The following is a 57493-nucleotide window of genomic DNA, read 5'->3' as shown; positions in this document are numbered from 1 at the left end:
TAGAGAACAAGGGGCGCCGCAATCGCCGGGTGAGAATTGAGCTGGTTTGAAGGACATCCCGGGAGAGCGACCCATGGACACATCGGATAAAAGCGGCCCGGAGGTGGTGTGCTGGCGAGACGGCGCGCTCGACGGCGCCTGCCTCGCCAGTGCTCGCTATGGCGAGCACAAATTCGACCGGCATCTGCACGACGAACTCGTCATCGTCATGACGCAAACCGGTGCGGGCCAGTGTCATACGCGCACGGGCAGCGACGTCGCCGGACCCGGCAGCGTGCTCGTGTTCGGCCCGGGCGAGTATCACAGCGGCGAGGTGTGGGAAGGCCGCGAATGGATTTATCGCGCCATCTACCTCGACATGGAGGGCTTGGGTGCGCTGGGCGCGGTGTTCTCGCCCGACTCGCGTCCCGACAAACCGCTTCTGATCCCGCCTGGCCTCTATCAGGATGCGCACCTTGCCGGTCTGCTGGTCAAGGCGCATGCGAGTCTCGATGAACACGGCTCCGTTTCGCTGATGGAGCGGCAGGCGAATTGGTGGGCCGCGATGGGGATGCTGGTCGGACGATACGGTCAATCGAGGCACGAACTCGGCGAAGCGCGGCGCGAAGCCCACAAGATGGCGCAAGTGCGTGAGTACGTCGCCGCCAACTATGCGCGCGATATCCCGGTCGACGAACTGGCGGAACTTGTCGGGCTGAGCCGCTATTACCTCACCCGTGCCTTCTGTAAAGAGTTTGGACTGCCGCCGCACGCCTATGCAACGCAGGTTCGGCTGCTCGCGGCAAAACGGATGCTCGCAGCGGGGCATGGCGCGGCGACGGCCGCCGCGGCCGTTGGCTTCTACGATCAAAGCCATCTCAACCGGCTTTTCAAACGAGCCTATGGGATTACGCCGGGGACGTATGCGGCGCTGAAGCCTGGGCATTAGGTGCGCGCCGCCGGAATGCAGCTTTATTCAGGAAGCGGAACGTCCTCGATCAATGCCGACTGTAAAGCGCGAATCCTGCGATCGACGAAGTAGCCACCGCCTTCCGTGTATCGCAGATAAAGACGGCTGCACAATGAGCACTGCCAGACGGTACAGCGGTTGTACGGGAAGTAACGCGGCGCGATGGGCGCGTCGGCCGACCAGTAGCCCGTTTTGCCCGGCAGATACTCGCTGAACGTGGGTTCAGGGTCGTCATCCGGTGCAAGCGTGCCGACTTCCTTCAACTGCGTTTCGTCGAGAGAAAGCGGTTGCGATAGCCAGCCGTCCAGTGGTGTTTTAGTACACGTGCATGGCGCGACGTCACGTTGTTCCGCACGTTGCGCGAGTTCAAGGAGCGTTGCCGCGTTCAGATATTCCGCCATGAGGTACGCGATTCCTGCGGGGTGGGGACGATGATGGCTGATTCGCCGCGACACGTGGTACGCGACTCACGATACGCGGCGAACCAGCATCATGCACGCTCTGACGCCAAGCGTGAAGTCAGTTGTTCATCATCCGGTCGCGATGAGGCACGACCCAGGACCGATCGAAACTTCCATTGGCGATCGACTTCAACGCCGCCGTTTCCTTCGCATGTTGCCGCCGTGCGCCGTCGATCACCGCTTCCACGTCAGCGGGCGAGATCGCGAGCAAACCGTCTTCATCGCCAACAATGATATCCCCGGGATGAACCACCGTCCCGCCGACCGTGACCGGCACGTTGATCTCGCCGGGGCCATTCTTGTATGGCCCACGATGCGTCACGCCACGCGCATACACCGGAAAATCGCGCTGACGCAGCGCGCCGACATCGCGGATCGCACCGTCGATGACGAGGCCCTGCACGCCCAGGCTCTCCGCGAAGCTGGCCATGATCTCGCCCATCAGCGCTTGCGTCAGATCTCCGGCGCCGTCGATCACGAGCACATCGCCGGGCCGGCAAAAGTCGAACGCGCGATGGATGGCGAGGTTGTCGCCGGCGCGGGTGTGCACCGTGACCGCGGTGCCGGCCATCGGCTTTGGCAGATGATATGGCCGCAAGCCGACCATTCCGCTCGCGCGCGCCATGTTGTCGCTGAGCAGCGAAACTGCCAGTTCACGCAATGCGTCGAGTGTTGCCTGGTTTGCCTGAGGCGCGGATTCGTGTTCGCGCCAACCGATTGGATTCGTAGCGGTATTCATAACGTTGCCCCTTGGGTGGCGAATTGTTGCTCGAGTTGACGGGACAACCGCGGATACACCGCGCGGGCGTTGTCTTCGTAAATACGCTGACGGTCTGCGTCGCTGAGCCATTCGATTGCGTCGATGTAGCGCCGCGTGTCGTCGTAGTAGTGGCCGGTTTCCGGGTCGATCCCCTGTACCGCACCGATGGTTTCCGACGCGAACAGGATGTTCTCGACCGGAATGACTTTGGCGAGCAGTTCGGTGCCGGGCTGGTGATACACGCAGGTATCGAAGAACACGTTCTTCATCAGGTATTCGCTGAGCAGCGGCCGCTTCATATCCTGCGCGAGGCCCCGATAACGTCCCCAGTGATAGGGCACTGCGCCGCCGCCGTGCGGAATGATGAAGCGCAGGGTCGGGAAGTCGGCGAACAGATCGCCCTGTAGCAACTGCATGAACGCGGAGGTGTCGCCGTTGATGTAGTGGGCGCCCGTCGCGTGAAAATTCGGATTGCACGAGGAGGACACGTGGATCATCGCTGGCACGTCGAGTTCCACCATCGCTTCATAGAGCGGATACCACGAGCGGTCCGTGATCGGCAGTCCCGACCAGTGGCCGCCCGAAGGATCCGGATTCAGATTGCAGCCGATGAATCCGAGCTCTTCCACGCAACGCCGCAATTCGGCGATGCAATTGGCCGGTGCCGTGCCCGGTGCCTGTGGCAACTGGCACACCCCAACGAAGTTGCGCGGGAACAGCGAAACCACGCGATGGATGAGGTCGTTGGATTCGCTCGACCAGGCCGCATTGGCATCGGCCGAGGCGAGGTGGTGCCCCATGCCGGCGGCGCGCGGCGAAAAGATCGTGAGGTCGGTGCCGCGTTCGCGCTGGATGCGAATCTGGCCGGTTTCGATGCTCTCGCGAATTTCGTCGTCGGTAATGACAGGGCGCGGTGGCGGCGAACCGCCGTCTTTCAGCGCGGCGATCTGCTGCGCGCGCCAGGCCTCGTGCTGCTTCGGCGAGGTGGTGTAGTGACCGTGGCAATCGATGATCATGGTGTGAAAACCCGTTGGGTATCCTTGTGAGTGCTTACCTGTGCTTGCGCGTTCTTAAAGGTCCGCGTCGTGCATTCGCTATTTCTTGAGCCACGGTTTTCAAGCGGTTTCAAGCGCGCGGGGCAGGGTCGCCGCCCGCGAGCGAGGCGGCGTCATTTTCAGCCGGCGTGACACGCATCACGAGCGCGATGATCGTCGCGACCACCAGAAACGCCGCGATCGTCAGCAGGGCCAGCTTGAAGTTGCCGGTTGCATTGCGTACCAGCCCGATGCTCTAGGGGCCGACCAGGCCACCGAACTGCGCGATGGTATTGATCAGCGCGATGGTCGCGGCGCCCGCGGCACCGGTTCTGAACGACGACGCGAGGCTCCAGAACAGCGGGTTGCCCGCGTAGATGAACAATCCAGTCAGACACAGCAGCGCGTAGGCGATCACAGGGTTCGGCGCGTACGCACTGCCGGCAATCGCCAGTGCGCTCATGCCGTACACGAAGGCGAGGTGCTTCTTGCGGTCGCCGGTGCGATCGGAACTGCGGCTGATCAGGAAGGTGCCCAACACGCCGAGCAGCGGCGGCGCAGCGGACAGAAAGCCGACCTCGATATTGCTCAGATGGCCGAGACTCTTGACGATCTGCGGCAGCCACAGGAACAGACCATAAATGCCAACCAACGCGCAGCCGAACAGACACGCGAGGCTCCATACGCGGATGTCGCTCGCCACGCGCAGCAGCGGAAAATGGGTATTGCCGCCGACAACCTCGCGTTCGGCGGTGAGCGTCGATTCGAGCCAGCGCTTTTCGTCGTCGGAAAGCCAGTTGGCGTCGGCCGGACGTTCGGTCATGATGCGCAGCGTCAGCAGGCCGAGCGCCATCGCTGGGACGCCTTCGAGGATGAACATCCATTGCCATCCCTGCAAACCGAGAACGCCGTTCGCGTAGGTCATCAACGTCGTTGAAATCGGACCGCCCAGCACCGCCGAAAACGATCCCGCGATAATGTAGCCACCCACCGCGCGAGCCCGGTAGCGCTCAGGAAACCATTTGGTCAGATAGACCGCTACGCCCGGCAAAAAACCCGCTTCCATCACGCCCAGCAGAAAGCGCAAAACATAGAAGCTCGAATCGTTGAAGACGAAGGCGGTGGCTGCCGCGACCGCGCCCCATGTGAGCAGAATGCGCGCGATCCAGCGGCGTGCGCCGACCCGATGCAGCAACAGGTTGCTCGGCACTTCCAGCAGCATGTAGCCGAAGAAGAAAATGCTGCCCGCGAAACCAAACACGGCTGGACTGAAACCCAGCTGCTTGTTCATGTCCAGCGCGGCGAAACCGATATTGATCCGGTCCAGATAGTTGAAGAACATCATCGCAAAGAGCAGGGGCATTAATCGCCCGTACACTTTGCGCATGGTTGCGGCTTCGTTCAATGAGGTCATGCTGTCTCCTACCTTGCTGCCACGGCTTCATGAACCGTCGCTGCGTTCTTATGGTCGGCCTGCCGGATCGAACGCCGGCAGTGTCCGTTGACCGCGTGATTGGCGGCCGGATTTCAGGGGCCGCTCGTGTCTGCATGGGCTGATGCGCTCATGAACGGGCGGGGCCGAAGCAAAGAACTTCATGATAAGAACGCTCGGACGGGGAGTCCAAGACCGCTTGCTTATGCTTGTATAGGTTTTTACTTATAGTGTGGGGGTAGCAAGCGGAGCGGGGAGGCAGGTAAGGAAGGCGCGTAGATGGGGTGAAGCGTCGTCGGTGCGAAAGGTAGCTGCGAGTGTCGATCGGTACGCCGAGCCGGGACCGCTGAGGTGGCGGAATACGACGTCGGTGCGTCCGTGCCGCGCGACCGATTCGCCGATGAACGTGACGCCCAGACCCGCCGCCACGAGCGCGATCGCGGTCTGAATTTCATAGGCCTGGTGAGCGACGACCGGGGTCACACCCGCGTCGCGATAGAGCGTTTGCACGGAGCGTTTGAACTGCGCGTTCTGGTGCTTCGGATAAAGAATCAACGGCGTATCGGCGAGATCGGTAATCCGCACGGTGTCGTGCGCGGCAAGCGGATGGCTCGGTTCGAGTGCGACCATGACGCGCTCGCGCAGCAGCGGATAGGACGTGCAACCCTCAATCGCCAGCGGTTGCCGCCCAATGCCGATGTGAATGCGCATATCGCGCAACGCATCGGTTTGCTCTTCCGTGAGCAATTCGAAGAGCTTGAGTTCGACCTGCGGGAACGCGTGGTGAAACGCCTTGAGCGCGGGCGGCAAGATGCTGTACATCGCCGAGCGCGTGAAGCCGATGCTGAGCCAGCCGCGCCGGCCCACACCGATCTCCTGGGCCACAAGGCTCGCCTGTTCCAGGGAACCCAGTATCTGGCGCGCTTCCGTGCAGAGATAATGGCCGGCCTCGGTCAGACTCAGCGGGCGCCTTGCCCGATCCACCAACTGCGTGCCGAGCCGTTCTTCGAGCGAACGGATCTGCTGGCTCAGCGCGGGCTGGGCGATATGCAGGCGCTCGGCGGCGCGGCTGAAATTGAGCTCCTCAGCCAGAATCACGAAGCACTGTAACGCCCTGAGATTCATATCCATTTTTCCTGATCTTCGGTAGGCAGAGGATAGCGGGTTGTACCGCGGACGACGCAATGCCTATGCACATGGAGGACGTCACGGCGCCGCAGCCGGTGCTCGACGATGAAGCTGGTAAAATCAAAAAATATATATAAAATTGGTGTTTATATCACTTCCATCAGATTGAGGACGCGGCCATGAGCGACGCGACAGCAGTACTCGACGACGGCTCGGGCCGCACGATAGCGTCCGCGCTGGAAACCACGCTACGGCGCGACATCATCGCCGGTCTGCTGGAGCCGGGCAGCAAGCTGCGTGTACGGGAGCTGGGCGAGCGCTACGACGTGGGCGCCATTCCATTACGGGAAGCGTTGTCGCGCCTGAGCGCGAGCGGTTTTGTCGTGGCGATCGACCAGAAAGGCTTCCGCGTCGCGGAGGTCTCGCTGGATGAACTGGAGGACATCACGCAAACGCGCCAGGACATCGAGCGGCTGGCGATTACACGGGCGATTCGCCGCCGCGATGCACGCTGGGAAGGCGAACTGCTGGCTGCGCATCATCTGCTGCAGCGTTTGCCCGTCTACGACCCAGCCCATTCCGACCGGCTGAATCCTGAGTGGGAAATCGCCCATAACCGGTTCCACGAAACGCTGATTGCCGGCTGCCAGTCGCCGTGGCTGACGCAGTTCGCGACCATGCTGCGCGATCAGACCGCGCGTTACCGGCACCTGTCGGCAACCGCGCCGCATGGGCACGACCGCAGCGTCGCCGACGAACACGAGGCGATCGTCGAGGCGGTTCTGTCGCATGACGTCGAGCTGGCAGGCTCGTTACTGGCGGATCACTTCGGTACAACCGCGCGTCTGGTTGCCGACGCGCTGCGCGCGCCGACAATAAAAAATATTTAAAGTTGTTTTATATATATTTTTGTCTTAAGATCGTCCTCAACATGGGAGGAGGACGAAATGCGATTCGTGCAGTTTGAAGAAGAGGGCCAGCGCAAGCTGGGTCTGCTGAAAGATGGCAAGGTAAAGGTGCTGGGCCCGGCGTCGCTCGACGATCTGCTGGCGAGAGGCGTCGATCTCGTGTCCTACGCGGCGGGCGCTGAAGTCAGCGGCGAGCGGTCCGTGGCGGAGTTGAGGTTTCTGCCGCCGCTCACGCGTTCGGGCAAGGTGATCTGCGTGGGTCTGAATTACAGCGAACACACGCAGGAGAGCAAGTACGAACAGCCGGGTTATCCGACGCTGTTCCTGCGTGTGAACACCAGCCTGGTGGCGCATAACGAACCGATCGTGCGTCCGAACGTATCCGATGCGCTCGATTACGAAGGCGAGCTGGCTGTTGTGCTGAAAAGCGGTGGCCGTCATATCGCGAAGGCCGACGCGCTCTCGCACGTTGCGGGCTACGCGCTTTTCAATGACGGCTCGGTGCGCGACTATCAGTTCAAGACGCCGCAATGGACGGTTGGCAAGAACTTCGACGGCACGGGTGCTTTTGGTCCCGAACTCGTCACGCCGGATGAAGTTCCGCACGGCGCGCGCGGTTTGCAACTGGAAACGCGCCTGAACGGCGAGATCGTGCAATCCGCCTCGACCGACACCATGGTGTTCGACATCGAAACGCTGATCTCCACGATCAGCGAAGCGATCACGCTCGAAGCGGGCGATATCATCGTGACCGGCACGCCGTCGGGCATTGGCTGGGCACGTGAGCCGAAGCTGCTGATGAAACCGGGTGACGTTTGCGAAGTAAGCGTCGACGGATTCATGCCGCTGCGTAATCCGATCGTGCAGGAACCCGCACGCGGCTGACGCGTCCGGGTGATTCTTCGCGCGGTGCCCCCGCGCGGCCCACAGAGGCCGCTTCCGGCGCCGCGCCAGGAGTTGGGCACTACCTCGCTGGAGACAGAGATGAGCAACGATGCATCCACGCGCCGCGCCGCCGTTCATTCAATCGATCATTTCGCGCTGAACGTGCCTTCGGTCGCCGACGCGCGGCATTTCTACGGCGCGTTCGGCCTCGACGTGCGCGACATCGGCGAGGGCACCGATACGCAACTGGAGTTACGCGCGCTCGACGGACACCGTTGGGCGCGTATTCTCCCTGCCGCTAACAAATCACTCGCGTATCTCAGCTTCAATTGCTTCGAAGGCGATCTCGAGACCCTCGAGCACCAGGTGCGCGAAGCGGGCGGCCGTGTCGGTGCTGACACCGCAGCACTTGCCGAAGGGCGGCAACATACGGATGACGGTCTGTGGTTCGTCGATCCCGACGGCAATCTGATTCACGTCGGCGTCGGACCGAAAACCACGCCGGCTCAAAAGACACCATTTGGCCGCGCAGAAGTAGATGCCGATCGCCGCGGCTCGCATCCGCGTTCGCAGGCGTGTATCGTGAAGCCGCGGCGCATGAGCCACGTGCTGCTGTTCACGCCGGATACGCTGCGTGCAACCGATTTCTATCAGCGCGCGTTAGGCCTGCGTCTGTCCGACCGTTCAGCCGACATCATCGCCTTCATGCACGCTGTGCACGGCAGCGATCATCATCTGGTCGCGTTCGCGAAGAGCAGCGCGAAGGGCTGGCATCACGTCGCATGGGATGTAGACGGTATCGATGAAGTCGGCGCCGGCTCGTCGCAAATGGCGGTCGCGGGTTACACGCGTGGCTGGGGGACGGGCCGCCATGTGCTCGGTTCGAACTACTTCCACTACGTGATGGACCCGTGGGGTTCGTTCTCCGAGTTTTCCGCGGACATCGATTTCGTGAGCGCAGGCCAAGTCTGGCCGGCCGGTGACTTTCCGCCTGAAGACTCGCTTTATCTGTGGGGGCCGGACGTGCCGCCGTATTTCATTCATAACAGCGAAGCCTGATCGCCACGCTGCTTCAAAGAACCTACGCACTGTAACGCCCCAGGATTCAACTACGTCCCGTCTCGGTACCGATCGACGGCTGATGGAACATGGCGTAAATCGCATCGAGGAGCCATGCAATGCCCGGGTCCGCCGAGAATTGCGAGTGCGAATGGACCTGAATTTCGATGGGCGGCAGGGAGAACGGCAACGGAAGGATGCGAAAGGCCTTGTTGCGGTTAAAGCGTTGCGCGATGCTCCTGGGGAAAATGACGGCGAGATCGGTATGTTGAACGATCTCGGGCGCCACCACGAAATGGGGCAAGCGCAATACGATATCCCGGTGGAGATTCAGTTCTTCCAGCCATTGCTCGACCATCCTGTGCCCGGTTGCGTTTGTGCTTGCGTAGACGTAGCGCAAGCCCGCGAGGTCTTCCTTGGTTGGCTTCTGTTTGCGTAGCGGGTGGCCTGCCCGCACCACGCAGACATGTTCGTCGACGAAGAGGGTCTTGCTCACGCAACCCGGGTCAAGGCCCGGCACGTAGCCGAGTGCCAGATCGATCTTGCCGCTGCGCATTGCAGTGCTAACCGAGTCGACTGGGAAGTTCGCGATCTCAATACGGATGCCACGCGCGTTCTGGTCGAGCATCGTGAGAAGGGGGGGCAGAAAATAGAACTCCGACATGTCTGACATGGAAACGCGGAATACACGTTGCGCGATGGCGGGGTCGAATTTCGCGAGTTGCTGGACCGCGACGTTGATGATCCCGAACGCCTGTGTGAGGGGCGCATGCAAGTGCAAAGCGGCGTCGGTCGGGACCATGCCGGTGGGCGTTCGAACGAAGAGAGGGTCGTCGAACAGGACACGCAAACGGCGCAGTGCATGGCTGACCGCTGGTTGCGTGAGTCCGAGGCGCTCACCCGCGGCGGTCAGACTGCGCAGATCGGAGATGGCCAGAAACACGCGCAGCAGATTCAAATCCGTAATGCCGGGGTGCGACTTGGTCATGACGTTCGGATCGCGGCAGTGAGGGGCGTTTATGTCGGTTTCAGATTACCGTAAATGCTGCGCATAGGGAAATGCGGGGTTGGTCCGCTGTACGGCGGAAATGCGTTGAAATCCTGTTTCATGTGTGCACGGATCGGCGACGCCAGCGCCGCGGCGAGTGCTTCGGGATTGTCGAAGACGACCTTGTTGCGCTGCATGGCGGTGGCGCGCGGAATACTCAGGCCGGATCGGTATTCGAGTCGCGTATAGATTTCCAGTTCGCGAATACCGGGCAGTTGCGCCATCAGCGGCGGATGATGTGTGATGTAGTGCGTCAGCCATGCGTTGAAATCTTCCGCTTCGCCTTCGTAGCTGACGAGGTAAGTGCATCGTTCAGCGCGAGGGTCGGCGCCGCCTGGATTCGGTGTGGCGAATGGCCTGACTGCCATGACTTGCTGTGCGAACGTGAGATTGACTTTGGCAGCGTTCGTTATGCGATCCACGATCCTGTGCATCGCGCCGTCGGCTTGCAGCGCTGTTTCGAGCAAACCGAGATCGTCGAAATACCATTGCAATGCGCAGCAGGGGCTCGAAGCATGGGTCTTCGACAACGGGTCGCTATCCGGCGACTCCGCAGGGAGATGGATCACGAAACGGGTCAGCCCCGGGGTGAGTCCTTGTATTTCTCGCGATGCCGCTTCGAGCAGGGACCGGTCAACAGGCAGTCGCGCTTTGCCCGCGTCATCGCAGTGGGCAAGAAGAAACAGGCAGACCTCCATGCCTACCTCCCTGTATGCGCGGTAACGGATGGCGTTGCCGCTGCCGGCCGCGTCAGGCAATGGAACTGCCGCCCGAAATAGATGAGCCCGTCACCATTGGATCGCAGCGCAATGTGCCGGATCTGCACGAACATGACGGAGTGCGAACCGACCGTCTTGATGTCGACGATTTCGCCTTCCAGACTGGCAATCGCATCCGAGAGAACGGGCACCGAAGCTTGTCCGCTCGCCCATGCATGTCGTCCGAACCGCTCGTCCATCGAACACGCTGTCATTCCGGCAAAATCACGCGCGAGATCCTGGTACCCGGCAGCGAGCACGTTGATGCACACATTGCGGTTGCGATGCAGTACGTCGTGGACGTAGCTGGCCTGATTGATACAGACGAGCATGGTCGGCGGCGCGTCCGTCACCGAGCACACGGCGCTCGCTGTGATGCCGCAGCGACCGCCGGACCCGTTCGTGGTGATGACGTTGACGGCGGCGGGCAGGCACGCCATGGCGTCGCGGAAACGCTTTCTGGTGTCTTCGATCGTCACGTTCTGTGCCTCGTGATTGTGGAGTGCGAGTCGTTGCGTCAGGGGCATCAGGGATAAGGCGTGACCGGCGGCACGCCTGCGAACAGCGCGCCGGATGCGTCGTAAGTCCCTTCGCCAAGAAACGCGTGCTGGGTCACGACGATCGAATCCCGCACCAGACGCTGCAAGCGGTTCTCGCGATAGATCGCGGCTACTCCTGCCATCTGGTAAGCCTGCATCACGACCTCGGCACCGACCTGCGCGGCATGTGTTGCACTCAGGCGCAGCAAATTGGCCTGGTCCTGCGTGACGGGATCGCCGGCAACAATTGTCTTCCATGCTGCCTCGGCGGACTCGTAGAAGAACGCACGGGCACTGCGCCAGTTGGCCTCTGCTTTCGCAAGGCCCGAGCGGTAATAGCCCCGATCCGCGAGACGCGGCGCGCCGGTCGTGGTTCTGGTCGATCCGGACATGCCCGTCAGCAGATCGAGCGCTGCGCGCGCGAGGCCGATATTGACAGCGGCGTGCACTTGCGCCTGATAGGCGACAGCGGGATAGCGGTAGAGTGGTTCGTCGATCAACGGCTGGCCGCCGCGTACAAAAGTCCATTGCGTATCGACGAATTTGTCGTGCAGTCGCAAGTCGTGGCTGCCGGTGCCCTGCATACCGACGACGTTCCAGTTCTCGACGATCTCCACCTCATGCGCGGGAAATACCGCGGTGAACGGCTTGCCCGCGCCCGCATCGCCTGAACTTGCGGGTGTGCCGCCGATCCCGACGCCGATCCAGTCCGCGCCCTTGCAGCCGCTGGCAAAGCGCCATTGACCGCTGACCATGAAGCCGCCGGCCACTCTGGTGGCCGGTTGCAGCGGATAGAGGCCGCCGGAGAAAACCTGATCCGGGCCAGTGGCATAAATGTGCTGCTGCGTTTCGATCGGCAGCGAGGCGAGATAAGTATTCGCCGAGCCGAACGCGGCGACCCAGGCGGTCGAGCCGTCGGCGATGGCAATGCGTTCGAGGATTCGCAGGAATTGCGGCGGCGGCAACGCGTCGCCGCCGAATCGCTGTGGCGTACTCGCGCGGAAAATCCCCGCGCGTTTCATCTTCGCGACCATGTCGCGCGGAACATGTGACACCTGATCGAATTCGTCCCGGCGACGCTCGATCTCGCCGATCAGCGCGTCGAGGGTAATCGGACCTGCGTACTCCGGATAAGGATCCGTGTGATCGATCGCGCGAGGTTCGTAGGCGTAGGTCGAAAGACTGTTGCTTTGAAGGCTTTGCATGATGGCAACGTGAGGAAATGAATGAGGGGTTGATGACGCGGCGTCGGCTGGACGTCAGGCGTGGTCCTGCTCTTTGCGTTGCGCCTGAAGTCGCAGCGCTTTGGGGAAGGTCTCGGGCGCAAGACACGTCGCGAGCACGGTGATCAAGCCAAGCACGACGAGATAAATGGCGACTGGCGTGGCGCTGCGGTAGTGGGCGAGCAAAGCGGTCGCCACCATCGGCGAGAGGCCGCCGCCGAGTACCGAGGAAATCTCGCGGCCGATGCCCAAGCCCGAGAAGCGCAGATGGACCGGCAGCAATTCGCTGATGAAGGCGGGTTGTGCGCCTTCGAGAATGCCGAGCGTGATGCTGTTGGCGAGCACGAGCGCCGCGATGACTTTCCACAGCACGCCAGAGCCGAGCAACGTGAAGTACGGATACGCGACCAGCACCATCGCGATCGCGCCGGCGAGATAGACGGGTTTGCGGCCGATCTTGTCGGTGAGGCGTCCCATCAGCAGCGAAACGGGGATCATCAGCAGCATCGACAAGGTCAGGCCGCCTAGCACCCAGCTTGATTTGATGCCGATGAACTGGCTATAGGCAATCGAGAACGCAAAGAAGATGTAGGACGCGGCGCCTTCGCCGAAGCGCAGGCCGAACACCGTCAGCACTTCGCGCGGACATTGACGAAGCACCTCGACGATCGGCATGCGGCTGTCGCGGCGCGTGGCCTTCACTTCGGCGAACTCCGCGCTTTCGTCGACGGAGCGGCGCATCCACAGACCGAGCGCGACCAGCACGGCGCTGCAGAGGAACGGCACACGCCAGCCCCAACTGTGGAAGTCGGACGGCGAGAGTGTCTGCACGAGCAGGAATGCAGCGGTCGACAGCACGAAGCCGAATGCCGCGCCGCTCGGACTCCACGCCGCCAGCGCACCGCGCTTCGAGGCGGGCGCGCTCTCGTGAATCAGCAGGATGCTGCCGCTCCATTCCCCACCTGCCGCGAGGCCCTGCAGGATGCGCAGCAGCACGAGCATGACGGGTGCCGCGATGCCGATCTGGTGGTAGGTCGGCAGAAGACCCATGCAGACGGTGGCCGTGCCCATCACCAGCAGCGTCAGCATCATGACGGTCTTACGGCCGTAGCGGTCGCCGATATGGCCGCACAGGACGCCGCCGATGGGCCGCGCGATGAAGCCCACCGTAAAGCCGCCGAATGCCGCGATCGTGCCCGTCAGTGGATCGCTGCCGACCGGAAAGAACAGCTTGCCGAACACCAGCGCAGCGGCGGTTCCATAGAGGAAAAAATCATACCATTCGAGGATCTGGCCGAGCACCGCGGTCGTCACTGCGCGACGAACCTTGCTGGTTGGCCGGACAGCGGGTAGGGGTGTGAGGGCGGCGGTCGCGTCAGAGTTCATGGCATGTGGAAGGTCACGATGTTGAAGGTTCCGCGTCCCAGCCATGCTGATCGGCGGGGGGGCGATACGAGTCCGGCAGGCATGGCCGAACCATAGAGCCGCGAGAAAACCCGGTCAAATTAGGGACAAAAATGAGCGTCATGAATGGGGTGCATGACGAGGGAGGGAGACGGCGTGTACCAGGGGGGCGCCACAAACCCCTACACTGTGGGTTCATCCGGGGAACAACTGAGGGGGACGGGTATGCAACTCACCGACTTCGATGCGTTGACGTTCGACTGCTACGGAACGTTGATCGATTGGGAAACAGGCATCTTCGAGGGGCTGCGGCCGCTTCTCGAACGCGTCAGGCAACCGCTGACGCGCGACCAGGTGCTCGAAGCGCACGCGCGCCACGAATCCTCGCAGCAGAAATACACGCCGGCGAGGCGCTATCAGGAACTGTTGCCTATCGTCTACAAGCGACTCGCCGAAGAATGGCAGGTGCCATTCACGCTGGGCGACTGCATCGCGTATGGCAAGTCGATTCAGAATTGGCCGGCGTTCGAAGATTCGGCAGAAGCATTGCAGTACCTGAAAAAGCACTACAAGCTCGTGATTCTGTCGAATATCGACAACGAAAGCTTTGCGTATAGCAACGCGAAACTTCAGGTCGAGTTCGACGCGATCATCACGGCCGAAGACGTCGGCTCGTATAAACCGTCACCACGCAATTTCGAGTACATGCTGGAGAAACTGGGCGAGCGGGGCGTCAGAAAAGAAAAGATTCTGCATACGGCCGAGAGTCTGTTCCATGACCATAAGCCGGCGAACGAATTCGGTCTTGCATCGTGCTGGATCTATCGGCGGCATGCCAAGCAGGGCTTCGGTGCGACGATGAATCCGGGCGTGCAGCCAAAGATCGATTTCCGCTTCAACAGCATGGCCGATCTTGTGAAGGCGCATCAGGACGCGTTGCTGCAGAAGTAATCGCAGAATGCCGCCTTCGCGTATCGCCGCACACCAGGTGCGGCGGTAACGTCAGGCGGCAGAGCGAAAAACGCTGAACGCGCAGCAGTCTGTTAATCCAGACCGCCCTGACACATGTACTTGATCGACAGATAATCGTCGAGCCCGTACTTCGAACCTTCGCGGCCATAACCCGATTCCTTCACGCCACCGAACGGCGCTGCTTCGCTCGACACGGCGCCTTCGTTGATGCCGATCACGCCTGCTTCGAGCTGGCCCGCAACGCGATTGATGCGCCGCACGTCCTGCGTGTAGAAGTAGGCAGCGAGGCCGAACGGCGTGTCGTTGGCACGGTGGATCGCGTCGGCCTCGTCGTCGAAGCGGAACAGGGGCGCCACCGGCCCAAAGGTTTCCTCGCAGCAGAAGATCATGTCCTCCCGCGCATCGGTTAGCACCGTCGGTGCATAGTAGTTCGGGCCGAGTTCGGTCAGGCGCCTGCCGCCCGTCAGCACTTTTGCTCCGTGTTTGACGGCATCTTCTACGTGGCGGGCAATCTTGTCGATTGCACGTTCGTTGATCATCGGGCCGATCTGTGCCTCCGGATCGGTTGCGGGCGCAACCTTCAGCGCGGCGACGCGTTTCGCAAGCAGATCGGCGAAACGCGCGTAGACGCCGGACTGCACATAGACGCGGTTCGGGCATACGCAAGTCTGACCGCCGTTGCGGAACTTGGAGGCCATCAGACCGGTGACCGCCGCGTCGAGGTCGGCATCGTCGAATACGATGAAGGGGGCGTTGCCGCCCAATTCCAATGACAGCTTTTTCAGCGTGCCAGCCGATTCGCGGGCGAGATGCTTGCCGACCGGCGTCGACCCCGTGAACGTGATCTTGCGCACGCGTGCGTCGGCGAGCCAGTCAGCGACCGCCGCAATCCCCTCTTCACGCGAAGCCGACAGCATGTTCAGCACGCCGTCCGGCAAGCCCGCTTCCTGCGCGAGCGCCGCGAGCGCGAGCGCGGTGAGCGGCGTGTCTTCGGCGGGCTTGGCGACGACCGTGCATCCGGCTGCGAGCGCAGGCGCGATCTTGCGCGCGATCATCGCCAGCGGGAAGTTCCACGGTGTGATCGCCGCGACCACGCCGACCGGTTCCTTCACCGAACTCATGCGTTTGCCGCGCTGTTGCTGCGGGATCAGATCGCCGTAGACGCGTGTCGCCTCGTCGGCGAACCAGGCGACGTACGAGGCGCCGTAGGCGACTTCGCCGCGGCTTTCCGCGAGCGGCTTGCCTTGTTCCAGCGACATCAGCTTCGCGAGGTCTTCGGTATTGGCGACGATCAGCGCATGCCAGCGATGCAGAATCTCCGCGCGTTCGCGCGGCAGCTTGTCGCGCCATGCGGGGAACGCGCGGGACGCGGCGTCGGTGGCGGCGCGTGCGTCTGTTGCGCTACTGTTCGCGACTTCGACGATCAATTCGCCGGTGGCCGGGTTGGTGACCGGGAAGCGGGCGGCGTCGGCGGCGTCGATCCACTTGCCGTCGATCAGATTCTGCGGGCGAATCAGTTCATTGCGAGTCAATACGAGAGACATCGGGTTGCTCCTTCGGGTTGCCCTGGATGAGGCGGGGGCGAATCATCGACGCGGCGGCGCGGCCGCGCGCATAGGGTGTATTGCGGGCGATTAGTACGTTGATGCTACGCGTACGCCGCAGTCAATGAAATCATCCCATGGGGCCTTTGAGGGTGCGCGGAGCGTTTTTTTCACGCTGCCACAGCATTTTCTGCTGCGGCAGCGGTGGAGCAGGTCAATTCGTCTGCGCGCCCGGCACGAGATGGATGCGTTTTTCGGTGGCGGCCTCGACGGCCGCACGCGAATAAAGCAGCGGGAAGTACTGGCCGTCAAGCCACATCTGAGCAAGGTCGCGATAGTGCGGGCTGTCCGGATCGCCGGATTCGCCCGGCAGGTTCACGGCGCGCGAGTTATCCCAGTTGCCGACGTCGACGATCACCCGGAACGAAGGCCCGTTGGTCTGCCGGAAGTCGCTCGCGCGATACGTCGACTGATTGGGCGTGTAGGCACTTCCGCCTTTGCCGAGCGGCCCGACGTTCAGCTTGGCGCGCATGTCGGCATCGACGAGGTCGGCGAACGGATGCGCGTTCAGGTTGGTTTGCAGCTTGCCCCACTGCCAGCGGCTTGCATCCGTGCCTTGCAGTTGCACCATCTCGCCGTAGGCGTCATGCAGGCTTGCCAGCAGCACCGCGTCGCGTTTCGCCTCGGCATTCTCACCAAAGCGTGCCTGGGGATGTTCGAGGGAGTCCAGCATCACGGCGGTATCCGGTGCACCGAACGACGCCGCGGCTGCCTTCGGCAAGACGGCATTCTTGAACGCGCTGCCGAGATGCCGGCTCAGCCATACCTCTTCGAGTGCGGCTTGCGCGGAATCGGCCCGCATCTGCGCATCCCAGCCCTTGAGCAGGGTGAGTGCGGCGCGCGTGTCCGGGTCGTCGCTCGAGAGCGGCGTGAGGAGCGCGACGAGGCGCCGGGCCGGGATCGATTCGATATCGTTCTGCAAGCGTTCGGAGTCTTCAATCGACACCTTGGGCAGTGCCTTGAGCACTTCGTCGATGCGTTGATGCCGTGAACTGTTGGTCCATTCGAAGCCGAGTTTGCGCTCGGCATTGGGATAGTCCGCGGGCAGGTTCATCTCGTTGGACGTCGTGAAATAGCCGGCTTTCGGGTTATAGGCCGAAGGCATGTCGTCGCGCGGCCAGAAGCCGGCCCATTCGTAACGGCCGTCGCCCGGCACGGGCATCAGGCCGGCCCAGTTCGGACGCTTCGGGGCGAGGCCGCTCGGCACCCAGCCGATGTCGCCATGCGTATCCGCATACACCTGATTCACGGTCGGCGCGCCCCATGTCGATAGCGCGTTCTTGAACTGCGCGAAGTTTTTGGCGCGCATGTAACGCACCGAATCGAAATACGGCGACATGCCGGGCGCGAGCCATGCGGTGCGAACGGCGAAGGCTCGATGCTTCGCGTCCTCGGTGTAGATCACCGGACCATGCCGGGTGAACGCCAGATCGGCGACGACCGGCGCGCCGCCACGCACGGCGATGGTCTCCCGCACGATGTGCATCGGCTCCCAGTGACCCCGGTAGCGATATTCATGCGGATTGGCCGGGTTCAATTCGTAGACGTAGAGGTCTTCCTGATCGATGTTGAAGATCGTGAGGCCATACGCGATTGAGCCGTTGTGTCCGATCGAGATGCCTGGCGCCGAGGGCTCGCCACCGCCGATGATGTCGAGCGTCGGCGTGCTGATCTGCTGGATATAGCGCAGGCTCGGCGCCGCATACGCACGATGCGGGTCGTTCGCCATGATCGCGCGGCCGGTGGCCGATTTGTCCGGCGCGATGACCCAGTTGTTGCTGCCTTCGGTGACTTCCTCGGGGTTGTCAGCGGCGGCAATGACGGTGGTCGATGCGTCGGCGCTCTTCAACGAGTCACGTGTCACGCGTACGTTTTGGGTGGCGAGCGTGAAGACTTTCAGCACATCGTCCGGCAGGCAGGGGTCGAGTCCCTCCGGCATATGCGGCTGCCAGGCCGGCTGCAGACCGAAGCGGACCGAGTCGGCATCGAGCGAGCTCTTGCAGGCCACCTTCGCACGCGCGACCTCGCTCGTCAGGTTGCGCGTGAGGCCGTGGCTGCGGATGCGCACGACGTCGTCGGCCGACCATTTCGCCGGCCAGTAGCCGACTTTGCGAAACTCATAGGGCATCTGGTCTGGGTGCGCCGCCAGCCAGTCGATGTATGCGTTCACGCCCGCGGCGAAGCGCGTGGCCACGGGCCTGGCGTCGGGGCCGTAGCGTTTCCATTCGGCGTTCATGTCGCCACGGTAGAGAAACAGTCGCGTGGCTTTGTCCTGCTCGACATACGCCGGACCGAATACCTCGGCGAGCTCGCCGAGGCCGCGGCGGTGCCATAAGTCGATCTGGAAGAGCCGGTCGCGTGCTGCGTTGAAGCCCTGTACGAAAAAGGCGTCGCTTTCGTTCGCCGCGAAGATGTGCGGCACGCCCCAGCGGTCGATCAGAATGTCCGAGGGTTGCGCGAGACCCGCGAGTGTGACGGTTTGCACAGGGACTTCATCGGCGCTGGCGGCGTGGCACGTCAGTGCTGTTGTTCCGGCGCACGTGACGGCCCACGCGATGACTGCTGCGAGCTTGCGTCCTGTCTGCATGTCTCCTCCGTTGGATTGTCGATGCGGTGTGCATCGAAGGCGGTCTGTTGAATCGCCATCAACCTCGGGATCCGTTCAGACGTCGTTGTCTCGAGCGGCTTATTTTAAGTGCTTGCCGCAAACTGTAAACGGAATGAAGCGGATTTGTTGGATTCCGGCCTGCGGAGCGCAGTCAAAGTGCCATGTCAACGTATCCGTCGCGGCCCCGTCGAAGCGCGTACGTCGAGTTGCGTCGGTGGCGCGAGCACCATCGACGCTTGCTGCTCAGGCGCCTGGATCAACCGGATCAGACTCCCGATCGACAACTCCGCAATGGCCGCCGTCTGGATCGCAACCGTCGGATGGAAGATCGGTGCGGGTGACCAATGGGACAACAACACGTTGTTCGATTTTCACGGCAACGCGTTGACGTCGCTGGATGCGTTTCGCAAGCGGTAGCGGTGGCTCTAGCCGCTAGTGTGGCGAAATAGCCGTGTGGATAGCAGGCACTGCTACTGCCTGGGTGTCTGCGATTTCTGCTGGCTCGCGCATTCCGATGTGAACGCCATGCTGGCCTGATCGGGTGTCATGTGCGGCGCGCCGGGACTATAGATCTTCTCGATGATGCCTGCGACCGCCTGCCGGTCGGCCTTCCCCTTGTAGTACTTTGCCGCCTGATCAAGCGCCTGCTCTTTCGTCTTTTTGTGCGCTCGCCACGACGCCACCTGGCCGGCGATATCGCCGATCGCAAAACATTGATCGCTGACTGTTTGTGCAAGGGCTTCAACTGCCGGCTGGGCGAGGCATACCGCGAGCACGGTCAATACAGCTACACGTTTCATTACCAGAATCCTGTCGTTAGATGGGCGACGGTGCAAAAGCGGTGGTATCCCGCCATCGCGGCAACCGAACGGATCAAATAACGGCGTAGTTTATCGGGAAGTGAGGCGCGCTGCTCGACGGCGCGCATGTCGAACGGGGCGCTGGACGGGTGCGCATGCCGCTTGATGCCGGGTCGCATAAGCTCGTGATTTCGCTTTGCGTCGACGTTTCCCGTACCGATCGGATAGCGACGCCCCCCGTCTTCGTAGACAAACAATGAAAGACGGCGCTAGAAGAAATCTGACGCTTATACTTCCAATCACCTGAAGGTAGTCAGCTGCGCAGTATGCTTGGATCTGCACGACGGCATGGCGCCGTCGTCCGAGTCGGCCGATTCGCGCGTCAATCGCTCGGCGATGTGAAAAACCACAGCAATATTGTCGGAGACGGGCACATGAGCACGACCATCTCAATCGAAGAACCGCCCCGCATCATCGGGATCGTGACCAAGGTCTACTCGGCTTTGCTGGTCATTGGTTTTGCGCTCGTTCCCGCCTACCTGATTGCTTATCTGGCTTTCTTTCAGGACCCGAGCCTGAAGTTCGAAAACCATGTGTTCCACGAAATCGCGATTGCGGCGGCGACGCTCGAGGGGCTGTTTGTCACCTATGTGACCTGGCGTTGTTATCTGTCGTCGGGTGAACCGCTGCTGCGGTGGTTGACTTTGGGCTTTCTGGGCTTTGTGATGGTCTATGCGCTGCACGGCGCGTTCACCGGCATGGCTCACCATAATATCTGGCTGTTCCTGCTCTATGGACCGGCATCGCGTCTGGTGATGTCGGTGCTGCTGTTGGTCGGGCTTTACTCGTACCACCGCGCGCCGGACGCGGTCGAGCGGCGCTCGAAGCCGCGCCCGTGGCTGACGTGGATCGCTGTGTTCGTCGTGATTGACGTCATTGTCGGGTTCATTGCGAACTCGCCAATTGCGGGCAACCTCGCAGTGCGACTCTCAATGGAGGGCGGGGCGCTCATCTTCTCGACGTTGAACGTCTTGACGCTGATGCTGCGTCGCATTCGCTCGCCGCTGATGGTGATCTACGGCATCTCGATCACCTTCTTCGCGCTTGCGTCTCTCGCGTTCATTCTCGGCAAGCCCTGGAATCATATGTGGTGGCTGGCACACGCGATCTTCGCAGCCGGCTTTTTCCTGCTGAGCTATGGTGTCGTTCAAGCGTTTCGCACGACGCGGTCCTTTTCGACGATCTACAGCCAGGAAGAGCTGATGGCCCGCCTCGCCGAGGCGATGGCACGCACGGAAAGCGCGCTACAGGAGCTCCAACGCACCAATCACAAGCTTGAGCATCTCGCTGCGACTGATCCGCTGACGGGTGCCGCGAACCGGCGTGAGTTTATCCAGCAAGTGGAGGCGGAAATTGCACGAGCCAGGCGAAGTGGTGCGCCGTTTTCGCTGCTTGCGTTGGATCTCGACCACTTCAAATTGATCAACGACAACTACGGGCATCAGGTGGGTGACGAGGTGTTGCAGCGCTTCGTGCAGAAATGCCTTGATGCCATTCGACCGTATGACGGTGTGGCGCGAGTCGGTGGCGAAGAGTTTATGGTGCTGCTGCCTAGAGCCGCGCTAGACGTGGCACGTTCGATCGCGGAGCGCGTCCGGGGCGCGGTGGCTACGGAGGAGTTCTATACTGGAACCGGGCGGCCGGTCGCCGTTACCGTCAGTGTTGGTGTCTCCGAGTTTGGCCGCGACGGCGACACGATCGACACGCTCCTGCGAGTCGCCGATGAGCGCCTCTACCAGGCCAAGCACAATGGCCGCAACCGTGTGGTGGCCGGATAGAAGCGCTTAACTATCCAACTCAGTGGCCGAACGACTCCGCTTTCGCGCCGGGCGCCGCCGCCACATGCGGCCGCGCCGCCTGTTTGATCAGCAAGGCCACGCACGAAATCAGACCCGCCACCGCGACCATCGCGAAGATGCCGCCAAACGTGAAGTGGCGGCGCGTCAGTTCGGCCACGAGGAACGAACCCGCGATCCCGCCGAAGCGCCCGATCCCCAGCATCCACGCCACGCCCGTACCGCGTCCCTGGGTGGGATAAAACGCCGCAGCCAGCGCCGGCATTGACGATTGCGCGGTGTTCATCAACACGCCCGCGACGAATACGATGAACACCAGCGCGCCGACATTGCCGACCGCCTGGCCGATGAAGTACACGCTCACCGCGGTCAGCGCATAGCAGGCCGCAATGATGCGGTTCGCGTTGAAGCGGTCCATCAGCACGCCGCACAGCACGGCGCCCACGCCGCCGAGCGGGAACAGCGCGGAAATCAGCGTCGCGCGTTGCGGCGTGAGTCCGGCGTCCTTCAGCAGAATCGGCATCCAGTTGATCGACGCGTAGAAGATCACGAGGCCCATGAAGTAGGCAATCCAGAGCATCACCGAGCCGATGATGTACGAACGCGAGAGCACCACGCCCATGCCCTTGCCGCCGGTTTGCGGCGCGGTTTCGGTCATGACGAAGCTGCCGCCCTGCGCGGCTTCGCTCGAAATGCGCGCCAGCGCTGCACGGATCCGTTCCACCGGCTGGCTGTTGGCCACCATGTAGCGGACCGATTCCGGCATCTTCAGTACGAGGACGATCAGCAGCAACAGCGGTGTGATGCCGCCGAGCAGCAGTACGCTGCGCCAGCCGAAGTGCGGAATCATCCACGCGGCGAGAAAGCCGCCGAAGGCCGCGCCCAGCGGAAAGCCGCAGAACATCAGATTGATCACGGTCGCGCGGCGGCGATCCGGGCAATACTCGCCCATCATCGTCACGGCGTTCGGCATGGCGGCACCGAGGCCGACGCCGGTGATGAAGCGCAAGATCGTCAGGTGTTCGATGCTGTTCGAGAACGCCGAGGCAAGGCAGGCCACGCCGAACAGCAGCACCGAGCCGAGCAGCATCGAGCGCCGCCCGAGGCGGTCGGAAAGCGGCCCTGAGCCGAGCGCGCCGCACGCGAGGCCGAACAGCGCCGCGCTGAGCACCGGCGCGAGCGCCGGTCGCGTGATACCCCATTCGGAGATCAGCGAAGGCGCAATGAAACCGATCGCAGCGGTGTCAAAACCGTCCAGCAGGACGATGATGAAACACATGAAAAAGATGAGCCACTGGAACGGCGAGAAGGGATGTTCGTTGATAAACGTTTGAACGTTCACAGCGGTGCTGCGGCTCATGATGGTCTCCTGATTGCGAAAAAAGGCTCGTCGTAACGAGCCTTCCTTTCTTCTACGATCGTACGCCGTTCAGAAGCGGTGCACGATGCCCACGCCGGCGGCGAACTGGCTGCGTGACGACGACGGCGCGCTCTGGAAACCGTCGCCGAGGCTTGCGGTCGCCGTGATGATGTGGCCCGAACCCGCCGTGCCGAGCGTGTTGCCGTTGGTGCGCTGGAACGCCTGCAACGCATAGAGGCCCGTGCGCTTCGATAACGCATAGTACTCGGACAGGTTGACCTGCTGGTACTGCGCCGAACTCGTGATGCCGTTCGCCTTCGTTGCACGCGTATAGCTGTAGCCGGTTGCGAAGTCCCACGCGATCGTCGGCTTCCAGTGCAGCACGACGCCAGCCGTGTTGAAGATCGCCGTATCGCGGAAGCTCGAGCCTGTACCCGGAATGTACTGCACGTTCGAGTACGCAGCGGACACGTCCCAGCCGTTACCGAAGTTGTAGCCGCCGGTGACCGCGAAGCGCTGCTGCGCCTGCGCCGTCTGATAGCCGTTGGTCACGGCCGACACGCCTGGCTGCGCGCCGTTGTTCGACACGGTCGAATCCGCGCCGTACGCGCCGCCGCCCAGCGTCGAATTGTTGATACGCATGAAGCCGACCGCAACGCCGACCGGGCCGTTGAGGTACTGGATCGCGCCGCTCCACGTCGAGCCGCGGTTCAGGCTGCCCGGCACGCCGCCGACAGCATACGAACCGCTGAACGTAAAGCCGTACAGTTTCGGCGACGTATAGACCAGCGAATTGTTCGCGCGATAGATCGTGTCGAGTGCGTCGACGTCGCCCGGGTGCGCGCCGTAGTAGCCGGTGAGCCACGTGGTCGGGCTATACGGCGACAGCAGCGTGTAATACGCCGTGTATTGACGGCCGGCCTGCAACGTACCGTAGGTCGGGTTCGTCACGCCGACCCATGCCTGGCGGCCGAACAGCGCGTTCGTATACTGCTGTGCGCCGGTGGTGGAATTGAAACCGGACTCCAGCTGGAAGATGGCCTTGGTGCCACCGCCGAGATCTTCTGCACCCTTCAGGCCGAAGCGGCTGCCGGCCCATACGCCGTTGATCATCTTGACGTTCGATTTGCCGCCGGACGTCGAGCCGAGGGAAGTCTGGCTGCTTTGATAGCCGATACCCGTATCCACGATGCCGTACAGCGTGACGCTGCTTTGCGCGAAGGCAGGCGCGCTGGCGAGAGCGGTGACCGCGCAGGCGATCCGGGTCAATGTGATGGTGCGATTCATGAACTGCTCTCCAATTCGACCTCTGAGGACGTTTTGCGACCCGGTCGGAGATAATTTTTTATCGGTGGTTTTGTTCGTATAAAGAACTGTGATTCTTTGTGCGAACAGGTGGGACTGTAAGCAGTTTGATATTCACGAGCAACGCGGGATAACCCGACTATGTTGCAGGCGCGCATCACGGCAGGCGTGGGGTCGGGTAGCGGGAAGTACTGCGAAATGCCGCGGCGCACAAGGCGCGCCGGGATAAGGCGGGGATGGTACGGGGGAGAAGAGCGCCGGCGCGCGGCGCTCCTTGCTGCGTTTAGAAGATCACATACACCTTACGCATCGTTTCCTCGACTTCCCAAAGCCCCTCTGTATTGGCCTCGAAAAAGAGCGTGTCGCCGCTTGCAAAATGGACGGTCTCTTCGTTATCGGGCGTGAAGCGGCCGCGCCCCGCGAGGAAGTGCATCACCTCGGCCTGCTTGATCGAGCGGCGGTACGTGCCGGCCGTGCATTCGAAAATACCGGTGTCGATGGATTCGCTGCCCTTGATGACGCGCTGCACGCCGGACACCTGAAGCGGCGTCGTGCCGGGCAGCCCTGCCGTGCCCCAGTCCTCCAGATTCTGCAGATTCACGCTTTGCCTGATGCTTTGAACCTTCATCTTTACGTTACCTTTTGAATGTGCCTGAGCCGGTTCACCGGCCGCTCGTGTTCGTACTCGTATTTGCGTTCGTCACGGTTTGTTCGATCCTGCCCAGCCGCACGACGGTGACGCCTGGGCGTAATTGCCGCAGCGACGGCATCACGAGCATGCAGTTGTCGTAAGGCGTGGTTACTGCTTCGCCGTTCGACCAGCCGATAACCGCGCCCGCATCCGGAAAGATTTCCAGGCCGGTGTAGGGCGCCGCGAAACGAAAATCCATACTGGTCGCCACCACCGGCTGCGTCACGCGGACGATGTGCTGAACGGGTGGCAGCGGCGCCAGCCAGCCGTCCGGCAGATCGGCTTCGTCGACCACGCCGGCCAGCAGCAGGAAGCGTGCGGTCGTATCGCGCGCCACGGCAACCGCGCTTTGCTCCCAGTGCTGACCGCATTCAATCAGCAACGCGTTTTTCGTGCTATCGGCGTCGCCGAAGCCCTCGTAATCACGCATGCGGCGGCCTTCGGGATGGCCCTCGTCGCAGATTACCGTGGCGGGTGTGCCGAGACGCACGGCAAGGTCAATGCCTTTCTGCAGCGGTCCCGCCACGATCAGCGGCTTGCACTTCTCATGCATCGAATGCAGATCGAGCAGCGCGTCGACCGTGTCGATCACCGGGCGCATCTCGCGTGCGCGGGCCAATTCGCTCGACGTGCGCGACGTATCGTCGAGCACTGCGGCGGTCCACACGCGATTGAAGTCCTGATCGACGAAGCGGGCGGCATCGGGCTTTGTTGAATCGAAGCGCTGATAGGCAGCGACGTTCGCAAAGCCTAGCGTCAGGCGCCCGCGACGCGGCCTCAAAGCGCGGCGCAGCAGTTCGTCGACGACGATCGCGCCGCACACTTCGTTGCCGTGCGTGAGCGCGTTGATCATCACATGCGGTCCCGGCACGCCCGAGTCGAACGTATGAACGTAGGCGATGCCGGACGACGACTGTTCGTGTGCCGAAATATCGGGGAATTCGACTTCGATGGGATAGGCTTCCATGCTCATTCGAGAGGGTCCTTGCAGAAGGTTGGGGTCGAGAGGCTCAGGCGAGTTTCGCCGCGATTGCCTGACCGACCTCGGTGGTGTTCGCCTTGCCGCCGAGGTCGCCGGTATGCGGGCCTTCGATCAGCGTCGCTTCGATCGCCGCGAGAATCGCGTCGTGCGCCTCACGTTCCGTACCTTCGTGATTGCCGAGGAAGTCGAGCATCATGGCGGCCGACCAGATCATCGCAATCGGATTGGCGATGTTCTTGCCGGCGATGTCGGGCGCCGAACCGTGCACCGGTTCGAACAGCGACGGAAACTTGCGCTCCGGATTCAGATTGCCCGACGGTGCGAGGCCGATCGTGCCCGTGCAGGCAGGACCGAGATCGGACAGGATGTCGCCGAACAGATTGGTTGCGACGACCACGTCGAAACGGTCCGGGTTCAGCACGAAGCGCGCGCAGAGAATGTCGATATGCTGCTTGTCCCACGTCACATCCGGATATTGCGCCGCGACACCGGCCGCGCATTTGTCCCACCACGGCATGCTGATCGCGATGCCGTTGCTCTTCGTCGCCACGGTGATCTTCTTGCGTTCGCGCCGTTGCGCGAGATCGAACGCGAACTTCAGCACGCGCTCGCTGCCGTGCCGCGTGAACACGGATTCCTGCAGCACGAACTCACGCTCCGTGCCTTCGAACATCACGCCGCCCACCGACGAATATTCGCCTTCGGTGTTTTCGCGAACGATCCAGAAATCGATGTCGCCCGCCTTGCGGCCCGCGAGCGGCGAAGGCACGCCAGCGAAGAGCCGGGCAGGGCGCAGGTTGATGTACTGATCGAACTCACGCCGGAATTTCAGCAGCGAGCCCCACAACGAGATATGGTCGGGCACCGTGTCGGGCCAGCCGACCGCGCCGAACAGAATCGCGTCGGCGGATTGCAACTGGGTTTTCCAGTCGTCCGGCATCATCTTGCCGTGTTTGGCGTAGTAATCGCAGCTTGCCCATTCGATGTGCTGATACTCCAGCTCGATGCCGAAGCGCTTTTTTACTGTATCCAGCACGCGAATGGCTTCCGGCATCACTTCGACGCCGATACCGTCGCCGGGTATGACCGCAATCCGATAGGTCTTCGACATGTTCCTGCTCCTCCATTAAGGCGTTCGACGTTTCAACGATTCGACGGGGCTTATTTTATTCCTGCCGTTTGAGCATAAAATAGTCGCTTTAGTTAAGTCACTGTGCACGATTCGTGTACAAACTCATTTGCGACCAGGCGACCTATGAATGCCAATCCGTCACCCGACCTCGGCGATTTGCGTGTGTTTTGTGAAGTGGCGCGCAAATCGAGCTTCAGCGCGGCGGCGGAGGCGCTGTCGGTGTCCGCGGCGTATGTCAGCAAACGCATCAACGTGCTCGAGACTACGCTCGGTACGCGTTTATTGCACCGTTCCACCCGGCGCGTCGCGATTACCGAGGCCGGCGAGCGTGTCTATACGTGGGCCGAAAAGATTCTCGACGACGTCGACCAACTGGTGGAAGACGTCTCCACCACGCGCCGCATTCCGGGCGGCAAGCTGCGTATTTCAAGCAGCTTCGGATTTGGCCGCCGTTTCGTCGCGCCCGCGCTGGCCCGGTTCTCCGAGCGGTATCCGCAATTGAGCGTGCGGCTCGATCTGTTCGACCGTCTCGTCGACGTGGGGGGCGAAGGCTTCGACCTCGATATCCGCATTGGCGACGAAATCGCGCCGCATCTGATTGCCAAACGGCTGGCGTCGAATCATCGGGTGCTGTGCGCGTCGCCCGGCTATCTTGCGCGGCATGGCACGCCGAGGCAACTCGCTGATCTGTCGTCGCACGCGTGTCTCGCGATCAAGGAGCGCGACCATCCGTTCGGTCTGTGGCGGTTGAATGTGCGCGGCGAAGCGGCGTCGATCAAGGTCACGGGACCGTTGTCGACCAATCACGGCGAAGTGGCGGTGCAATGGGCGATGGCGGGGCGCGGGATCGTGCTGCGTTCGATGTGGGATGTGCGGCCACTGCTCGACAGCGGCCAGTTGCAGCAGGTTCTGCCCGAGGTCACGCAACCGGCGAACCTGTGGGCGGTGTACCCGGCGCGGCTCGCGCAGTCGGCGAAAGTGCGGGTGTGTGTCGACTTTCTGAGCGAGGAGTTCGCGCAATGGAGTCCACCGCCTGAGACGCCGCCGGCGACCTGAATTCAAGCCTGCCTGGCGCCCGATGAGAACGGCATTCAGGCGTCTGGCCCTACAGATCAGAGTTCCAGGCGGTAACCCACGCCGTACACCGACGCGATAGGCTCGCTATCCGGCCGGGCTCCCTGCAGCTTGCGGCGCAGGTTCTTGATATGGCTGTCGATCGTGCGGTCGGTGACCACCCGGTGATCCGCATAGAGATGACTCAGCAGGTAGTCGCGGGGAAAAATGCGTCCCGGCGATTTCATCAGCAGCGCGAGGAGCCGCAATTCAAGAGGCGTGAGCTTGAGCTCCTTGCCGTCGAGTAAGGCACGATGAAACTGCTCGTCGACTTCGAGGCCGTGTGGCGCCGGTGGCAAACCGTCCGCTGTCGTAGTCGCATTCGCGGCGGCAGGTGTTGCACGGCGCAGGATCGCCTTGACGCGCGCTACCACTTCGCGGGGGCTGAATGGCTTGCAGACGTAATCGTCGGCACCGATCTCGAGACCCAGCAGGCGGTCGATTTCGTCGATACGTGCGGTCAGGATAATGACGGGCAATACGGAAAATTGCCGTAGCTCGCGGCAAATATCCATGCCGCTGCGCCCGGGCAGCATGAGGTCGAGCAGCATCAGCGCCGGCGGCGTTGAGCGAATGAAAGGCATTACCTGGTGGCCGTCGTCGAGGATCGTGGTGGCGAAGCCCTCGAGGTGCAAATACGCTTCGAGCACGGCGGCGAGCTTCGGTTCATCCTCAACGATCAGGATGTGCGGCGGGTGCCCTTCGTTCATGTTGTCAGTCTCCTTCCGGCGGAAAGCGGGCAGTGATCCAGACGCCGCCTAGTGGCGAGTCACGGGCGTCGATCGTGCCGCCATGCGCCGTCACTATAGCGTGACATAGCGAAAGGCCCAGACCCGCGCCACCGTTCTGACGGCTGCGTGATTCGTCCACGCGATAGAAACGGTCAAACAGGTGTTTGAGGGCGACCTCGGGCACACCGGGCAGCGAGTCCTGCACGTCAAGTTGCCAACCGCTGGCGCTCTGCGAAAGCGACACCTGCACGTGGCCGTCCGGATCGGTATAACGCAAAGAATTCTGCAGCAGATTTTTCAGCAGTTGTACGAAACGCGCGGGATCGACCGCGAAAGTGGTGCTGGCCATTTCCGGCGCGCAGCTCAGGTCGAGCTCGATTCGTTTCGCCTTGAACGACTCCCGCATGGCCTCGATCGAAGCCCGCGCCAGTTGCCCGACATGGGTCGGGGTCTTGCGATAGCTGAGTGCGCCGACGTCGCTCAGAGAGAGCTCGTATAGGTCCTCGATGAGCTTGTTGAGCATGTTCACTTCAGTTTGCAGCGAAGTGAGCGAATCGCGGTTGAACACATGGACCCCGTCTTCTATGGCTTCCAGTTCGCCGCGGAGCACGGCGAGCGGTGTGCGCAACTCGTGTGAAATATCCGCAATGAAATCGCGCCTGGAGCGCTCGGTTTTTTGCAGCGAATCGGCCAATACGTTGAAGTCGCCCGCGAGCCGGCCAAGCTCGTCGCGTCTGCCGGCCGGCACCCGCGTTGTGTAGTCTCCGCCGGCAAGCCGGTGGGTCGCATTCATCAAGCGCTTCACCGGCGCGAGAACGATGCGCGCCAGTACTAGCGCGACGAGCGCCGCGAGCACGACAGCGACACCCGCGATCTCCCAGGTCGCGCGCTTCTGCTGCGCCTGGAATGCGATGTCCGCAGCGTCCGAAAGGGTGTCGGGTCCGCTTACGGCAAGCCAGCCCACTACCTTGCCGCCGTAGACAACCGGTCTCATTGTGCTGCCGGGGGGCGGCGGCTGGCCGGTGCTCGCCACGAGTTCGTGGCTGGCGTCGAAGAGTGTGACGGGCGGCCCCTCGGGCGGCGTATCACGAGCCGCACCGTCACGCGACGGTGGCGAGGAGGGCGGCGGCATCAAAGGGGCTGGAGGGGGCGCCCGGTCATAGCGACTGTCGCCGCTCACGACACTGCTTGCCGAAACACGGTCCCGGTCCATTGCGATGTCCGCATTGGACGGCGGCGCCGGTGGCAGGCGCATGCCCCAGTGCGGACCTTCGGACGGGCCTGAGAGCGGCCCGAGCAGTTGCTGGACGCTGCCGCTCCCGGGAAAGGTTCGCCAGCCCGGAAGCTTGCCTGTCTGCGCGGTGGCGAGTTCTTCGCGCAGGGCGTCATGGGCGGCGCCGTCCAGCAGCGCGAGCCATGCGTCGGGATGATCCCGCAGGAAATTCCAGTTGCCGTGAGCGGCGTATTCGCTGGTGACCTTCGCCATGACGGCCTTGATGCGTCCGGCGTTGCGCTCCCGAACATAGTGCAGGAAGCCGTTTTCGAAGCTCACGCGCAGGGCGTAGCCCATTGTTAAAGAAATCGCCAGGCAGGCGACCAGTACTGCGAGGAACATCTTCCAGGTAATGCCAAAGCGCATGTTGAGTCGCGGCTGTTGCCGGATGCGCGAAAGAAAGGTCCCGAAAGGGCGGCCTGGACGAATTCGGACGGTTTCACTTTGCATGGCTGAATTTTAGATGAATGCCAGGTCAATCCGCGGTTGCCGGCGAATCTCCACAACTTCTCCATCCTTTCTTCGCTGTGTCTGCGCGTTGTCTGGCTATGATGGTACGGCACTTTTACGGTGGCCTGACAAAGAGGCCATCTCCGGTGGTCAGTTCCGTCAGTGGAGCATTCTCATGCAAGTCGCCTCATCTGTAAGCCACGCCGAGTCGCGCGGTTTCCGGCCCGGCCGAAAGTCAGCCGCCACTGCCAGCGCTCGCGGCAAGGCTGAAAACGGTGTTAGTGCAGCACGGGCAGCAGACGTCGTGAAGATACGCGGTTGCCGCGTTTCCGCGCCGCTCATGCAACTGTGGGGCGAGTGTTGCCGGATCGTCGAGTGGATCGACCGCAGCGGCGAGTATTCCTGCATTGCCGTGCGAGGCGACGCGACCGTGGCCGAAATCAGGGAGTGTGTGCGTCTGCATCGCAGCGGCCAGCGTCATACCCTGACGGACGACCCCGCCACGCCTGCGGGCCGCGTGCGTCTGCGGCGCGCCTGAGCGCTGTCTAATCTCGTTGTCGCAAGCATTTCAGTCAATCAGGAAGGGATTGTAATTTAGCCAAAAAAACTTCGGTGTCCTATGGCTGTCTGACTCCCAAGATCAACTCTGAGCATTCCCCTATGCGTATCCTCATACTCGTTCTGGCCGTGGCGTCGATCTGTTCTCCTTCGATCCTCCATGGGTTGCGCCTGGAGGGCGCCAATGCTTTTGCACCCGGTAATGGCAGCGGCCCGCCGGGTATCGGGGATGATCTGCGCGGGTGCGCCTCACGGCCCCACTATGCCTCGGGGTTCAGGCCAATCGTTCCAGCGGATTTCCACTACGGGTTCGGTGGCTTGCTGGCAGCGACCGGTGACATGTATGCCGATTATTTCGGCGACTCAGACATAATCGACGTGATCGACGCCGCAATGACGTTACCCATCATGCAGCTAGCCGTGGCGGAAGGTCAGAAGTAGGATTGCATGGCTGCATAGCAGCATGCATGAAAAGCGCTACACGATGCTGCTCACGGGCATCTCTCAGTACCCTCCATCGTGCAACGTAGGCGTTATATCTTTTCTACGACGCGAGTTGCAAATCAATCGTTCTTCAAGTCGATCCGGCCGTTATACGGCCTCGATGCTTCGTTCGCCAAACTCCCTGTGTCCGGCAATACTCGCGTTTTCGCGCGCTCCATGCGTGGACGATGATTCCGACGATGGCACAAACATATAGCCTCGTCCGCGCAAGGTCTGAATGAACCTGGGGGCGGACGGATCGGCCTCTATTACGCCACGCAAGCGGCAGACTGCAACATCCAGGCTGGCCTTCTGACTCTCCGCCCTTCCTAGCTGGCTGTTGACCATCGAGCGGGTCAATATTCGCATCGGATTGCTTGCGAATAGTTTGAGTAAGGCAAATTCGCCGGATCGCAGCGAGATTTCGCAGCCGTCCTTGACCAGACGTCGTGTAGCAAAGTCTATCTGGTAGCTGCCGAACGACACCTTCTCACGGATTTCCGGCGCATCGCAAAGCGCCCGGTTGTTGCGTTGCACGGCGCGCTTGATCCTGGCGGTCAATTCGTATGGATCGACGGGGTCGACGATATAGTCGTCCGCACCCAATTCGAAAGCGACGATTTTGTCGACGATCTCATCGGAGGTGCTTTGGACGAAGATGGGCATGTCGTAGCCCCCTAAGCGCAGTTGCCGCAGCGCCTCTCGCGCCTCCGCCATCGGCGACTCGGCGCGCAATAGAATCGCAGACGGACACTCCAGTTCCACCCTGCTGACAAGCTGAGCCGCGCTATACAGTACTGAGAGCGTGATCTGATTCTTGTGAAGGTGAAAGCGCAACTGATCCCGGACTGATTGATCCGGTTCGACTACAAGAAGGCTGATAGTCATGATTCTGCAATACCTCCAAACCGGAATCGACGAAGGCAGTCCGTGCGATATTCACGGCCGGTAACTCGCCACTTTGGAACGACATATCGAACTCAGAAGGCGGACCGTATGCGGTCACCCTGATGATGAGCAAATGATAAGTACTAATGTCGCAGCAACAATGGCGAATTTGAGGAGACTTTGTGAAGTCGGAGCAGGAGGGCGAAGATGCGGCGCTTTGAACGGGCCGCGAAGCGATTCATGTCAGGCAGGCGCCTGGCAATACGACAGAACTGGCTATGTGACACCCGCGGTCGCTATACAACGACCGCGGTCGTAGCTGATCAGAACGATGTGCCGATCTGGAACTGGAATACCTGGTACTTGTCGGTGGAATGTTTGATCAACGGGAAGCCAAGCGACAGCTTGAGCGGGCCGATCGGCGAAATCCACTCGAGACCCGCGCCGTAGCTGTATCGCAATCCGTTGGCGCCTGTGCTGTTGCCTTCGCTGCCCCAGACGTTACCCGCATCGAGGAAGGTGAAGACGCGCAGCGTTCGGTCCCAGCCGCTGCCGGGCAGCGGGAATGTCATCTCGACATTGGCCACGGCCATGCGCGAGCCGCCGATCGGATCGCCGGTCGTTTTATCGGTCGGTCCGAGCGAACCCGATTCATAGCCGCGTACCGAGCCGATGCCGCCCGCGTAGTAGTTCTTGAAGATCGGATAGACCTTTCCGTCAAAGCCGTTGCCGTAGCCGCCCTGAAGATTCAGACCGAGAATGAACCCGCGTGAGAATGAATAGTAATACTGCGCCTGAAGGTCCGCCTTGTAATACTCGGTGCCGCCTGCGGGTGTACCGACCTCGCTATTGCCCTGCAGGAAATAGCCGCGGCTAGGTACCAACGCGCTGTCGCGATTGTCGCGGGCCCAGCCTGTCGTGATCGGCACATTGTTCACCACATGACCGAATTCGGCGACGTAATCCTTGTAGCTCTGAGGCGTGGAGGAATCGATAGACAAGCGGTTCTGCTCGAGGCCGACGCCGAAATAGACGGTGTCGGCTTCGGAAAACGGAATGCCGAACTTCAGATCCGCGCCCACGGTAACGATCTTGAAACTCGTATCCGTATAGTAATAGAGCGGATAGCTGGTGCGGTAATAGACGTCGGTGATCCGCTTGATGCCGTCCACCGTGAAGTATGGGTCGACCTGGGTGAGCGTCAAGGTACGGTACGTCTTTGCCGTGTTCACGTTCAAGGCGAGACTGGTGCCGGAACCGAACACATTGTCCTGCGAGATGCCGGCCGACAACACCACCTTGTCCGTCGACGAAAAGCCCGCGCCCAGCGTGATCGCACCGGTCGGTTTTTCGGTCACTTTCACGTCTACATCCACCTGATCCGGCGAGCCCTCCACGGGCACCGTGGTCACGTCGACATCGGTGAAGTAGCCAAGGCGGTTGACCCGGTCTTTCGACAACGCGAGCCGGTTCGAATCGAACCATGAGCTTTCGAGTTGCCGCATTTCGCGGCGCACTACTTCGTCGCGCGTGCGTGTGTTACCGACCACGTTGACGTGACGCACGTACACACGGCGGCTCGGGTCCACTTGCAGCGTGAGATCGACCGTATGATGTTCCTGATCGATCTTCGGCAAGGCATTGACCGTGGCGAACGCATAACCATATTCGCCCAGTCTGTCGACAATGGCCTTGGTGGCGGCCTGAAGTTTTTCAGCGGAGAAACGTTCGCCGGGTTTGATGTTGACCAGTCTGGTCAGTTCCGCCTCGCGATCCAGCAGGTTGCCCGCGAGCCTGATCGACGAAATCGTATACGGCTGGCCTTCATGCAGCGTGACCGTGAGATACATCTCCTTCCTGTCCGGCGTAAGCGATACCTGGGTCGACTCGATGTTGAACTCCAGATAGCCGCGGTTCAGGTAGTACGAGCGAATGTGCTCCAGGTCACCGGTCAGTTTGTCTTTTGCGTACAGGTCGTTCTTCGTGTACCAGGAGAACCAGTTCGGCGTGGACATCTGCATTTCGTCGCGTAACGTGTCCGTGCTGAATACGCTATTGCCGATGAAGTTGATCTGGCGGATCTTCGCGCTCGGGCCTTCGGCGACCGAGAACAGTATCGCCACCCGGTTGCGGTCGATCGGCGTGATCGTGGTGGTGACCTCGGCGGCGTAATATCCGCGCGTCAGATACTGGCGCTTCAGTTCCTGCTCGGATTTATCGACCAGCGCCTTGTCGTAGTAGCGGCCTTGCGACAACCCAACCGAACTGAGCGCCCTGGTCAGGTTTTCCTTGTCGAATTCATGAATACCGGCGAAGTCGATCGTACCCACCGCCGGACGTTCCTGAACCTGAACGACGACGATATTGCCTTCAGCCGAAATGCGTACTTCGTTGAAGAAGCCGGTGGCATAGAGTGCGCGAATGGCTTCTGAGGCCTTGTCGTCGCTAAACATGCTGCCTTGTTTGATCGGAAGATAGGCAAGCAGGGTGCCGGGTTCGATGCGTTTGAGTCCTTCTATCCGGATGTCTGTCACGACGAAAGGCTGTGCGGCGTGGGCCGCCCCGGTGGTCAGCGTGATGCCGGCGAGCGAGAGCGCGCCCACGATACGGCTCGTTAAAGCTTGAAGATTCATCTTGGGGTTCTGTCCTGATGCAGCGCGCGAAGCGCAAACGAGAACGCTCGACAGCGAGCGATGCATTCGAAACGACGTTCCATTGCCCGGGAAAGCGCGAAGTATAGGATCGTGTTTCGGTGCTAACCGCCGCTGAAAAATTTCCGCCCATTAGGCTTGCTGACGTGCGCAGCGCGCGCCTGCTCAGGCTGGCGCGGATTACAACGGGCGTGTCGAAATAATGCGTTACAGATCCAAAGCGGGCGTAGTGCGCGCGTAACCTGGCGCCGTGCTTGCGCTGGTATCGTGAAATGGTCAACTTCCGCTACCTTCGTAGCACCCTTTGGAGAGCTGATCATGATCGAATTTCTTTCACCGGCGGTTCTTTCGGCTGTCCTGCGCGTCAGTTCATCGCCGATCTTTTCAATGCATCTGGCCATGGCGTCGATGCGTACGCTGCGCGACGTGCCCGGCAGCGCGGCGGAGAGCAGTGCAGTTGACCACGCCGTGGGCACGCAGGAGGGTGCACGCCGTGTCTGAGCCGTCGACCTTCATGCTGAATTCGATCACCGACATGCAATTGACAGCGGATGGCCAATATCTGCTGATACACGGCAATCAGCCCACGGCGGCACTTCACCGTTCGGTGCTCAAGGAGCTGCTGGTGGCGCTGCCGAATGCCATCGAGCACGCCGACCGCGTGATTCATAACAATCAGGAAATGGGTTTCGCCTTGCACTGCCAGGGCTGGGAAGTCGGCAGGCTGAACGGTATGGAAATGGTGGTGATCCGTTTCCGTCTATCCGGTACCGCGGGATTATCGTTTTCGTTGCCCGCGGACCAGATTCCCTATTTGCTGCAGGCGTTGGGTGGTGCAGCGAGCGGGGCAGGCGTGGCGGAACCCCGCGCTAACGACGTCACACTCCAATAGCGCCAGGCGCACTCGCCGCTGTTCATCCTGACGCAAGTCAGGGCTTTGGTTCGCCTTACTGCATCTGCCATCCTTTCCAATACTTACCTGTTTTGATACTACGCGGTGTATTTCGACGCCTACGCTTAAGGCCTCTCGTTTCTTTCATGCTGGGTACGGCGGGATGCGTGCCGCTTGCCGGATATGCGCAACTGGTCGGCGCGTCTGCGATCCCGGAACCGCTCGACGGCGTCTGGAGCCTGCGGCTTGATCCGCAACTGACCGAGCAGCTCTTACGGCCGGGCGACAAACCCGTTACCTCGGTCATTGCCGATTCGGTGACCACGACGACCGACACGGACGTTGCGCTGAAAGGTCACGCGCAACTGCGGCGCTATGCGTCGATCGTTAAGGGCGATGCGTTGCACTACGACGTCGATAGTGACAAGGTCGATGCCTATGGGCAGGTGCGGCTGGTCGACAATGGCAACGTGTTCGACGGCCCCGACGCGCATTTTTACGTCGACGCCAATGAAGGCTACATGAGCGTGCCCAAATACCGGTTTCATCTGACCGGAGGGTGGGGTAGCGCCCAGCGGGTGGATCTGGTCGATAACGAGCGCACCGTTGTTCACCACGGTACGTATAGCACCTGCCAATGCGAGTCGGATCCCGCGTGGTATCTGAAGGCATCCGAATTCGATATCGATAGCGGCAGTGACGAGGGGATCGCGCACAACGGTGTGCTGTTTTTCCAGGGTGTGCCGCTGATGGCGAGCCCGTGGCTATCGTTTCCCTTGTCCGGCGCGCGGCGCAGCGGTTTCCTGCCGCCGACGTTCTCGATGAGTTCGACCAATGGCGTCGACGTCGCGTTACCGTATTACTTCAATCTCGCGCCGAACTACGATCTGACGCTGACGCCTCGCATCATGTCGAAACGAGGCGAGATGTTGACGGCGGACTACCGCTATCTGCAGCCGAACGATTCGGGAACGATCTCGGTTGCGTGGTTGCCACACGATGAGATCACGAAAACCGACCGTTATTCGATCGCGCTGAATCAGACCTGGAAACTGGGCTCAGGCTTTGGCGCTTACGTGAACTACAACCGGGTGTCGGACTCGACGGTGGTGACCGATCTCGCCTCGGGTATCGCATTTCCCACGGGGTCCACCACGCTGTATCAGCAGGAAGCGGGTTTGACTTACTCAAACGGGCCGTGGAGCGTGCTGGCTCGCGAGCAACGTTGGCAGGCTTTTACAAGCGACTCGACCTATAACCGCGAACCGCAGGTCAATGTTAAGTACGCGCGCTACAACGTGGGAGGTTTCGACTTCGGCGCCGAAGCGGATGCGACGCGCTTCACGATCTCGTCGGCCGACGCGACACAGGGCAGCCGCTTCGTTTTCAACCCTTACGTCAGCTATCCGATCGAGCGTCCCGGCTGGTTCATCACGCCGAAGCTCGCATGGCATTTCGCCGCGTATGACCTGACGACAATCGGATCGGATGCGCCCGCCGGGCAGCCGAAGACGTTCGATGTCAACGTGCCGACCTTCACCCTCGATTCGGGAATGCGCTTCGAACGAAACGTGCGGCTCTTCGGGCAATCGTACATTCAGACGCTCGAGCCGAGGCTGTTCTATGTCTATACGCCTTACCGCAACCAGACGTTCGCGCCGTTGTTCGATACGGCGACCGCCGATTTCGGGCTGGCGGAACTGTTCATGCCCAACAGCTTTGTTGGCAATGACCGGGTGTCCGATGCCAACCGTCTCACGGCTGCACTGACGACGCGTTTCATCGATGCGTCGAGCGGCGACGAACGGGCCCGTTTCGTCCTTGCGGAGCAGTACGACTTTCGCACACCACGCGTGACCCTCAACACAGACGATCCAATCGGCACCGTTGCGCGCACGAGTGTGATTGCCGGCGCGTCGTACAAGGTGGGCCCGGGCATTTCAGCGGAACAGGCGGCGGAATACAGTCAGGCCAACCACTACCTGACAAATGCGGAAGCTGGTTTTGGCTGGTCGCCGGCCTCGAAACAGGTGTTGAATGTCGCGTATCGCTACACGCGCGCCAACAGCACGCTCGACTATCAACCGGTCAATCAGTTCATCGTGTCGGAGCAATGGCCGCTATTGCACAACGTGGTCAGTGTCGCGCGTGTCAATTACGACATGAGCACGCATCGGCTGATCGCAGGCTTGCTGGGGCTTCAATACGATGCCGATTGCTGGTCGCTCGGCGTCGCGTTCGAGAAATACACCAACGCGACGAGCTCAACCACGTCGCCCAGCACCGGCACGCGCGTGTTGATGCAGCTCCAGCTCAAAGGTTTTTCGCAGGTCGATAACGGTTTGCTCAATCAGTTTCGCGCGAGCGTGCCGGGTTATACACCCGCGACAACGGAAAGCGAACCGGTATCCCGGTTTAGCGATTATCCGTAGAACAGGCTCTTGTACTAGTTGTGGTTCTGCGAGAACAAGGTTTCGAGCGGGTAGTGACTTTTCACGAACGGCGACTTGATGATCACGTAGCTGAAATATTTCTCGATGCCGATATCGCGCTCCAGCAGGCCCTCGACGATGCTTTGATAATGGCTCACGCTACGCGTGACGAACTTCAGCAAATAGTCATAGCCGCCGCTCGCCAGATGGCACTCGACGATCTCGTCGACGTCTTTGATCGCATTCACGAACTTGATGAAGTCTTCCCGCCGATGATCGGCGAGCGTGACTTCAGTGAACACGATCTGCACGTCGCCGAGTTTTTCGAGCTGGATCTGCGCACCGTAGCCGATGATGTAGCCGGCTTTCTCCAGACGCTTGACGCGAATCAGGCAAGGACTGGGCGAAAGGCCGACCGCGTCGGCAAGCTCGACGTTCGTTATGCGGCCTTTCTTCTGCAACTGTGAAAGTATGCGCAGGTCAATCCGGTCCAGCTTGCTGTCGCTGCTCATCGTAACGTTATCGCTCCGGCGATGGGTAAAAGGGTCTCGAAGGGCCCTCTACTCTAGCACGCAGTGGCATGAATTTTGACCTTCAGCGCGGCCCGGACATCGGCTTCTCCGAGAACGTCGTCGAGGGTTTTTTCGAGGCGCTCGAACATCAGGTCGAACTCCGCTTCCGTGTACGACAGCGCTGGCGCGAAACCAAGAATATTGTCGCCGAACGCGCGGAAAATCAGGCGGTTTTCATACGCGGCGGCAGCGATCCGATCGGACAGTTTCAGCGCGGGATCGAAGCCTGCCTTGCTGTCTTTGTCCGATACGAGTTCAAGCGCACCGAGCAGGCCGCGATGGCGCGAATCGCCCACTAGCGGGTGCGCGAGCAACGCATCGAGGCCGCGTGCAAAACGTGGGGCACGGGCCACGCCGTTCGCGAGCAGGCCGCCTTCGTGATACAGGCGCAGCACTTCAAGACCGATTGCCGCGCTGACCGGATGCGCCGAATACGTATGGCCGTGACCGACAACCGCTTCGGCGTCGCCATCGGCAATGCCCTGATAGATTTCGTCGGACATCAGCACGGCGCCCATCGGCGCATAGCCGGCGGTCAAGCCCTTTGCCACCGTCATCAGATCCGGTTCGACGTTTTCGCCCTGGCACGCGAATAGCGGACCCGTACGACCGAATCCGGTGATGACTTCATCGGCGACGAACAGAATCCCGAGCTTACGGCAACGCTCACGCATCGCTTTCAACCAGCCGACCGGCGGCACGATTACGCCGCCCGAGCCCTGAATCGGTTCGCAGAAAAAGGCTGCAACGTTGTCCGCGCCGAGTTCGGCCACCTTGGCGTCGAGCGCGGCAACCGAGGCGGCGATCAGCGCAGCGTCGTCGGCGAAATCGTTGCGGTACGCGTACGGAGAGGGCAGATGATGCTGGTTCGGCAGCGGCAGATCGAAATTGCGGTGAAATGCGGGCAACGCCGTGAGCCCCGCGCCCATCGTCGATGAGCCGTGGTAGCCGCGTTGCAGCGCGATGATGTGCTTCTTCGACGGCCGGCCTGTCGCGTTGAAGTAGTGCGTGATGAAACGGATGGCCGAATCGACCGCATCGGAACCCCCGAGCGTGAAATACACGTGCTGGAGGGAAGCGGGCGACACTTCCACCAGTTTTTGCGCCAGTTCGATCGCGGGGGCCGAGCCGAAATGGAAATAGCCGGTGGCGTAGGGCAGTTTCTTCATCTGCTCGGTGGCGACGTCGACGATGCTCTGCTGACCGTAGCCCACATTGACGCACCACAGGCCGGAGAAGGCGTCGAGCAGCTCGTTGCCGGCCGCGTCGCGCAGGAACGCGCCGTTGGCGGACTCGAGGACGGTAACGCCGCGGGCTTCGTGCGTGCGGTAGTTGATGACCGGGTGAATCAGATGCTTGCGGTCGGCTTCAATGAGCGAATGGATCGGCATGATGGTTTCTCGTCGCGGAAAAGGGCTGTTGACCGTTCCATACTACTGACCCATGACGATCACCTGCTCACCTAAACAATTGCCTGAAAAGCGCGCCCGACGCGTTTTGATGTACGGCCTTAGCATTTTCTGCTGCGGACGCTGAAAAGCCGCGCCGGTAGGCGTTCCATTTAGCGCCGCGCTCAATATCCCTGGGTCCGGTCAACCTGACCGAGCATCGGCAGACCTTCGCGATGGCGGCGCAGATTCTCGAGCACCACGTCGACGGCGCTTTCGGGCCGCGTCGAGCTGGCGATATGGGGCGTGATGCGTACGCGTGGATGTGTCCACAACGGATGACCGGCGGGCAGCGGCTCGGGATCGGTGACGTCCAGAATGGCGTTGTGCAACTGGCCGCTGTCCAGCGCCGCCAACAGATCCTGCTGATTCAGATGCGGACCGCGGCCCGTTTGAATCAGCGAGGCGCCGCGCGGCAGCTTCGCGAACAACGCGGCATTGAGCAGGCCGCGAGTGGCGGGCGTCAACGGCAACAGGCAGATCAGGATGTCGGTGCGGGCGAGAAACGCATCCAGGGCGCCTTCGCCTGCATGGCAATCGACGCCCTCGATCTCGCGCGGCGAACGGCTCCAGCCCGCGCAGGCAAAGCCGAACAAGCGCAGCCTTTCCAGCGCGGCTGTGCCCAGCACGCCGAGTCCGAGCACGCCAACGCGGCGAGCGCTGTCCAGCCCGAGCGGCAGTTCGCGCCAGATCTGCTGTTGTTGCTGCAGGCCATAGTCGAACAGATTGCGATGAATCGTCAGCACGGCTTGCGTGACGTATTCGACCATCCCTTCAACAATGCCGGGTTCGATCATCCGTACTACCGGCACATGCGCCGGCACGCCCGACAGGTCGAACTGGTCGATACCCGCGCCCACGGAAAACACGACTTCCAGGTTAGGGAAGGTGCGAGTGGGATCTTCCGGCGGTTGCCAGGCGGCGAGATAGCGCACCGCGGCGGGATCGCCAAGGTCGGGCCAGATGTGAAACGGCAGGTCCGGTGCTTTCTGCGCGAAGAGTGTGGCCCATTGCGCTCCGCGCGCCGGATCGGCTTTATAAAGGAAGGCCATATTGGATCAGCAGATCGCCTGGTTGATGATGCCGTACTGCAGATAGGGCGCGTCCTTGCCGGTGCCGCCGCCGTTGCTGGCATTGCCTGCACGTGCAGGATCAGCCGGCGCGGCCTGCCGAACCATTTTGACGACCGTGTCCACCCGCGGCAACCCCAACTGTTCCAGCCATTCGGTCAGCCCGCTCTCACCCGGCGTGTCGATGCGCACGAACACGCCTTCGTTGAGCGCCAGCCAGTGGCTGATCAGCGCCTTGGCGCGGCTCGAATCCGGCGACGCGGGCGTGACCACCGGTCCGATCGCAAAGCCCCGTCCGAAACGGCGAAACAATGCGAAGCCAACCAGCTCGCCGTCGTGATCGAGGGCGATGCCATCGGCGGCGCTCAGCAGTGCGGGCAAGACTTCGCCACGGTCCAGCCCGCTTGCCTGCGACGCCAGTTCGACCAGCCGCGCCGTATCGCTCGAACCGAGCGGGCGCAGGCGTTCGCCTGGCGGCAATGACACGAGCGGCGGCTGGAATGCGGCGCCCTGATGCTGGTCTAGCGTGCCGACCGCGCGAAAGCCGAGCTTTTCATACAAGGGCTGGCCCGCCGTGGTGGCATGCAGGAACGTGACCCGGCTGCCGAGTTCTTCCAGCACCAGATCCATCAATTTTCTACCGATGCCGCGCCCTTGCTGCTCGGGGGACACGATCACCATCCCGAGCGAGGCGCGGTCGGCACCGTATTTCCAGCACAGGGCGGTGCCGATCACGCCGCTCGCATCTTCCGCGACGAAACCCACGCCCAGTTGCGCCACGAATCGCCAGTCGTCCGCGCGATGCGGCCATTTGAGCTCGACTGTCAGCGCGTGCGCGGCGGCGATGTCGTCGTGGGTGAAGCGTCTATAGGTAATCGAATCGGACACGCCGGACTCCCTGAATGGCTAAAGGCTTACGCCGTCACTTTGTCATCCGGTGCGCGGTGTGACTAGGACGATCTTTTTATCTGGGGCGTTCGAAAGGGCCGCGTCGCAAATCGATGCAAAACGCCCCGTTTGATCGCTCATTACAGGCGCGTTCTGCTGCGCGGGGATTTTTGTCGGCGACATATGCCATGCCCGCGGCTCTACGATTTTGTCATGGCGGCGGCGTTATCAAAAAGCCCCCGCGCGGACCCTCAGCCAGTCACAAGGAAACTTTTCTCATGGACAGCTTCAATCCGGACGACGTCGCGATTCGCAGCGGACATTTCATCGGCGGCGAGTATGTCGATGGCGACGTGCGTAGCGGCGTGCGCAGCGACGTGCGTAGCGGCGAGCGCCGCATCGAGGTGGCACGCCCCTCGGACGGCGTGGTCTACGCCTCAGTGCCGCTTGCCGACGCCGGGATGGTGGATCGCGCGGTGGAGAACGCATGGCAGGCTTTCAGAACGAGCGGCTGGGCGCGGATGGCGCCGCGTGAGCGCGCGAAAATCCTGCGCCGTTTCGCCGAACTGGTCGAAGCCGACGCGCCGTTTTTAGGCCGGCTGGAAGCACTCGGTTCGACCCGTCCGATCGCTCAGGCGATTGGCTGGGACGTGCCCTTCACCGCAGAAGGCATTCGCTTCTACGCTGAATTCGCCGACAAGCTGGGCGGTGACGTGGCGGCGACCGATCACGACCATCTCGGTATGACGATCGCTGAGCCATACGGTGTGATCGGCGCAATCGCGCCGTGGAATTTCCCGTTGGTGATGGCGTCGTGGAAGATCGCGCCCGCACTGGCGGCGGGCAACGCGGTGGTGCTGAAGCCCTCGGAGATGACGCCGTTCTCGGTGTTGCGCCTCGCCGAGCTGGCTGTGCAGGCAGGCGTGCCCGCGGGCATCTTCAACGTGATCCAGGGTGACGGCCGTGTCACCGGCGACGAACTGGTGCGTCATCCGAAGATCAGCAAGGTCACCTTCACCGGTTCCACGCGTACCGGCTCCGCGATCATGGCGGCCTGCGCCCATAGCGGCACCAAACCGGTCACGCTGGAACTGGGCGGCAAGAGCCCGCAAATCGTGTTCGCCGACGCGCCGCGTCTCGACGACGTGGCACGGCGGATTGCCGGCGCCATTACCGGTAACGCCGGGCAGGTGTGTGTGGCGGGCTCGCGGCTGCTAGTCGAGCGAAGCCTGGCCGAGCCGTTAGCCGAGCGCATCGGCAAGGTTTTCGCCGAGTTGAAGCCCGGCGCGACGTGGGCCGCCGGCACCACGTTGTCACCGATCATCTCCGCGCCGCAGGCGGCGCGCATCGAAGGGATCGTTGGACGCACGCTGGAGGCGGGCGCGACGCTGCGCTATGGCGGCGTGCGGGCCGACGGCGGGGCAGGCGGTGCGTCGAGCGGCGCGTTCTATACACCGACGCTGCTCACGGACGTGACGGCTCACTCAGAGGCTGTGCGCGAGGAGGTCTTCGGTCCGGTGCTGACGTTGCAGACCTTCGATACTGAAGAGGAAGCGCTCTCGCTTGCGCAGCATCCCGAGTATGGCCTCGCTGCCGGCGTGCACACCGCTGATCTCGGCCGGGCGCTGCGCTTCGTGCGCGGCCTCGAGGCGGGGACGGTCTGGGTCAACCGCTATGGCCGGACCTCCGACTTCATGATCCCCACCGGCGGCTACAAGCGCTCCGGCATCGGCAAGGACCTCGGCCGCCAGGCGTACGAAGCAAACCTGCGTTTCAAGAGTCTGCTGATCGACCTGCGCGCCTGAGTGCGCGTCGCAACATCAATGCGGACGGGGCTTCCAGCCTGCTCACCGCAGACTGTGCTGCGCAACGGCCTTAAAACGCATGGTTTGTGTCATCAAGGGCGCCCGAATCAGGAACATCTATGTTTTTGCGCTGATTAAATCTTTTACAGGAATGAGCTTTGTCGAGCGGAGTTGGCGCTTTAGCGCTTACTCCGATCCCATGCAACACAGTTGCCCCTGTTTTCGCCACTGAGCTCGCCGCGAGTTCACCACAACGATAGGACTGCACCATGATCGAATTCGAACCGAAATACATCACCTTCGACTGCTACGGCACGCTCACGAAGTTCCGCATGGCCGACATGACCCGCGAAATGTTCGGCCACGTGCTGCAAGGCGACGACCTGGAGAAGCTGGTTGCCTTCTACGCCGGCTATCGCCGCGATGAAGTGCTCGGCGCCTGGAAGCCGTATCGCGATGTGGTTGTCAACGCATTGCGCCGCGCCTGCAAGCGCATGAACGTCGAGTTCAATGAAGTGGAAGCAGAAAAGATTTACACAGCCGTGCCGACCTGGGGTCCGCATCCGGACGTACCGGAAGGTCTCTCGCGTCTGGCAAAGAAGTACAAACTGGTGATTCTGTCGAATGCGTCGAACAACCAGATCCAGAGCAACGTCGACAAGCTCGGCGCGCCGTTCCACGCGGTTTTCACGGCTGAGCAGGCGCAGTCGTACAAGCCGCGCATGCAAGGCTTCGAATACATGTTCGACCAGTTGAACTGTAATCCGGAAGACGTGCTGCATGTGTCGTCGAGCCTGCGTTACGACCTGATGACCGCACACGACCTGGGCATCAGGCACAAGGCCTTCGTCAAACGCGGCCACGAACCGTCGACGCCGTACTACCAGTACTACGAAGTCAACGACATTCCGCATCTGGCTGCGGAACTCGGTCTGTAAACGTCGTTTGCCCCATTGCCCTTCTCAAGGACAGACCGGATGAAGCTCGATTCCTATTGGCTCGACACCGCACCGCCGCTCGTTTCAGCGTGTGAAGGTCCGGTCGACGGTCAGACCGATGTCGTCGTGATCGGCGGCGGCTTCACCGGGCTGTCGGCGGCGCAGGCGTTGGGCAAGCGCGGCGCCTCGGTGACGGTGCTCGACGCTGGGTGCATCGGCGGCGGCGCGTCGGGGCGCAACGGTGGTCAGGTCAATACCGGCGTCGCGCAGGACTTCGTCGCGCTGGTTGCGCAACTTGGTGTGGAGCGGGCCAGTGCCTGCTACCGCGCGTTTTCGGATGCAGTCGATACGGTCGAGCGTCTGATCCGCGAGGAGAACATCGACTGCAATTACAGCGCGACCGGCAAGCTGAAGCTGGCGTCGAAACCGCATCACTTTGCGCATCTGGAAAAGACGGCGGAGTTGATCCGGCGCGAAGTCGATACGGATATCGAATTAATTGAGCGTGAACGGATTCGCAGCGAAATCCAGTCGGACAGTTTTTACGGCGGACTGCTGCAACGGCACGGCGGCCAGATGCATATGGGCAAGTTCACGGTCGGACTTGCCGATGCCGCGGTTCGCCGCGGCGCGAAGCTATATGAAAACGCGGCGGTCACCGCGATCGCGAAAGACGGCAGTGGCTTCAAGGTCACGACCGCACGCGGCGAGGTGCGTGCGAAACAGGTGCTGATCGCGACCGGCCCCTCGCGGCATGGTCCGTTTGGCTGGTACCGGCGGCGTCTCGCGCCGGTCGGTTCGTTCATCGTCGTGACGGAGCCGCTGTCGCCGGAACTGCTGGCGCAGGTGTTTCCGAATCGCCGCGCGTACACCACCACGCGCCTGATGCACAACTACTTCCGCGTAACACCCGACTCGCGTTTGCTGTTCGGCGGCCGTGCGCGCTTTACGGCGTCCGAGCGGCCATCCGATGCGAAGAGCGGACGGATTCTGCAACAAGGTCTCGCCGCGATGTTCCCGATGCTGGCCAACGCCCGCATCGACTATTGCTGGGGCGGCCTCGTGGACATGACCGCCGATCGCTTGCCGCATGCCGGGCAACACGACGGGATTTACTTCTCGCTGGGTTACAGCGGCCACGGCACACAGATGTCGACGCACATGGGCCAGGTGATGGCCGACGTGATGGACGGCCACGAAGAACGCAATCCGTGGCGCGAGTCCGAATGGCCCGCGATTCCAGGCCATACCGGCAAACCCTGGTTCCTTCCGCTGGTGGGGACGTACTACCGCATCAAAGACATCTTTTACTGATTCCCCCTTGTTGTATTTGTAAGTCAAAAACCACGCAGCTATCCCTGTCACCCTCGCGGAGATGTTCGATGAATAAGGAAAACTCGCAATATGACGCTCTTCAACTCGGCACCGAGTTGGAGCGATTGACGTCAAAAGGCGCGTCGCGTCGCGGCGTACTGCGCGCGATGGCCGCAGCCGGCATGATGTCGGTGACGGGCGCCGGTCTGTTGACCGCGAGCGGTGCGGCGCTTGCGCAGGCGAAGCCGAAGCAGGGCGGCAAGATCCGGGTGGCGACGCAATCCGCATCCGCGGCCGACACGCTCGACCCCGCGAAGGGCGCGCTCGGGACGGACTATGTCCGCGGCTTCATGTTCTACAACTGCCTGACCGAACTCGATTCGCATCTCGGCGCGAAGATGGCGCTCGCCACCTCGCTGGATACGAAGGATGCGACGGTGTGGGTTGCCAAGTTGCGCAGCGGCGTGCAGTTCCACGACGGAAAGGCGCTCTCGCCGGCGGACGTCGTGTATTCGATCATGCGGCACAAGGATCCGGCGACGGCATCGAAAGCGAAGACGCTGGCCGATCAGATCAAGGAAGTGAAGGCGACGGGCCCGAACGAAGTGACGATCACGCTGGAAGGTCCGAACGCCGATCTGCCGGTGATTCTCGCCACCTCACATTTCCAGATCATCAAGGACGGCACCAGGGATTTCAAAACAGCGGTCGGCACCGGTCCGTTCAAGGTCAAGGAGTTCTCGCCGGGCGTGCGTACGGTCGGCGTGAAGAACGAGAAGTACTGGAAGCCGGGCCTGCCGCACCTCGACGAAGTCGAACTGATTGGTATCGGCGACGAATCGGCACGCGTGAATGCGCTGCTCTCCGGCGACGTGCAACTGATCAACTCGGTGAGCCCGCGTTCGACCGCCCAGATCAAGGGCGCCGGCGGTTTCGCCGTGCTGGAGACGAAGACGGGCGAGTACACCGACCTGATCGTTCGCGACGAAGGCGGCATTACCGGCAACGACGATTTTCGTCGAGGCATGATGTACCTGCAGGATCGCGAGCAGATGCGCCGGGCGATCTTCCAGGGTTACGGCGCGATCGGCAACGACCAGCCTATCGATCCGACCAATAAGTACTACCTGGCCGGTTTGCCGCAGCGTACCTTCGATCCGGACAAGGCGAAGTTCCATTTCCAGAAGGCCAAGGTCGGCAGCGCGCCGATCCAGATTTTCGCCTCGCCGGCGGCGGAAGGGTCGGTTGAAATGGCGATGTTCCTTCAGCAGGTCGCGCCGCAAGCCGGTCTGAATCTGCAGGTGTCGCGCGTGCCGGCCGACGGCTACTGGTCGAACCACTGGATGAAGCATCCGTTGGGATTCGGCAGCGTCAACGCGCGTCCGAGCGCCGACGTGATCTTCACCCAGTTCTTCAAGTCCGACGCACCGTGGAACGAAGCGAACTGGAAGAGCCCGAAGTTCGACCAGATGCTGCTTGCGGCACGCGGCGAGCCGGACGATGCGAAGCGTAAGAAGATCTATGGCGACATGCAGGTGCTGGTGCATGAAACCGGCGGCATCGGCATTCCGCTATTCCAGAGCTCGCTGGATGCTTACACGGCGAAGCTCAAGGGCCTCGGCTCGATTCCGCTGGCCGGCCTGATGGGCTTCATGTTCGCGGAAAACGTCTGGCTGGATGCCTAGGCCGGCTGCGCCTGAGCTGGCCGCGTGAACGGTAGTAGCTGAAAAGTACTAACGAAGGATTTCCAGTCTGACGAACTGGAAAGTCGGATCCGCAATACGCACGCCGCTTACTCGCGGCGTGCGGCTTCAACCTAGGAGGCGACTTTCGATGAAAGCACATGCGCAACGACTCATCGCCGCGCGCCTTGGCCTCGCGCTGCTTACGCTGCTGCTGGTCTCGGCGGTCGTGTTCGCCATCACCGGGCTGCTCCCTGGCGACGCCGCCCAACAGGCGCTCGGCCAGGCGGCCACTCCGGAAGCCGTCACGGCATTGCGGCATCAGTTCGGACTCGACCAGCCGGCGCTGCAACGCTACTTCGAATGGCTCTTTCATATTGTCAGCGGCAACTTCGGCACCTCGCTGTCGAATAATCTGCCGGTCAGCGAGTTGATCGCCACGCGCCTGCCGAATTCGCTAGTACTGGCCGGTCTGACGGCACTCGTCTCAGTGCCCGTGGCCTTGCTGATCGGCATTTCGTCGGCGATGTTCCGCGGTTCGCTGCTCGACCGCACACTCAACGTGCTCACGCTGTCGACGGTCGCGGTCCCCGAGTTTCTGATCGCGACCATAGCCGTGCTGATTTTCGCCGTCAAGCTGCGCTGGTTGCCCGCGCTGTCGTATCTCTCGGAGGTCCATTCGTTCGGCGCGCTGCTGCGCATTTACGCGATGCCGGTGATGACGCTGTGCTGCGTGATCGTCGCACAGATGGCGCGGATGACGCGGGCCGCAGTGCTCGATCAGCTCAATTCGTCGTACGTTGAAATGGCCGTGCTCAAGGGCGCCTCGCCCGCGCGCGTGGTGCTGCGGCATGTGCTGCCCAACACCATCGGGCCGATTGCCAACGCGGTGGCGTTGAGCCTGTCGTATCTGTTCGGTGGCGTGGTGATCGTGGAGTCGATCTTCAACTATCCCGGCCTCGCAAGCCTGATGGTGGATGCCGTCACCAATCGCGACATGCCGCTCGTGCAGGGCTGCGTGATGGTGTTCTGCGCGGCGTATCTCGCACTCGTGCTGATCGCCGACCTGTGTCAAATCGTATCCAACCCGAGGCTGCGTCGATGATGAGCCAACCTACCAATCCCCACGTTCCTCATGTTCCCCACGCCGGCACGGAGCTGTACGACATGAGCCGCGATGAACCCGCCGTCGAGCCGCCGGTCGTCGAAGCGGCCGCGCTCAAGCAGGGCGTGTTGAAACGGCTGGTGCACCGCTTCTCCGTGCTCGGCCTGATCGGCCTCGTGCTGGTGGCTTTCTGGCTGATCGTCGCGTTCATCGGGCCGCTGGTCGCACCGTACAAAGGCGGCGCACTGACATCGACGGAGATTTTCGGCCGCTATAGCGCGGCGTATCCGCTCGGCACCGACTACCTCGGCCGCGATATGCTGAGCCGGATTCTCTACGGCACGCGCTATACGGTGGGCCTCGCGCTGGCTGCCGCGGTGCTCGCCAGTTTGATCGGCACGTTCTTCGGTTTGCTCGCCGCGGTGTCCGGACGCTGGGTCGATGAAATCCTGAGCCGTCTGTTCGACGCGCTGATCTCGATTCCGAGCAAGGTGCTCGCGCTTGTCGTGATCGCGGCGTTCGGTTCGTCGATCACGATGCTGACGACCGTCGCCGCTTTGGCCTACATCCCGGGTGCCTTCCGTATTTCGCGCTCGCTCGCGGTGAACCTGATGGGCCTGGAGTACGTGCAGGTGGCGAGAGCGCGCGGCGAAGGGATTTTCTATATTGCGCGGGTCGAAGTGCTGCCAAACATGATTCATCCGATGCTCGCCGATTTCGGCCTGCGCTTCGTGTTCATCGTGTTGCTGCTGAGCGGGCTGAGTTTTCTCGGCCTCGGCGTGCAGCCGCCGAATGCGGATTGGGGGTCGCTCGTACGCGAGAACATCGGCGGTTTGTCGGAAGGCGCGCCCGCTGTGTTGATGCCCGCTGTCGCGATCGCGACGCTGACCATCGGCATGAATCTGCTGATCGACAACCTGCGGCGTCGTGGCCGTAGCCATGGAGGTGCGTGATGGCTGAGCGGGACATGATTGAAGTGAAGGGCTTGCGGGTTTTGGCCGGTGCGGCGCCGGGGCCGGTGACGGAGATCGTCAAGGGTGTCGATTTTTCGGTGAAGAAGGGCGAGGTGCTGGCGCTGATCGGCGAGTCGGGCTCGGGAAAAACGACGATCGCGCTTTCTCTGCTTGGCTATGCGCGTGCAGGCTGTTCGATCAGCGGCGGCTCGGTGCGTGTCGGCGATGTGGAGGTGCTGTCGCTCGATGCCAAAGGCCGCCGCGCGTTGCGGGCGCGCACCGTGGCGTATGTCGCGCAGAGTGCGGCGGCGGGTTTCAACCCGGCGCGCACGATCATGGATCAGGTGACCGAGCCGGCGCTACTGCATCACTTGATGACGAAAGACGCGGCGCGCATGAAAGCGGTCGACCTGTTCCGCGCGCTTGCGCTGCCCGCGCCGGAGACGATCGGCGATCGCTATCCGCATCAGGTCTCCGGCGGTCAGTTGCAGCGTCTGATGGCGGCGATGGCGTTGATCACCGATCCGGCTGTTGTCGTGTTCGACGAGCCGACCACCGCACTCGACGTCACCACCCAGATCGAAGTGCTCGCGGCCTTCAAGAAAGTGATTCGCGAGCTCGGCACCACCGCCGTGTACGTGTCGCACGATCTGGCTGTGGTCGCGCAGATGGCGGACCGCATCGTGGTGCTGAACGGCGGCGCGGTCAAGGAAAACGGCGTGGTCGCGCAAGTGCTCGATGCACCTGTGGATGCTTACACGCGCCAACTGCTTGCCGCTACACGGCGCCCGGAAGTGGCGCTGGAAACGCCCTTGGCGATGGCTAAACACATCCCGCCGCTGCTCGAAATCCGCGGCCTCTCGGCGGGCTATGGCCGGATCGATCGCTTCGGCGCGCCCGCCGTGCGTGTGCTCGACGACGTCAGCCTGTCGATTCCCCGCGGCAGCACGCTTGGCGTGATTGGCGAATCCGGCTCCGGCAAGACGACGCTCGCGCGCGTTGTAGCGGGTCTGGTTGACCGCGCACGTGGCGAGGTGTTCTTCGACGGCAAGCCGTTGCCCGCGCAACTGTCGCGCCGCACGCCGGAGCAGTACCGGCAGATCCAGATCGTGTTCCAGAACGCCGACACCGCGCTGAACCCGAGCCATTCGATCGCCGATATCCTCGCCCGTCCGCTTGCGTTCTATCACCATCTAAGTGGCTCGGCCGCTAAGAAGCGGATGCTGGAATTGCTCGATCGGGTGCAGCTGCCGGCATCGATCGCCACGCGCACGCCTGCCGGACTCTCCGGCGGCCAGAAGCAGCGTGTGAATCTGGCGCGCGCGCTTGCCGCCGATCCCGCCTTGATTCTCTGCGACGAAGTGACTTCCGCGCTCGATACGGTGGTCGGCGCGGCGATCCTCGACCTGCTGGCCGAATTGCGTCGCGAGTTGGGCGTGTCGTACATGTTCATCAGCCACGACATCTCGACCGTGCGCGCCATTTGCGACGAAGTAATCGTGCTGTACGCAGGGCATCGCGTGGAAGCCGGGCAGCGCGACGTGCTCGCGGCGCCGCCGTATCACCCGTACACCGAATTGCTGGTCGACTCGGTGCCCGCTTTGAAACCCGGCTGGCTCGATGCGCGCCGCGAGATCGGCTGTGCGGCGTTGCCGGCGATGGGCGAGAGCGCCGATATTCCCGAGTTGTGTTCGTTCCGCGCGCGCTGCCCGGTGCGCATCGACGGCATGTGCAATATGACGCCGCCGTCCTTGAAGAAGCTGCCTTCGGGCGCGGAGATTCTTTGCCACCATCCGGCGGCCGAATTGAATCGCTTGCAGACCGTGGAGGCGACCCCGGCATGAACGGACGATTTGTGCGCCTTACGGAGACGGGCCGCAAGACCTTTCCGATCACGGTGGACGGCGTCGTGCGCGAAGCCGCGCAAGGCGACACCTTGATGGTCGCCTTGCTGACGGGGGTGAACACGTTGCGCGATTCCGAATTCGGCGACGGCCGCCGCGCGGGTTTCTGTTTGATGGGCGCTTGTCAGGACTGCTGGGTCTGGACGGCGCAAGGCGAACGTGTGCGGGCATGCAGTACGCCTGCGGCGCCTGGCATGTCGATCGTCACGAAGCTGGCGGTTGCGGGGGAGGGTGTATGGCCCCGCGCGTAGTTGTCATCGGTACTGGGCCAGCGGGCGTGCGTGCCGTCCAGGCGCTGGTCGAAGCCGGGCTGCGGCCGACGGTCGTCGACGAAGGGCGGCGCGACGGCGGGCAGATTTATCGGCGGCAACCGGAAGGTTTTTCACGCAGCTATGAGACGTTGTACGGCACCGAGGCGGAGCGTGCTGCTTCGCTGCATCAGCGCTTCGATGCGCTCAAGGGCAAGATCGATTATCTGCCGGAGACGCTCGTCTGGAATATTTCACCGAACACCTTGCATCTGGCGAGCGGTACGCGCTACCAGACGCTGACGTTCGATTCGCTGATTGTTTGCAGCGGCGCGACGGACCGGTTGATGCCTGTCAAGGGCTGGCACCAGGCCGGCACGTATAGCCTCGGCGGCGCGCAGGTCGCGTTGAAATCGCAGGGCTGTGCGATCGGCTCGCGCATCGTGATGATGGGCAGCGGTCCGCTGCTGTATCTCGTGGCGGCGCAATACGTGAAGGCGGGCGCGCAACTGGCCGCGGTGCTCGATACGTCGACCTTCATGCAGCGCGCGGCTGCGCTGCCCCGTTTGCTGGCGATCCCGGCCGCCCTCAAAAAGGGTATTGCATTGACGCGCGTGCTTGCGAAGGCACACGTGCCGGTTCATCGCGGTGTGCAGCCGTTGGAGATCAAAGGCTCGCCGCAAGACGGCGTAAGCGGTGTTGTGGTTGCATTGTCTGACGGCAAGCATCTGGAACTGGCATGTGATGCCGTCGCGCTCGGTTATCACCTGCGTCCGGAGACGCAGCTTGCGGACCTCGCCGGCTGTCGTTTCCTGTTCGACGAGAACACACGCCAATGGCTTCCGCAAATCGACGACGACGGCCGTAGCAGCGTCAAGGGCGTCTACCTGGCGGGAGACGGCGCGAGAGTGCGTGGTGCGGATGCAGCCGAATGTTCGGGCCGTCTCGCGGCTTTGGCTGCGCTGCGCGATCACGGCGTGCAGGTCGAAGGCATCGAGCGCTTGCGTGCCGAGCTTGCACGCTTCACGCGTTTCGCGGCGGGCTTGCGCGAAGCCTTTCCGTGGCCGGCGAAATTCGCCGCGACCTTGCCGGATGAAACGATCGTCTGCCGCTGTGAAGCGATTACAGCGGGCGAACTGCGCCGTGTCGTCCAGGCGACCGGCGCGCAGGAAGCCAATCGCGCGAAGGCGTTTTCACGCGTCGGCATGGGCCGTTGCCAGGGGCGCTATTGCGGCCATGCCGGCGCAGAGATCATCGCGGCGGCAGCCTCGGTGCCCGTGTCATCGGTGGGAAGGCTGCGCGGCCAGGCGCCCGTCAAGCCGCTGCCCGTGGCGCTTGCCGAAGAGGTGAGCGAATGAGCGCGACGACTGCGAATGAAGCCGATGTCATCGTGATCGGCGGCGGCATCATGGGGACCACGACAGCTCTCTTCCTGCGTCAGCGCAAGCGTTCGGTGATTCTGCTCGAACGGGGACTCACGGGGCAGCAGGCGAGCGGGGTGAACTTCGGCGGCATTCGCCGGCAGGGCCGCGCATTGCCGCAACTGGCGATGGCGAATCGCGCGCTACGCACATGGCAACGCTCAGCCGATATGCTCGGCGAGGACATCGAATTTCTGGCGTCGGGTCACACGCGCGTGTGCTATCACCAGAAGGACGTCGAGAACTTCGATCAGTACGCGATCGACGCCCGCGCTTACGATCTCGACCTCAACGTGCTGCATGGCGAAGCCGTGTTCCAACGCTTTCCGTTTCTTGGGCGCGAAGTATTGGCGGCGTCCATTTCGCCACTCGACGGTCACGCTAATCCACGTCTCGCTGCACCTGCTTTCGGTCGAGCGGCCACGCGGCTCGGTGCCCAGGTGATCGAGAACACCGAGATCGTGCGCGTCGAAAAAGATGGTGGGCGGTTTCGCGTGGAGAGCGCACGCGGCGACGTGTATTGGGCCGCGCAACTCGTGATCTGCGCGGGCGCCTGGGCGAGCCGTCTGAGCGAACAGTTCGGCGAACCCGTTCCCTTGACCGCGAGCGGACCGCAGATGGCAGTGACCGAGCCGGTGCCGTACGTGTTCAAGTCGTCGATGGGGGTGTTCACATCGATCAAGGAAGAGAGCATCTATTTCCGCCAGATTCCGCGCGGCAATATCATTCTCGGCGGCGGTCCCGGTGGACCAGCGGATGCCGTGACGTCCCGCGCTTCAGTCGTGCCGGGTAATACCGTGCGTCAACTCGCGCAGTTGCGGCGGCTCGTGCCCGCGATGGCACCGCTCCATGTGATTCGCGTGTGGAGCGGTGTGGAAAGCTACCTGCCCGACGGCGAACCGGTGATCGGGCCGAGCAGCAAGGTCGGCGGTCTTTACTACGCGTTCGGTTTCTGCGGTTCGGGTTTCCAGATTGGCCCGGGCGTTGGCGAGACGCTGGCCGAACTCGTCGACACGGGCAGCACGGAGATTCCGCTAGACGTGTTTTCCGTCGCGCGATTCGCGAAGCAACCCACGCCCCGCTCGACCATCGCGACATCATGAAACAGACCCTCAGCCTCAACACTGCCCGGGCGTTTATCGAAGCCCACTTCGACGAGCCGGTGACGCTCGCGCAACTCGCCGCGCTGTCTGCGCTCAGCGTGTCGCGCTTTGCGACGGTGTTTCGTCAGCAGTACGGTTCATCGCCGTATCGTTATCTGTGCGGGCTGCGGATTCAGCGGGCGCAAACCTTGTTGCTGGAAGGTGTGCCGGGATCGGTCGTCGCCACTGAAGTGGGATTTTTCGATCAAAGCCACTTTGGCCGGCATTTCAAACGATGCTGCGGGATGACGCCCAGCATGTTCATCGAGCGTGCCGGAGCGAAGGCGGTGAAGCACGGTGGCGTGGTTCAGGCTACTGCGCCGCGTTCAGCTTCCGCCATAACGTCGTCTTGCTGATGCCGAGCGCCTGGCACACCGCATCGCGATCGCCGTCGCAGGCGGCGAGCGCGGCGCGGATTTCGTCTGCTTCCACGTGACGGCTGCGTTCGCGTAACGTTAGCGCCGCTTTCTTCGTGCGTGCGTGAGGCTGCTCGAAAATTTCAGGGGCTACGGTGCGTAGTACGTCGGGCGTAAAGAGGGTTTCTGCTGCGCCGTTCGAGTCCGAGTCCATGTCCGCGTCCGCCAGTTCAACCGCAATCCGTTCGATCACGTTCTGCAATTCACGTACGTTGCCGGGCCACGCGTAACGCTTTAACGGCTCACTGAGCGTAGCGAGGACGCGCCTCGCCGCATTCGCATCGGGCAGGCGAGCCGCCAGTCTCGGCTCACGCGATGCGGCCTGCAGCAGCAACTCGACAGCGAGCGGCAACAGATCGGTGGGCCGTTCGCGCAGCGGCGGCAGGGCGATGCTCAGAATGTTGAGCCGGTAGTACAGGTCCGCGCGGAAGCTGCCCGCCTCGATGCCCTCTGTCAATGCACGATGCGTTGCCGCGACGACCCGGATGTCCACGCGCGTCGGCTCCGTTGAGCCGAGCCGCACAACTTCACGCTCCTGCAGTACACGCAATAACCGGCTTTGCAACGACAAGGGCATCTCGGCGATTTCGTCGAGAAACAGCGTGCCGCGGTGTGCCACTTCGATCAGCCCCGCCTTGCCGCCTTTGCGTGCGCCAGTGAACGCGCCTTCCTCATAACCGAACAATTCGCTTTCCAGCAACGCCTCAGGAAACGCGCCGCAATTGATGGCGACGAAGGCGAAGTCGCGCCGCGCGCTTAACTGATGCATGCTCTGCGCGACCATCTCCTTGCCGGTGCCGCTTTCGCCGAGAATCAGCACGGTGGCGTCCGATTTGGCATAGCGCTGCACGAGCGTGCGGACCCGTTCGATCGAATCGGCTGCACCGACGATATCGTCGAGCCGGTAACGCGCGCTGAATTGCTGCACGCGCTGCCGCGAGCGCAATGTGCGGTCGAGCCGTTCGACTGCCCGCGATTCCTGAAACGTCAGGACGGTGCCCGCCGCCGAGGTGCTGCTCGCGAGCGGCCCGCGATGCACGACGTAACTCACGCCACGCACCGTGCAGAACGTGTCGCCGTCCGAGTCTGGCAAGCTGCCGGCGAGATCGGGCGCGAGATCGAGCAGCGCGCGGCCCACTGCGTTTGTCGCGTCGATGCCAAGCACCGTGGCGAGGCGCTGGTTCATCGCTTCGACGCGCCCTTGCGCATCGAGCGCCACTACGCCATCGCGCAGATGTTGCAGCAGATTGTCGAGCCGTTGACGGCGAACCGTTTCGCGACGTGTGGCCTGCGCGACTTCGAGTGCGGTATCGAACGCGGCGCGTACCGATGCGCGTGAATAGAGAAACACGGCACCCATGCCGGCATTCGCCGCAAGATCGGTGACGAGCCCCGGGCCGACCACGACGTCGATGCCCCGATCGCGCAGATCGAGCACGACGCTCTCCGCGTCCTGGGCTGACTGATACGAAGCGAGCGTTACGTCGATGCCGTACGCGGCGGTGAAGCGGCGCACTTCGTCGGGCGTGTCGCCGTGCGTGACGAGCGCGACCTTCGCGCCGTCGCGTCGTGCTCGCGCGAGCGCGTGCATGACGTCGAAACCGGTTGGGTTGATCAGCACGACCGGAACGCTGACGCGTGTTTTCAGATACGCGCCGTTGGAGCCGCCGGCAATGACGACATCCGGACGCCCCGCGCCGACCACGTCGAGCTCGTGCACGGCGTCCTCGAAGCCATGCGCGACGATGCGCAGATCGGCGCGTTCGACGTACTCGCCGGCAATGTCGAAGAATAGATCGCGCAGGCGGCTGATGCTGGCAGCCCAGATACGGGGGCGCTGCGCGGGATCGAAGGGGGGCGTGCTCACGGCGGGCGGCTCGTTGTCAGAGGAAAAGGCAGGCAAGGATCAGAAGCCCGCCCATTATGCACCCGTCGTTTTCGAATTTGAAATTCGTGATTTCACTTATGAAATCGGAGGATGGAGTGGTCTGGAGGCGTTTTTTTGTTAAATCAGGCACTTAGCGGCTCGCGTTCCGCATGGCCCATTCTTTGCGTTAATAGCCTTCGTTTTCACCGGTCACCGCATTGAAACCCTGAAAGACAAGCTCGGCGCGCTGATTGCCGCACGAACGCAACCCCCGCAGTTGGAGACGAAATTATGAGTGAAGCCGATAACAGCACGCCGAACGCAGGCGCCTTCAAGCCGAAGAAATCCGTC

The 57493-nt window shown here is 62.0% G+C and carries 51 protein-coding genes and 1 pseudogene (1 of these 52 cut by a window edge); 25 read left to right on the top strand and 27 right to left on the bottom strand.

The window, feature by feature from the left end; all coding sequences use genetic code 11:
• Both PQR40_RS13095 and PQR40_RS13090 read left to right on the top strand, forming a co-directional pair.
• Positions 1-50, top strand: the final stretch of a protein-coding gene (locus tag PQR40_RS13095; protein WP_408229160.1) for an alanyl-tRNA editing protein. 664 nt of this gene lie to the left of the window's left edge; the window shows 50 of its 714 coding nt (coding positions 665-714); the start codon falls outside the window, past its left edge; it ends in the stop codon at positions 48-50.
• Between the two features lie 23 nt (positions 51-73).
• Positions 74-928 carry an AraC family transcriptional regulator gene (locus tag PQR40_RS13090; RefSeq protein ID WP_408509126.1) on the top strand — a complete coding sequence of 285 codons (855 nt, stop codon included), beginning with the start codon at positions 74-76 and terminating at the stop codon, positions 926-928.
• Positions 929-951: 23 nt separating this feature from the next.
• On the opposite strand, the gene PQR40_RS13085 is transcribed toward PQR40_RS13090, so the two are convergent.
• The 5 genes and pseudogenes from PQR40_RS13085 to PQR40_RS13065 all read right to left on the bottom strand — a co-directional run bounded on the left by PQR40_RS13085 (position 952) and on the right by PQR40_RS13065 (position 5761).
• The gene (locus PQR40_RS13085) at positions 952-1350 is read right to left on the bottom strand and encodes a hypothetical protein (protein ID WP_408229154.1); all 399 of its coding nucleotides are present in this window, start codon (positions 1348-1350) and stop codon (positions 952-954) included.
• A gap of 118 nt (positions 1351-1468) precedes the next feature.
• Positions 1469-2149, bottom strand: coding sequence for an RraA family protein (locus PQR40_RS13080; protein ID WP_408509125.1), 681 nt, complete (start codon positions 2147-2149; stop codon positions 1469-1471).
• Positions 2146-3186: an amidohydrolase family protein gene (locus PQR40_RS13075; RefSeq protein ID WP_408509124.1), complete on the bottom strand. Its 1041-nt coding sequence runs from the start codon at positions 3184-3186 to the stop codon at positions 2146-2148. Before PQR40_RS13075 ends, PQR40_RS13080 begins: the two co-directional genes overlap by 4 nt.
• Positions 3187-3295: 109 nt before the next feature.
• Positions 3296-4618: pseudogene (locus PQR40_RS13070) on the bottom strand (MFS transporter).
• Between the two features lie 243 nt (positions 4619-4861).
• Positions 4862-5761, bottom strand: coding sequence for a LysR family transcriptional regulator (locus PQR40_RS13065; RefSeq protein WP_408229142.1), 900 nt, complete (start codon positions 5759-5761; stop codon positions 4862-4864).
• Between the two features lie 182 nt (positions 5762-5943).
• On the opposite strand from PQR40_RS13065, the gene PQR40_RS13060 reads away from it, so the two are divergent.
• From PQR40_RS13060 to PQR40_RS13050, 3 genes are all read left to right on the top strand, one after another.
• Positions 5944-6654 carry an FCD domain-containing protein gene (locus tag PQR40_RS13060; protein ID WP_408509123.1) on the top strand — a complete coding sequence of 237 codons (711 nt, stop codon included), beginning with the start codon at positions 5944-5946 and terminating at the stop codon, positions 6652-6654.
• 57 nt (positions 6655-6711) lie between these two features.
• Positions 6712-7557, top strand: a complete 846-nt coding sequence (locus PQR40_RS13055) for a fumarylacetoacetate hydrolase family protein (protein ID WP_408509122.1) — start codon at positions 6712-6714, stop codon at positions 7555-7557.
• 99 nt (positions 7558-7656) lie between these two features.
• Complete coding sequence (locus PQR40_RS13050; protein ID WP_408509121.1) at positions 7657-8616, top strand: VOC family protein; 960 nt, start codon at positions 7657-7659, stop codon at positions 8614-8616.
• Positions 8617-8662: 46 nt separating this feature from the next.
• Here the strand turns inward: PQR40_RS13050 and PQR40_RS13045 are convergent, their stop codons facing one another.
• The 5 genes from PQR40_RS13045 to PQR40_RS13025 all read right to left on the bottom strand — a co-directional run bounded on the left by PQR40_RS13045 (position 8663) and on the right by PQR40_RS13025 (position 13570).
• Complete coding sequence (locus PQR40_RS13045) at positions 8663-9604, bottom strand: LysR family transcriptional regulator (RefSeq protein ID WP_408509120.1); 942 nt, start codon at positions 9602-9604, stop codon at positions 8663-8665.
• Positions 9605-9633: 29 nt separating this feature from the next.
• Positions 9634-10362 carry an EthD family reductase gene (locus tag PQR40_RS13040; RefSeq protein WP_408509119.1) on the bottom strand — a complete coding sequence of 243 codons (729 nt, stop codon included), beginning with the start codon at positions 10360-10362 and terminating at the stop codon, positions 9634-9636.
• A gap of 2 nt (positions 10363-10364) precedes the next feature.
• A complete protein-coding gene (locus tag PQR40_RS13035; protein WP_408509201.1) occupies positions 10365-10862 on the bottom strand; it encodes a flavin reductase in 498 nt (165 codons plus the stop codon).
• Between the two features lie 86 nt (positions 10863-10948).
• Positions 10949-12166 (bottom strand): acyl-CoA dehydrogenase family protein, encoded by a 1218-nt coding sequence (locus PQR40_RS13030; RefSeq protein WP_408509118.1) that lies wholly within the window; start codon positions 12164-12166, stop codon positions 10949-10951.
• Between the two features lie 54 nt (positions 12167-12220).
• Positions 12221-13570: an MFS transporter gene (locus tag PQR40_RS13025; protein ID WP_408229120.1), complete on the bottom strand. Its 1350-nt coding sequence runs from the start codon at positions 13568-13570 to the stop codon at positions 12221-12223.
• A gap of 243 nt (positions 13571-13813) precedes the next feature.
• Here PQR40_RS13025 and PQR40_RS13020 point away from each other — a divergent pair, with 243 nt between their 5' ends.
• On the top strand, positions 13814-14539 hold the full coding sequence (locus PQR40_RS13020) for a haloacid dehalogenase type II (protein ID WP_408336282.1): 726 nt from the start codon (positions 13814-13816) through the stop codon (positions 14537-14539).
• Positions 14540-14631: 92 nt separating this feature from the next.
• Here the strand turns inward: PQR40_RS13020 and PQR40_RS13015 are convergent, their stop codons facing one another.
• Positions 14632-16104 (bottom strand): NAD-dependent succinate-semialdehyde dehydrogenase, encoded by a 1473-nt coding sequence (locus tag PQR40_RS13015; RefSeq protein ID WP_408392650.1) that lies wholly within the window; start codon positions 16102-16104, stop codon positions 14632-14634.
• Between the two features lie 214 nt (positions 16105-16318).
• Positions 16319-18751, bottom strand: coding sequence for a penicillin acylase family protein (locus PQR40_RS13010; RefSeq protein WP_408509117.1), 2433 nt, complete (start codon positions 18749-18751; stop codon positions 16319-16321).
• A gap of 177 nt (positions 18752-18928) precedes the next feature.
• Between PQR40_RS13010 and PQR40_RS13005 the strand changes: the two genes are divergently transcribed.
• Positions 18929-19189, top strand: coding sequence for a hypothetical protein (locus PQR40_RS13005; protein WP_408509207.1), 261 nt, complete (start codon positions 18929-18931; stop codon positions 19187-19189).
• Positions 19190-19242: 53 nt separating this feature from the next.
• Here the strand turns inward: PQR40_RS13005 and PQR40_RS13000 are convergent, their stop codons facing one another.
• The gene (locus PQR40_RS13000; protein WP_408229108.1) at positions 19243-19572 is read right to left on the bottom strand and encodes a hypothetical protein; all 330 of its coding nucleotides are present in this window, start codon (positions 19570-19572) and stop codon (positions 19243-19245) included.
• A gap of 434 nt (positions 19573-20006) precedes the next feature.
• Between PQR40_RS13000 and PQR40_RS12995 the strand changes: the two genes are divergently transcribed.
• Positions 20007-21410, top strand: a complete 1404-nt coding sequence (locus PQR40_RS12995; RefSeq protein ID WP_408392644.1) for a GGDEF domain-containing protein — start codon at positions 20007-20009, stop codon at positions 21408-21410.
• Between the two features lie 19 nt (positions 21411-21429).
• Here PQR40_RS12995 and PQR40_RS12990 read toward each other — a convergent pair whose 3' ends face one another.
• The 5 genes from PQR40_RS12990 to PQR40_RS12970 form a co-directional block, all read right to left on the bottom strand.
• A complete protein-coding gene (locus PQR40_RS12990; protein ID WP_408336297.1) occupies positions 21430-22788 on the bottom strand; it encodes an MFS transporter in 1359 nt (452 codons plus the stop codon).
• Between the two features lie 69 nt (positions 22789-22857).
• Entirely contained in the window at positions 22858-24075 is a 1218-nt protein-coding gene (locus PQR40_RS12985; protein WP_408229100.1) for a porin, read from the bottom strand.
• A gap of 301 nt (positions 24076-24376) precedes the next feature.
• Positions 24377-24721 carry a cupin domain-containing protein gene (locus PQR40_RS12980; protein WP_408229097.1) on the bottom strand — a complete coding sequence of 115 codons (345 nt, stop codon included), beginning with the start codon at positions 24719-24721 and terminating at the stop codon, positions 24377-24379.
• 34 nt (positions 24722-24755) lie between these two features.
• A complete protein-coding gene (locus PQR40_RS12975) occupies positions 24756-25757 on the bottom strand; it encodes a M14 family metallopeptidase (RefSeq protein WP_408509116.1) in 1002 nt (333 codons plus the stop codon).
• 37 nt (positions 25758-25794) lie between these two features.
• Complete coding sequence (locus PQR40_RS12970; RefSeq protein WP_408206979.1) at positions 25795-26877, bottom strand: tartrate dehydrogenase; 1083 nt, start codon at positions 26875-26877, stop codon at positions 25795-25797.
• A gap of 144 nt (positions 26878-27021) precedes the next feature.
• On the opposite strand from PQR40_RS12970, the gene PQR40_RS12965 reads away from it, so the two are divergent.
• Positions 27022-27954 carry a LysR substrate-binding domain-containing protein gene (locus PQR40_RS12965; RefSeq protein ID WP_408509115.1) on the top strand — a complete coding sequence of 311 codons (933 nt, stop codon included), beginning with the start codon at positions 27022-27024 and terminating at the stop codon, positions 27952-27954.
• A gap of 56 nt (positions 27955-28010) precedes the next feature.
• On the opposite strand, the gene PQR40_RS12960 is transcribed toward PQR40_RS12965, so the two are convergent.
• Complete coding sequence (locus tag PQR40_RS12960) at positions 28011-28721, bottom strand: response regulator (protein WP_408509114.1); 711 nt, start codon at positions 28719-28721, stop codon at positions 28011-28013.
• Between the two features lie 4 nt (positions 28722-28725).
• On the bottom strand, positions 28726-30381 hold the full coding sequence (locus tag PQR40_RS12955) for an ATP-binding protein (RefSeq protein ID WP_408509113.1): 1656 nt from the start codon (positions 30379-30381) through the stop codon (positions 28726-28728).
• Between the two features lie 388 nt (positions 30382-30769).
• Here PQR40_RS12955 and PQR40_RS12950 point away from each other — a divergent pair, with 388 nt between their 5' ends.
• Both PQR40_RS12950 and PQR40_RS12945 read left to right on the top strand, forming a co-directional pair.
• Positions 30770-31003, top strand: coding sequence for a DUF2866 domain-containing protein (locus PQR40_RS12950; RefSeq protein WP_408392633.1), 234 nt, complete (start codon positions 30770-30772; stop codon positions 31001-31003).
• Between the two features lie 122 nt (positions 31004-31125).
• Entirely contained in the window at positions 31126-31464 is a 339-nt protein-coding gene (locus PQR40_RS12945) for a hypothetical protein (protein ID WP_408229082.1), read from the top strand.
• Positions 31465-31614: 150 nt separating this feature from the next.
• On the opposite strand, the gene PQR40_RS12940 is transcribed toward PQR40_RS12945, so the two are convergent.
• On the bottom strand, positions 31615-32394 hold the full coding sequence (locus PQR40_RS12940; RefSeq protein WP_408509112.1) for a winged helix-turn-helix domain-containing protein: 780 nt from the start codon (positions 32392-32394) through the stop codon (positions 31615-31617).
• Positions 32395-32717: 323 nt separating this feature from the next.
• Complete coding sequence (gene bamA / locus PQR40_RS12935) at positions 32718-35027, bottom strand: outer membrane protein assembly factor BamA (RefSeq protein ID WP_408336321.1); 2310 nt, start codon at positions 35025-35027, stop codon at positions 32718-32720.
• 336 nt (positions 35028-35363) lie between these two features.
• On the opposite strand from bamA, the gene PQR40_RS12930 reads away from it, so the two are divergent.
• The 3 genes from PQR40_RS12930 to lptD all read left to right on the top strand — a co-directional run bounded on the left by PQR40_RS12930 (position 35364) and on the right by lptD (position 38369).
• Positions 35364-35546: a hypothetical protein gene (locus PQR40_RS12930; RefSeq protein WP_408229073.1), complete on the top strand. Its 183-nt coding sequence runs from the start codon at positions 35364-35366 to the stop codon at positions 35544-35546.
• A complete protein-coding gene (locus tag PQR40_RS12925; RefSeq protein WP_408336324.1) occupies positions 35539-35937 on the top strand; it encodes a hypothetical protein in 399 nt (132 codons plus the stop codon). Before PQR40_RS12930 ends, PQR40_RS12925 begins: the two co-directional genes overlap by 8 nt.
• Before the next feature lie 146 nt (positions 35938-36083).
• Positions 36084-38369: an LPS-assembly protein LptD gene (lptD, locus tag PQR40_RS12920; protein ID WP_408509111.1), complete on the top strand. Its 2286-nt coding sequence runs from the start codon at positions 36084-36086 to the stop codon at positions 38367-38369.
• Between the two features lie 14 nt (positions 38370-38383).
• Here the strand turns inward: lptD and PQR40_RS12915 are convergent, their stop codons facing one another.
• The 4 genes from PQR40_RS12915 to PQR40_RS12900 all read right to left on the bottom strand — a co-directional run bounded on the left by PQR40_RS12915 (position 38384) and on the right by PQR40_RS12900 (position 42347).
• Entirely contained in the window at positions 38384-38881 is a 498-nt protein-coding gene (locus tag PQR40_RS12915) for an Lrp/AsnC family transcriptional regulator (protein WP_120295970.1), read from the bottom strand.
• A gap of 53 nt (positions 38882-38934) precedes the next feature.
• Positions 38935-40332 carry an aspartate aminotransferase family protein gene (locus PQR40_RS12910; RefSeq protein ID WP_408336330.1) on the bottom strand — a complete coding sequence of 466 codons (1398 nt, stop codon included), beginning with the start codon at positions 40330-40332 and terminating at the stop codon, positions 38935-38937.
• 182 nt (positions 40333-40514) lie between these two features.
• Positions 40515-41441 carry a 2-hydroxyacid dehydrogenase gene (locus PQR40_RS12905; protein ID WP_408509110.1) on the bottom strand — a complete coding sequence of 309 codons (927 nt, stop codon included), beginning with the start codon at positions 41439-41441 and terminating at the stop codon, positions 40515-40517.
• Positions 41442-41447: 6 nt separating this feature from the next.
• Positions 41448-42347, bottom strand: a complete 900-nt coding sequence (locus PQR40_RS12900) for a GNAT family N-acetyltransferase (RefSeq protein WP_408509109.1) — start codon at positions 42345-42347, stop codon at positions 41448-41450.
• Between the two features lie 278 nt (positions 42348-42625).
• Here PQR40_RS12900 and PQR40_RS12895 point away from each other — a divergent pair, with 278 nt between their 5' ends.
• The 11 genes from PQR40_RS12895 (at position 42626) to PQR40_RS12845 (ending at position 55215) form a co-directional block, all read left to right on the top strand.
• Positions 42626-44152 carry an aldehyde dehydrogenase family protein gene (locus PQR40_RS12895; RefSeq protein WP_408509108.1) on the top strand — a complete coding sequence of 509 codons (1527 nt, stop codon included), beginning with the start codon at positions 42626-42628 and terminating at the stop codon, positions 44150-44152.
• Between the two features lie 269 nt (positions 44153-44421).
• A complete protein-coding gene (locus PQR40_RS12890; protein ID WP_408229052.1) occupies positions 44422-45090 on the top strand; it encodes a haloacid dehalogenase type II in 669 nt (222 codons plus the stop codon).
• A 39-nt stretch (positions 45091-45129) separates the two neighbouring features.
• On the top strand, positions 45130-46404 hold the full coding sequence (locus tag PQR40_RS12885) for an NAD(P)/FAD-dependent oxidoreductase (protein WP_408509107.1): 1275 nt from the start codon (positions 45130-45132) through the stop codon (positions 46402-46404).
• A gap of 68 nt (positions 46405-46472) precedes the next feature.
• The gene (locus tag PQR40_RS12880; protein WP_408509106.1) at positions 46473-48089 is read left to right on the top strand and encodes an ABC transporter substrate-binding protein; all 1617 of its coding nucleotides are present in this window, start codon (positions 46473-46475) and stop codon (positions 48087-48089) included.
• Positions 48090-48237: 148 nt separating this feature from the next.
• Positions 48238-49191 carry an ABC transporter permease gene (locus tag PQR40_RS12875; RefSeq protein WP_408229043.1) on the top strand — a complete coding sequence of 318 codons (954 nt, stop codon included), beginning with the start codon at positions 48238-48240 and terminating at the stop codon, positions 49189-49191.
• Entirely contained in the window at positions 49188-50144 is a 957-nt protein-coding gene (locus PQR40_RS12870; RefSeq protein WP_408509105.1) for an ABC transporter permease, read from the top strand. Before PQR40_RS12875 ends, PQR40_RS12870 begins: the two co-directional genes overlap by 4 nt.
• On the top strand, positions 50144-51988 hold the full coding sequence (locus PQR40_RS12865) for an ABC transporter ATP-binding protein (protein WP_408509104.1): 1845 nt from the start codon (positions 50144-50146) through the stop codon (positions 51986-51988). The genes PQR40_RS12870 and PQR40_RS12865 overlap by 1 nt, the downstream gene beginning before the upstream one ends.
• The gene (locus PQR40_RS12860; protein WP_408509103.1) at positions 51985-52299 is read left to right on the top strand and encodes a (2Fe-2S)-binding protein; all 315 of its coding nucleotides are present in this window, start codon (positions 51985-51987) and stop codon (positions 52297-52299) included. Before PQR40_RS12865 ends, PQR40_RS12860 begins: the two co-directional genes overlap by 4 nt.
• Positions 52284-53654, top strand: a complete 1371-nt coding sequence (locus tag PQR40_RS12855; RefSeq protein ID WP_408509102.1) for an FAD/NAD(P)-dependent oxidoreductase — start codon at positions 52284-52286, stop codon at positions 53652-53654. Before PQR40_RS12860 ends, PQR40_RS12855 begins: the two co-directional genes overlap by 16 nt.
• The gene (locus PQR40_RS12850) at positions 53651-54820 is read left to right on the top strand and encodes an NAD(P)/FAD-dependent oxidoreductase (RefSeq protein ID WP_408509101.1); all 1170 of its coding nucleotides are present in this window, start codon (positions 53651-53653) and stop codon (positions 54818-54820) included. The genes PQR40_RS12855 and PQR40_RS12850 overlap by 4 nt, the downstream gene beginning before the upstream one ends.
• Positions 54817-55215, top strand: a complete 399-nt coding sequence (locus PQR40_RS12845) for a helix-turn-helix domain-containing protein (protein WP_408509100.1) — start codon at positions 54817-54819, stop codon at positions 55213-55215. Before PQR40_RS12850 ends, PQR40_RS12845 begins: the two co-directional genes overlap by 4 nt.
• Here the strand turns inward: PQR40_RS12845 and prpR are convergent.
• Entirely contained in the window at positions 55172-57142 is a 1971-nt protein-coding gene (prpR, locus tag PQR40_RS12840) for a propionate catabolism operon regulatory protein PrpR (protein WP_408509099.1), read from the bottom strand. The two genes, PQR40_RS12845 and prpR, sit on opposite strands and share 44 nt — an antisense overlap.
• Positions 57143-57493: the final 351 nt, after the last annotated feature.

It is taken from the genome of Paraburkholderia sediminicola (assembly GCF_046026855.1).
GTDB classification, from domain to species: Bacteria; Pseudomonadota; Gammaproteobacteria; order Burkholderiales; family Burkholderiaceae; genus Paraburkholderia; species Paraburkholderia sediminicola_A.
Note: the sequence above shows the minus strand (reverse complement) of the source record. Positions and strands in the feature narration are given on the sequence as shown.

Coding starts and splice junctions, on each gene's coding strand:
- PQR40_RS13090 (WP_408509126.1), top strand. CDS start 74: ATGGACACATCGGATAAAAGCGGCCCGGAGGTGGTGTGCTGGCGAGAC.
- PQR40_RS13085 (WP_408229154.1), bottom strand. CDS start 1,350: ATGGCGGAATATCTGAACGCGGCAACGCTCCTTGAACTCGCGCAACGT.
- PQR40_RS13080 (WP_408509125.1), bottom strand. CDS start 2,149: ATGAATACCGCTACGAATCCAATCGGTTGGCGCGAACACGAATCCGCG.
- PQR40_RS13075 (WP_408509124.1), bottom strand. CDS start 3,186: ATGATCATCGATTGCCACGGTCACTACACCACCTCGCCGAAGCAGCAC.
- PQR40_RS13065 (WP_408229142.1), bottom strand. CDS start 5,761: ATGAATCTCAGGGCGTTACAGTGCTTCGTGATTCTGGCTGAGGAGCTC.
- PQR40_RS13060 (WP_408509123.1), top strand. CDS start 5,944: ATGAGCGACGCGACAGCAGTACTCGACGACGGCTCGGGCCGCACGATA.
- PQR40_RS13055 (WP_408509122.1), top strand. CDS start 6,712: ATGCGATTCGTGCAGTTTGAAGAAGAGGGCCAGCGCAAGCTGGGTCTG.
- PQR40_RS13050 (WP_408509121.1), top strand. CDS start 7,657: ATGAGCAACGATGCATCCACGCGCCGCGCCGCCGTTCATTCAATCGAT.
- PQR40_RS13045 (WP_408509120.1), bottom strand. CDS start 9,604: ATGACCAAGTCGCACCCCGGCATTACGGATTTGAATCTGCTGCGCGTG.
- PQR40_RS13040 (WP_408509119.1), bottom strand. CDS start 10,362: ATGGAGGTCTGCCTGTTTCTTCTTGCCCACTGCGATGACGCGGGCAAA.
- PQR40_RS13035 (WP_408509201.1), bottom strand. CDS start 10,862: ATGGCGTGCCTGCCCGCCGCCGTCAACGTCATCACCACGAACGGGTCC.
- PQR40_RS13030 (WP_408509118.1), bottom strand. CDS start 12,166: ATGCAAAGCCTTCAAAGCAACAGTCTTTCGACCTACGCCTACGAACCT.
- PQR40_RS13025 (WP_408229120.1), bottom strand. CDS start 13,570: ATGAACTCTGACGCGACCGCCGCCCTCACACCCCTACCCGCTGTCCGG.
- PQR40_RS13020 (WP_408336282.1), top strand. CDS start 13,814: ATGCAACTCACCGACTTCGATGCGTTGACGTTCGACTGCTACGGAACG.
- PQR40_RS13015 (WP_408392650.1), bottom strand. CDS start 16,104: ATGTCTCTCGTATTGACTCGCAATGAACTGATTCGCCCGCAGAATCTG.
- PQR40_RS13010 (WP_408509117.1), bottom strand. CDS start 18,751: ATGCAGACAGGACGCAAGCTCGCAGCAGTCATCGCGTGGGCCGTCACG.
- PQR40_RS13000 (WP_408229108.1), bottom strand. CDS start 19,572: ATGAAACGTGTAGCTGTATTGACCGTGCTCGCGGTATGCCTCGCCCAG.
- PQR40_RS12995 (WP_408392644.1), top strand. CDS start 20,007: ATGAGCACGACCATCTCAATCGAAGAACCGCCCCGCATCATCGGGATC.
- PQR40_RS12990 (WP_408336297.1), bottom strand. CDS start 22,788: ATGAGCCGCAGCACCGCTGTGAACGTTCAAACGTTTATCAACGAACAT.
- PQR40_RS12985 (WP_408229100.1), bottom strand. CDS start 24,075: ATGAATCGCACCATCACATTGACCCGGATCGCCTGCGCGGTCACCGCT.
- PQR40_RS12980 (WP_408229097.1), bottom strand. CDS start 24,721: ATGAAGGTTCAAAGCATCAGGCAAAGCGTGAATCTGCAGAATCTGGAG.
- PQR40_RS12975 (WP_408509116.1), bottom strand. CDS start 25,757: ATGAGCATGGAAGCCTATCCCATCGAAGTCGAATTCCCCGATATTTCG.
- PQR40_RS12970 (WP_408206979.1), bottom strand. CDS start 26,877: ATGTCGAAGACCTATCGGATTGCGGTCATACCCGGCGACGGTATCGGC.
- PQR40_RS12965 (WP_408509115.1), top strand. CDS start 27,022: ATGAATGCCAATCCGTCACCCGACCTCGGCGATTTGCGTGTGTTTTGT.
- PQR40_RS12960 (WP_408509114.1), bottom strand. CDS start 28,721: ATGAACGAAGGGCACCCGCCGCACATCCTGATCGTTGAGGATGAACCG.
- PQR40_RS12955 (WP_408509113.1), bottom strand. CDS start 30,381: ATGCGCTTTGGCATTACCTGGAAGATGTTCCTCGCAGTACTGGTCGCC.
- PQR40_RS12945 (WP_408229082.1), top strand. CDS start 31,126: ATGCGTATCCTCATACTCGTTCTGGCCGTGGCGTCGATCTGTTCTCCT.
- PQR40_RS12940 (WP_408509112.1), bottom strand. CDS start 32,394: ATGACTATCAGCCTTCTTGTAGTCGAACCGGATCAATCAGTCCGGGAT.
- bamA (WP_408336321.1), bottom strand. CDS start 35,027: ATGAATCTTCAAGCTTTAACGAGCCGTATCGTGGGCGCGCTCTCGCTC.
- PQR40_RS12930 (WP_408229073.1), top strand. CDS start 35,364: ATGATCGAATTTCTTTCACCGGCGGTTCTTTCGGCTGTCCTGCGCGTC.
- lptD (WP_408509111.1), top strand. CDS start 36,084: ATGCTGGGTACGGCGGGATGCGTGCCGCTTGCCGGATATGCGCAACTG.
- PQR40_RS12915 (WP_120295970.1), bottom strand. CDS start 38,881: ATGAGCAGCGACAGCAAGCTGGACCGGATTGACCTGCGCATACTTTCA.
- PQR40_RS12910 (WP_408336330.1), bottom strand. CDS start 40,332: ATGCCGATCCATTCGCTCATTGAAGCCGACCGCAAGCATCTGATTCAC.
- PQR40_RS12905 (WP_408509110.1), bottom strand. CDS start 41,441: ATGGCCTTCCTTTATAAAGCCGATCCGGCGCGCGGAGCGCAATGGGCC.
- PQR40_RS12895 (WP_408509108.1), top strand. CDS start 42,626: ATGGACAGCTTCAATCCGGACGACGTCGCGATTCGCAGCGGACATTTC.
- PQR40_RS12890 (WP_408229052.1), top strand. CDS start 44,422: ATGATCGAATTCGAACCGAAATACATCACCTTCGACTGCTACGGCACG.
- PQR40_RS12885 (WP_408509107.1), top strand. CDS start 45,130: ATGAAGCTCGATTCCTATTGGCTCGACACCGCACCGCCGCTCGTTTCA.
- PQR40_RS12880 (WP_408509106.1), top strand. CDS start 46,473: ATGAATAAGGAAAACTCGCAATATGACGCTCTTCAACTCGGCACCGAG.
- PQR40_RS12875 (WP_408229043.1), top strand. CDS start 48,238: ATGAAAGCACATGCGCAACGACTCATCGCCGCGCGCCTTGGCCTCGCG.
- PQR40_RS12870 (WP_408509105.1), top strand. CDS start 49,188: ATGATGAGCCAACCTACCAATCCCCACGTTCCTCATGTTCCCCACGCC.
- PQR40_RS12865 (WP_408509104.1), top strand. CDS start 50,144: ATGGCTGAGCGGGACATGATTGAAGTGAAGGGCTTGCGGGTTTTGGCC.
- PQR40_RS12860 (WP_408509103.1), top strand. CDS start 51,985: ATGAACGGACGATTTGTGCGCCTTACGGAGACGGGCCGCAAGACCTTT.
- PQR40_RS12855 (WP_408509102.1), top strand. CDS start 52,284: ATGGCCCCGCGCGTAGTTGTCATCGGTACTGGGCCAGCGGGCGTGCGT.
- PQR40_RS12850 (WP_408509101.1), top strand. CDS start 53,651: ATGAGCGCGACGACTGCGAATGAAGCCGATGTCATCGTGATCGGCGGC.
- PQR40_RS12845 (WP_408509100.1), top strand. CDS start 54,817: ATGAAACAGACCCTCAGCCTCAACACTGCCCGGGCGTTTATCGAAGCC.